Annotated in this window: 55 protein-coding genes (1 of these 55 running past the window's edge); 36 read left to right on the forward strand and 19 right to left on the reverse strand. The window is 63.3% G+C overall.

The annotated features are described in order from the left end of the window. On the forward strand, positions 1-79 hold a 79-nt coding region (locus tag ACQ4WP_RS23665; protein ID WP_436522667.1), incomplete at its 5' end, for an integrase core domain-containing protein. An 85-nt stretch (positions 80-164) separates the two neighbouring features. Here ACQ4WP_RS23665 and ACQ4WP_RS23670 read toward each other — a convergent pair. The 6 genes from ACQ4WP_RS23670 to ACQ4WP_RS23695 form a co-directional block, all read right to left on the reverse strand. Then, positions 165-695, reverse strand: coding sequence for an ATP-binding protein (locus tag ACQ4WP_RS23670; protein WP_436524911.1), 531 nt, complete (start codon positions 693-695; stop codon positions 165-167). Further along, positions 692-1156 (reverse strand): ASCH domain-containing protein, encoded by a 465-nt coding sequence (locus ACQ4WP_RS23675; RefSeq protein WP_436524913.1) that lies wholly within the window; start codon positions 1154-1156, stop codon positions 692-694. The genes ACQ4WP_RS23670 and ACQ4WP_RS23675 overlap by 4 nt, the downstream gene beginning before the upstream one ends. Beyond that, on the reverse strand, positions 1116-1445 hold the full coding sequence (locus tag ACQ4WP_RS23680; protein ID WP_436524915.1) for a hypothetical protein: 330 nt from the start codon (positions 1443-1445) through the stop codon (positions 1116-1118). The genes ACQ4WP_RS23675 and ACQ4WP_RS23680 overlap by 41 nt, the downstream gene beginning before the upstream one ends. 138 nt (positions 1446-1583) lie before the next feature. Continuing rightward, a complete protein-coding gene (locus ACQ4WP_RS23685; protein WP_436524917.1) occupies positions 1584-2591 on the reverse strand; it encodes a GNAT family N-acetyltransferase in 1008 nt (335 codons plus the stop codon). Between the two features lie 43 nt (positions 2592-2634). Continuing rightward, positions 2635-3063, reverse strand: a complete 429-nt coding sequence (locus ACQ4WP_RS23690; protein ID WP_436524919.1) for a hypothetical protein — start codon at positions 3061-3063, stop codon at positions 2635-2637. Between the two features lie 276 nt (positions 3064-3339). Then, positions 3340-4125 (reverse strand): helix-turn-helix domain-containing protein, encoded by a 786-nt coding sequence (locus ACQ4WP_RS23695; protein WP_436525027.1) that lies wholly within the window; start codon positions 4123-4125, stop codon positions 3340-3342. Positions 4126-4191: 66 nt separating this feature from the next. On the opposite strand from ACQ4WP_RS23695, the gene ACQ4WP_RS23700 reads away from it, so the two are divergent. Together ACQ4WP_RS23700 and ACQ4WP_RS23705 are read left to right on the forward strand one after the other, a co-directional pair. After that, the gene (locus ACQ4WP_RS23700) at positions 4192-4449 is read left to right on the forward strand and encodes a hypothetical protein (protein ID WP_436524921.1); all 258 of its coding nucleotides are present in this window, start codon (positions 4192-4194) and stop codon (positions 4447-4449) included. Positions 4450-4515: 66 nt separating this feature from the next. Then, entirely contained in the window at positions 4516-5118 is a 603-nt protein-coding gene (locus ACQ4WP_RS23705) for an IMPACT family protein (RefSeq protein WP_436524923.1), read from the forward strand. 3 nt (positions 5119-5121) lie between these two features. On the opposite strand, the gene ACQ4WP_RS23710 is transcribed toward ACQ4WP_RS23705, so the two are convergent. Both ACQ4WP_RS23710 and ACQ4WP_RS23715 read right to left on the reverse strand, forming a co-directional pair. Further along, positions 5122-5511 (reverse strand): hypothetical protein, encoded by a 390-nt coding sequence (locus ACQ4WP_RS23710; protein WP_436524925.1) that lies wholly within the window; start codon positions 5509-5511, stop codon positions 5122-5124. A 10-nt stretch (positions 5512-5521) separates the two neighbouring features. Next, complete coding sequence (locus tag ACQ4WP_RS23715) at positions 5522-5899, reverse strand: nuclear transport factor 2 family protein (RefSeq protein WP_436524927.1); 378 nt, start codon at positions 5897-5899, stop codon at positions 5522-5524. A 277-nt stretch (positions 5900-6176) separates the two neighbouring features. On the opposite strand from ACQ4WP_RS23715, the gene ACQ4WP_RS23720 reads away from it, so the two are divergent. The 6 genes from ACQ4WP_RS23720 to ACQ4WP_RS23745 all read left to right on the forward strand — a co-directional run bounded on the left by ACQ4WP_RS23720 (position 6177) and on the right by ACQ4WP_RS23745 (position 12487). After that, the gene (locus ACQ4WP_RS23720) at positions 6177-7577 is read left to right on the forward strand and encodes an L-cystine transporter (RefSeq protein ID WP_436524929.1); all 1401 of its coding nucleotides are present in this window, start codon (positions 6177-6179) and stop codon (positions 7575-7577) included. 22 nt (positions 7578-7599) lie between these two features. Beyond that, positions 7600-7932, forward strand: a complete 333-nt coding sequence (locus ACQ4WP_RS23725; protein ID WP_436524930.1) for a phosphoglycerate mutase family protein — start codon at positions 7600-7602, stop codon at positions 7930-7932. Positions 7933-7934: 2 nt separating this feature from the next. Next, positions 7935-8348, forward strand: a complete 414-nt coding sequence (locus tag ACQ4WP_RS23730; protein WP_436524932.1) for a histidine phosphatase family protein — start codon at positions 7935-7937, stop codon at positions 8346-8348. A gap of 177 nt (positions 8349-8525) precedes the next feature. Further along, complete coding sequence (locus ACQ4WP_RS23735; protein WP_436524934.1) at positions 8526-11039, forward strand: TonB-dependent receptor plug domain-containing protein; 2514 nt, start codon at positions 8526-8528, stop codon at positions 11037-11039. A 17-nt stretch (positions 11040-11056) separates the two neighbouring features. Then, positions 11057-11980, forward strand: a complete 924-nt coding sequence (locus ACQ4WP_RS23740) for an SAM hydrolase/SAM-dependent halogenase family protein (protein ID WP_436524936.1) — start codon at positions 11057-11059, stop codon at positions 11978-11980. 240 nt (positions 11981-12220) lie between these two features. Further along, a complete protein-coding gene (locus ACQ4WP_RS23745; protein WP_436524938.1) occupies positions 12221-12487 on the forward strand; it encodes a hypothetical protein in 267 nt (88 codons plus the stop codon). 99 nt (positions 12488-12586) lie between these two features. On the opposite strand, the gene ACQ4WP_RS23750 is transcribed toward ACQ4WP_RS23745, so the two are convergent. The 3 genes from ACQ4WP_RS23750 to ACQ4WP_RS23760 all read right to left on the reverse strand — a co-directional run bounded on the left by ACQ4WP_RS23750 (position 12587) and on the right by ACQ4WP_RS23760 (position 17652). Further along, positions 12587-15808, reverse strand: a complete 3222-nt coding sequence (locus ACQ4WP_RS23750; RefSeq protein WP_436524940.1) for an efflux RND transporter permease subunit — start codon at positions 15806-15808, stop codon at positions 12587-12589. A gap of 3 nt (positions 15809-15811) precedes the next feature. Then, entirely contained in the window at positions 15812-16987 is a 1176-nt protein-coding gene (locus ACQ4WP_RS23755) for an efflux RND transporter periplasmic adaptor subunit (RefSeq protein WP_436524942.1), read from the reverse strand. 239 nt (positions 16988-17226) lie between these two features. Next, positions 17227-17652, reverse strand: a complete 426-nt coding sequence (locus tag ACQ4WP_RS23760; RefSeq protein ID WP_436524944.1) for a divergent PAP2 family protein — start codon at positions 17650-17652, stop codon at positions 17227-17229. A 246-nt stretch (positions 17653-17898) separates the two neighbouring features. Here ACQ4WP_RS23760 and ACQ4WP_RS23765 point away from each other — a divergent pair, with 246 nt between their 5' ends. From ACQ4WP_RS23765 to ACQ4WP_RS23810, 10 genes are all read left to right on the forward strand, one after another. Further along, entirely contained in the window at positions 17899-18981 is a 1083-nt protein-coding gene (locus ACQ4WP_RS23765) for a DUF475 domain-containing protein (RefSeq protein WP_436524946.1), read from the forward strand. A gap of 139 nt (positions 18982-19120) precedes the next feature. Next, positions 19121-19696 carry a TerD family protein gene (locus ACQ4WP_RS23770; protein ID WP_128140103.1) on the forward strand — a complete coding sequence of 192 codons (576 nt, stop codon included), beginning with the start codon at positions 19121-19123 and terminating at the stop codon, positions 19694-19696. A gap of 64 nt (positions 19697-19760) precedes the next feature. Next, the gene (locus ACQ4WP_RS23775; protein WP_436524948.1) at positions 19761-20477 is read left to right on the forward strand and encodes a TIGR00266 family protein; all 717 of its coding nucleotides are present in this window, start codon (positions 19761-19763) and stop codon (positions 20475-20477) included. Between the two features lie 93 nt (positions 20478-20570). Beyond that, positions 20571-21608, forward strand: a complete 1038-nt coding sequence (locus ACQ4WP_RS23780; protein WP_436524950.1) for an ATP-grasp domain-containing protein — start codon at positions 20571-20573, stop codon at positions 21606-21608. Beyond that, positions 21605-22762 (forward strand): phosphoribosyltransferase domain-containing protein, encoded by a 1158-nt coding sequence (locus ACQ4WP_RS23785; RefSeq protein ID WP_436524952.1) that lies wholly within the window; start codon positions 21605-21607, stop codon positions 22760-22762. The genes ACQ4WP_RS23780 and ACQ4WP_RS23785 overlap by 4 nt, the downstream gene beginning before the upstream one ends. Then, positions 22740-23492, forward strand: coding sequence for an HAD family hydrolase (locus ACQ4WP_RS23790; RefSeq protein WP_436524954.1), 753 nt, complete (start codon positions 22740-22742; stop codon positions 23490-23492). Before ACQ4WP_RS23785 ends, ACQ4WP_RS23790 begins: the two co-directional genes overlap by 23 nt. Continuing rightward, a complete protein-coding gene (locus ACQ4WP_RS23795; protein ID WP_436524956.1) occupies positions 23489-24595 on the forward strand; it encodes a cysteine protease StiP family protein in 1107 nt (368 codons plus the stop codon). The genes ACQ4WP_RS23790 and ACQ4WP_RS23795 overlap by 4 nt, the downstream gene beginning before the upstream one ends. After that, on the forward strand, positions 24588-25583 hold the full coding sequence (locus tag ACQ4WP_RS23800) for an HpcH/HpaI aldolase/citrate lyase family protein (protein WP_436524958.1): 996 nt from the start codon (positions 24588-24590) through the stop codon (positions 25581-25583). Before ACQ4WP_RS23795 ends, ACQ4WP_RS23800 begins: the two co-directional genes overlap by 8 nt. Beyond that, positions 25580-26818 carry a TerD family protein gene (locus ACQ4WP_RS23805; RefSeq protein WP_436524960.1) on the forward strand — a complete coding sequence of 413 codons (1239 nt, stop codon included), beginning with the start codon at positions 25580-25582 and terminating at the stop codon, positions 26816-26818. Before ACQ4WP_RS23800 ends, ACQ4WP_RS23805 begins: the two co-directional genes overlap by 4 nt. A 98-nt stretch (positions 26819-26916) precedes the next feature. Beyond that, positions 26917-27291, forward strand: coding sequence for a DUF8785 domain-containing protein (locus ACQ4WP_RS23810; protein WP_070224711.1), 375 nt, complete (start codon positions 26917-26919; stop codon positions 27289-27291). Between the two features lie 291 nt (positions 27292-27582). On the opposite strand, the gene ACQ4WP_RS23815 is transcribed toward ACQ4WP_RS23810, so the two are convergent. Both ACQ4WP_RS23815 and ACQ4WP_RS23820 read right to left on the reverse strand, forming a co-directional pair. After that, positions 27583-30024, reverse strand: coding sequence for a coiled-coil domain-containing protein (locus ACQ4WP_RS23815; protein WP_436524962.1), 2442 nt, complete (start codon positions 30022-30024; stop codon positions 27583-27585). A 124-nt stretch (positions 30025-30148) separates the two neighbouring features. Then, on the reverse strand, positions 30149-31162 hold the full coding sequence (locus ACQ4WP_RS23820; protein ID WP_436524964.1) for a serine/threonine protein kinase: 1014 nt from the start codon (positions 31160-31162) through the stop codon (positions 30149-30151). Between the two features lie 103 nt (positions 31163-31265). On the opposite strand from ACQ4WP_RS23820, the gene ACQ4WP_RS23825 reads away from it, so the two are divergent. The 9 genes from ACQ4WP_RS23825 to ACQ4WP_RS23865 all read left to right on the forward strand — a co-directional run bounded on the left by ACQ4WP_RS23825 (position 31266) and on the right by ACQ4WP_RS23865 (position 41783). Next, entirely contained in the window at positions 31266-31964 is a 699-nt protein-coding gene (locus ACQ4WP_RS23825) for a UPF0149 family protein (RefSeq protein ID WP_071078834.1), read from the forward strand. Between the two features lie 143 nt (positions 31965-32107). Next, positions 32108-32674 carry a sigma-70 family RNA polymerase sigma factor gene (locus tag ACQ4WP_RS23830; protein WP_436524967.1) on the forward strand — a complete coding sequence of 189 codons (567 nt, stop codon included), beginning with the start codon at positions 32108-32110 and terminating at the stop codon, positions 32672-32674. A gap of 1 nt (position 32675) precedes the next feature. Next, the gene (locus tag ACQ4WP_RS23835; protein WP_436524969.1) at positions 32676-33680 is read left to right on the forward strand and encodes a FecR domain-containing protein; all 1005 of its coding nucleotides are present in this window, start codon (positions 32676-32678) and stop codon (positions 33678-33680) included. 81 nt (positions 33681-33761) lie between these two features. Further along, positions 33762-36179 (forward strand): TonB-dependent siderophore receptor, encoded by a 2418-nt coding sequence (locus ACQ4WP_RS23840; protein ID WP_436524971.1) that lies wholly within the window; start codon positions 33762-33764, stop codon positions 36177-36179. A gap of 28 nt (positions 36180-36207) precedes the next feature. Beyond that, entirely contained in the window at positions 36208-37125 is a 918-nt protein-coding gene (locus ACQ4WP_RS23845; protein ID WP_436524973.1) for a LysR family transcriptional regulator, read from the forward strand. Between the two features lie 117 nt (positions 37126-37242). Further along, positions 37243-38805, forward strand: a complete 1563-nt coding sequence (locus ACQ4WP_RS23850) for an MFS transporter (protein WP_436524975.1) — start codon at positions 37243-37245, stop codon at positions 38803-38805. Between the two features lie 28 nt (positions 38806-38833). Then, entirely contained in the window at positions 38834-39916 is a 1083-nt protein-coding gene (locus ACQ4WP_RS23855; RefSeq protein WP_436524977.1) for an HlyD family secretion protein, read from the forward strand. Further along, positions 39913-41352, forward strand: coding sequence for an efflux transporter outer membrane subunit (locus ACQ4WP_RS23860; RefSeq protein WP_436524979.1), 1440 nt, complete (start codon positions 39913-39915; stop codon positions 41350-41352). The genes ACQ4WP_RS23855 and ACQ4WP_RS23860 overlap by 4 nt, the downstream gene beginning before the upstream one ends. Beyond that, positions 41349-41783: a hypothetical protein gene (locus ACQ4WP_RS23865; RefSeq protein WP_436524981.1), complete on the forward strand. Its 435-nt coding sequence runs from the start codon at positions 41349-41351 to the stop codon at positions 41781-41783. The genes ACQ4WP_RS23860 and ACQ4WP_RS23865 overlap by 4 nt, the downstream gene beginning before the upstream one ends. Before the next feature lie 17 nt (positions 41784-41800). Here ACQ4WP_RS23865 and ACQ4WP_RS23870 read toward each other — a convergent pair whose 3' ends face one another. The 5 genes from ACQ4WP_RS23870 to ACQ4WP_RS23890 form a co-directional block, all read right to left on the reverse strand. Next, on the reverse strand, positions 41801-42589 hold the full coding sequence (locus ACQ4WP_RS23870; protein WP_436524983.1) for an ATP-binding cassette domain-containing protein: 789 nt from the start codon (positions 42587-42589) through the stop codon (positions 41801-41803). An 8-nt stretch (positions 42590-42597) separates the two neighbouring features. Continuing rightward, positions 42598-43650 carry a FecCD family ABC transporter permease gene (locus ACQ4WP_RS23875; RefSeq protein ID WP_436524985.1) on the reverse strand — a complete coding sequence of 351 codons (1053 nt, stop codon included), beginning with the start codon at positions 43648-43650 and terminating at the stop codon, positions 42598-42600. After that, positions 43647-44573 carry a heme/hemin ABC transporter substrate-binding protein gene (locus ACQ4WP_RS23880; RefSeq protein ID WP_436524987.1) on the reverse strand — a complete coding sequence of 309 codons (927 nt, stop codon included), beginning with the start codon at positions 44571-44573 and terminating at the stop codon, positions 43647-43649. The genes ACQ4WP_RS23875 and ACQ4WP_RS23880 overlap by 4 nt, the downstream gene beginning before the upstream one ends. Then, entirely contained in the window at positions 44561-45655 is a 1095-nt protein-coding gene (locus tag ACQ4WP_RS23885) for a hemin-degrading factor (protein ID WP_436524989.1), read from the reverse strand. Before ACQ4WP_RS23885 ends, ACQ4WP_RS23880 begins: the two co-directional genes overlap by 13 nt. 206 nt (positions 45656-45861) lie before the next feature. Beyond that, positions 45862-46761, reverse strand: coding sequence for a DMT family transporter (locus tag ACQ4WP_RS23890; RefSeq protein WP_436524991.1), 900 nt, complete (start codon positions 46759-46761; stop codon positions 45862-45864). Between the two features lie 231 nt (positions 46762-46992). Here ACQ4WP_RS23890 and gcvA point away from each other — a divergent pair, with 231 nt between their 5' ends. Both gcvA and ACQ4WP_RS23900 read left to right on the forward strand, forming a co-directional pair. Further along, positions 46993-47937, forward strand: a complete 945-nt coding sequence (gene gcvA, locus ACQ4WP_RS23895) for a transcriptional regulator GcvA (RefSeq protein ID WP_436524993.1) — start codon at positions 46993-46995, stop codon at positions 47935-47937. Continuing rightward, positions 47934-48275, forward strand: coding sequence for a hypothetical protein (locus ACQ4WP_RS23900; protein WP_436524995.1), 342 nt, complete (start codon positions 47934-47936; stop codon positions 48273-48275). Before gcvA ends, ACQ4WP_RS23900 begins: the two co-directional genes overlap by 4 nt. Before the next feature lie 139 nt (positions 48276-48414). On the opposite strand, the gene orn is transcribed toward ACQ4WP_RS23900, so the two are convergent. Next, the gene (gene orn / locus ACQ4WP_RS23905; RefSeq protein WP_034759356.1) at positions 48415-48945 is read right to left on the reverse strand and encodes an oligoribonuclease; all 531 of its coding nucleotides are present in this window, start codon (positions 48943-48945) and stop codon (positions 48415-48417) included. 134 nt (positions 48946-49079) lie between these two features. On the opposite strand from orn, the gene ACQ4WP_RS23910 reads away from it, so the two are divergent. The 6 genes from ACQ4WP_RS23910 to argF form a co-directional block, all read left to right on the forward strand. Continuing rightward, complete coding sequence (locus ACQ4WP_RS23910; protein WP_436524997.1) at positions 49080-50360, forward strand: M48 family metallopeptidase; 1281 nt, start codon at positions 49080-49082, stop codon at positions 50358-50360. Then, positions 50357-50722 carry a 4a-hydroxytetrahydrobiopterin dehydratase gene (locus tag ACQ4WP_RS23915; protein ID WP_353658328.1) on the forward strand — a complete coding sequence of 122 codons (366 nt, stop codon included), beginning with the start codon at positions 50357-50359 and terminating at the stop codon, positions 50720-50722. The genes ACQ4WP_RS23910 and ACQ4WP_RS23915 overlap by 4 nt, the downstream gene beginning before the upstream one ends. Further along, a complete protein-coding gene (rsgA, locus tag ACQ4WP_RS23920) occupies positions 50719-51624 on the forward strand; it encodes a ribosome small subunit-dependent GTPase A (protein ID WP_436524999.1) in 906 nt (301 codons plus the stop codon). Before ACQ4WP_RS23915 ends, rsgA begins: the two co-directional genes overlap by 4 nt. 281 nt (positions 51625-51905) lie before the next feature. Next, complete coding sequence (locus tag ACQ4WP_RS23925; RefSeq protein WP_436525001.1) at positions 51906-52322, forward strand: hypothetical protein; 417 nt, start codon at positions 51906-51908, stop codon at positions 52320-52322. Positions 52323-52615: 293 nt separating this feature from the next. Further along, positions 52616-55405 (forward strand): ATP-binding protein, encoded by a 2790-nt coding sequence (locus ACQ4WP_RS23930; RefSeq protein ID WP_436525003.1) that lies wholly within the window; start codon positions 52616-52618, stop codon positions 55403-55405. Between the two features lie 286 nt (positions 55406-55691). Further along, on the forward strand, positions 55692-56492 hold the 5' portion of the coding sequence (gene argF / locus ACQ4WP_RS23935) for an ornithine carbamoyltransferase (protein ID WP_436525005.1). It continues 120 nt past the right edge of the window; 801 of the gene's 921 nt are visible here — the first part of the coding sequence; it begins with the start codon at positions 55692-55694; its stop codon lies beyond the right edge, outside the window.

Consider the following 56492-nt stretch of genomic DNA (forward strand, 5'->3'; position numbering starts at 1 on the left):
GGTGCGGATATACAACCAGGAACGGCCGCATATGGCCCTGCAATACAAAACGCCCGATGCGGTGCATCGGGCGTTCTAACAGCAATAAATACTGTCAACCTATTTTAGGACTGGACACTGGTCGCTCTCTGGTCACGCCCTCGCCTCTCGCAAGCATCGATTTGTCACTTGCTAACAAGCCTTCGAATTGCGTCAGTCAGGCTAATTTCCGTAGGCGACGCAAATACGGCAAGAGGTATGTTTAATGCACCACAAACCTTGCGAGCATGCGCTTCTTCTTCCGCTGCAAGCGCCCGAATAGAATCTGGCGTCGTGTGGACACCGTCGCGCTGCAGGAGGCGCGCCGCGATTCTGTCAGCGTCCTCACATAGCAAAACAACCCCAGACAATTTCAAGGCGGAGAAGACTCCCGCCTGCAAGCGTATGAAGTCGCCATTAGGCGCGCGAAGGACAAAGTGCCCATCCAGCAATAAAGCCTGCCCAGAATCACGCAACCGTTCGACAGCTTGAATTAGTGCCCGCTGATTATCATCAACATCTGTGACGACTTTATCCTTTCCCCATGACTCGCGCCCCTTCTCCTCTCGAATAAGTTGGCTAGCGGTCAGATGTCGCATACCAAGCCCAGTAGACACCAGCGCACCTAGGTGCCCCTTCCCAACTCCGTGGACTCCTGCAAGAAATATTACCGTCATGACTTCTTTCTTTTGATTAGCAATTTCTCTAACTTCTTTAATTCATCAGGCGTCAAGTATCGGAATGATTGTGGCGGAGTGAATTTAGAAAAAATAATGCGGGGCTTAATGGGGTTATCAAATTGACGAACCTTTCCCAGCATAAATGCGAAACCTGTTTTCTTGCCACTGTAATAGTCTCTTAATTCACTGCGAGTAAGACCGCCGCCGTTATCTCTAGCTATTTCCCATAGACGAGATGCACTTGCTTCGATCACCTCAACGATTTCGACCAATGCAACAATGGCCTGAATAGGCGAAGACGAATAGATCGCCATCGCTTTGATAGCCTGAGTCGGTGCGGCACGGCGCAACTCCACGCGCTTGCTTCCCGCAAGAATAAGATCAGCATATCGAGGTTTAATCGAAATGAGTATTGAACTACCAGTTGGAGATTGAGAACAATTTTGAGAAGGAATCATCTGAGATTTTTGTAATAGACTGAGGAGGACCAGAGACAATGCCCTCGCTTATTAACGAGCTAAGCGCCACTGGCTCGGGGAAGTGACCGACCAAACGGAAAAGAATAACTTTGGTGGGGGTATGCGCCATTAGTTCGATATCTTTTTGACTGTAGACCGTTCTACGCCGCACGACCTGCATGATCTTTGCCGCATCATTATGAACCTCATAGCATTCGACAACGCCAATTGATGTTGCTGCCATTTCGTCGACAGTCCGGTAAAAGATCACCACATCACCGGGCTTCACTTGGTTCGTGGGTGCTTTGCATAGGTATGCCTGCTTGATAGCATTTCCAGCTGTCGAACCGGAGGAAAATAGTTGGGCCTGCCTCGCTAGATCAGGGAAAAGTATCTGATGGAACTGCGGCTGAATAGGGATTAAAAACTACTGCACAGATTCATCGCGACGAAAGTGGGGGAAATACAGACGTGCATAATCGAGCGTCGGCAGTGCGGACTCCGGCGGCTCAACTGGATGCTCCTTAACTAGCATTATATCTGCGCCATACATCCCACTCTTCTGAAATCCAAAGTCCTCAAGCAACGCTAGTAAATAGATTTGTCCAGGACTAGTATGAACAAATATATTCTCACATCGATTTTCTGTCGCAAAGCGAAAAGCCGCCTTAAGGAACAACTCGCCAATCTTTCTTCCCCGAATTTTCTCGCCGACCTTGAATGTACAGAGCTTAAGCGACGATCCATTCAGTTGCGTATGAGAGTCATTAATGACCTCATCCGTTTGAATCGCGTAAATACAGATTGCCTCAAGTTGCCCATCATCAGTTCGTGCGACCCACGCCTTCCTTCCCATCTGCGCTTTTTCACGAAACCACGTGTTAAAACTCCGGGAAGGCCTATCGTAACTCTCCCGAAGACTATCAAAAAGCGCAGAGTCTAGATGATTAGTGAGTTCATACAGGTGAACATCATCAATATTGGGGAGTTGAACCTCCAAGGGCTCGTGGAGCCGTCGAAGCCAGTCCTCGGCAGTTTGAATATTATAGACCCGACTACCCAGCCCTGCTTGCCGTGCTTTATTGTGAATCTCACGGTCCTCAGTAACTAGCGCGTGAACAGCAGAGCATTCAAGTGAATAAAGAATGTCGTTATCGCAGGCATCGTTGGCTGAGGTCTCGTTCGTATTGCAAGGGCTTGATGGAACACCATCAAGCCGGGCGTACTGAGCTAACCGTGCAAGCGTTCGATCTCGTCTTTCTTTATCTTTGTCGCGCTTGATATCGATTTCGGAGGCAGGATGATAAAGAAGCTGATGCCCACCTGCATTCGCCAAACGGGCAAAGTTGGCGAGACTAGGCTCAAGCACCACCATCGAATCCTGAAGTGGTATCAAAATATTAGTATCAAGCAAGAAACGCAAGCGTTGATTCAAGATTTATCTCTCAGTAGTTACTCTGCCTCTTAATAGTTATCGATTATATCCACGGCACGCTGTAGATAACTTCGCGTAACAACTTGGCTGAATTCATCGCCACCCTCTCCAATTCAGCCTCATAAACTTCTGTGTTTTCTATAATGTTTTGATCATTCCAAGGATCGTCTACGTGCACCCAAGAATTTCTATACTTTCTCAACGAATGCAAATCGTTTCTAAGTCTTGATGTCCCGGGGAGGCGATCTATCAAATCTACAAGACGCTCCTTCCCGCTTACCGAGTGCTCGGCACGTAAATAAGTCTCTATTGCCGAGACGGTAGTAAGGATCGAGGCCAGATGAGCGCCGTTTACGAAAGCAATATCGGCCTGCTGGATAATAAATGAGCACCATTCCGGCAAGATAACCCCACCTTTGAGCAGCTCGTCATCCAAAGCTACCAGATAGTTCCAACGTTCGTTCGGTTCCATAGGCAAGTTCAGGTGGCAGCGACTGAGAGGATATTTAATATCAGTAGTGTATCTCAGGCAACCTCCAAAAACGACGCTTGCACAAATATTATTTCGGCAAAAGTTAATCAGAGATAAAAGTCCGCCTGCCGATTCCATCATTTAACCCATCCCAAGGCAGGATCGCTAGGGCTACCGATTGCGATACAAAATCTATTCGTTCATCACCCGCACGGCCTACCAAATACGTCAGAGAAGCCAACCGTTCGCGGTTGGCTTTTTTGTTTTGCGCGCCAACTATGCCAGCCCTTCCCCATACCTGCCCGGCGTCACGCCCATCACCCGCTTGAACATGGCGATGAAGGCGCTGACGTTGTCGTAGCCCAGGTCCAGCGCAATAGTCGTGACGGGCTGGCCGGCGGCCAGCAGTTCCAGGGCGCGCAGGATGCGGGCGCGCTGGCGCCAGGCGGAGGGCGTAAAGCCCGTCTCCATCGTGAAACGGCGCGCCAGGGTGCGCGGCGACACGCCGGCCCAGGCAGCCAGCGCTTCCACGCCCCGCTCGTCGGCCAGGTCATCGAGCACGGCGCGCGCCACGCGCAGCAGGCGCGGGTCCGTGGGCAAGGGCAAGCCGAAGGATTCGTGCGGCGACGCGGCGATCTCGTCGAGGATCACGCCCGCCACCCGGGCCTGCCGCACGTCTAGCGCATCGAACACGCCATCGTCCCAGCCGCTGGCGCGGCCCACCGCCTCGCGCAGCAAGCCCGAGACGCGCATCACGCAAGGCGCGACGGGCAAGCCAGGGCAACTGGCCTCGTCCACATACACGCTCCAGCCCGCAAACGGGCCATGCGAACGCAGCGCATGCACGTTATGGGGCGGCATCCACACGCAGTGGCTGGCCGGCACCACCCACTGCCCGCTGTCGGCAGCAACGGAAAGCAAGCCCCGCATGGCGCCGAACAGCTGGCCGCTGGCATGGCGGTGCGCCGCCGTCACGCGTTCCTGCGGCTGGGAAATATGCATGGCGCGCAACGGCGGCGGCAACGATGGCAAGATTGGCGGATTTGACGTATCGAATGACATAAACAAGGCAGGCAAGACAATTCCGCCATCATACAGTGAAGTCTTTCCATCCTTCAGGAGTTCACCATGCGTGCAGAAGACGTATTACCCGATCAACAAAACCAGGGCCAGTTCAATGGCGTCACCGTGCGCAAGGGCACGGTGGGGGCTTTCCTGGCCAATGCCCGGCTATGGCTGGACGACACGAGCAGCATCGCCGAAAAGGCCATCGCCGAGCGCGACATCCTCGACGCCTTGCCCGCCCTGCACGCGCTGGGACTGTTCGACATCCTGCAGGTGCGAGACGCGGCACTGCGCAAACTGGTGTCCGTCTGCGCCGCGTGAGCGGGTTGACTCCTCCCCGGCGCGCATTTCCTCTATCATGCTGCTTTGCCCGCCTTCGCATCCGCCATGCCGTTTACCATTGCCACCCCCGTCCACAGCGAACTGATCATCAAGAAAAGCCGTTTCATCGGCTGCGTGCAGCCGATGACGGACCGCGCCAGTGCGCAGCAGGTGGTCAATGACTTGAAGGCGCAGCATCCGGGTGCCTGCCATGTGTGCTGGGCGCTGCTGGCGGGTGGGCAGTCGGCGGCCGTCGATGATGGCGAACCGAGCGGCACGGCCGGGCGGCCCATGCTCGACGTGCTGCGCCACCAGGACCTGGAAGGCGTGCTGGCGACCGTGGTGCGCTACTTTGGCGGGATCAAGCTGGGCGCGGGCGGCCTGGTGCGCGCCTACACGGACAGCGTGGCGCAAGCGTTGTTGCAGGCGGAAAAGACGGCCATCGTGCGCCAGCGTACCCTGCGCTGCACGGTGCCGTATGCGATGGAAGGCATGCTGCGCCGCGAACTCGATGGCGCCGGTGCCACCCTGCTGAACGTGACACACGGCGACGCCGTGCTGTTCGACTTCAGCCTGCCTGAAACGGCGGCCACCGCCCTGCTGGCCCATCTGGATGAGGCAGGCAATGGCCGCATTGCTTGGCTGAAAACGGTAGACAGCGTGGAGTAAATCCTAGAGATTGGCTGGCCGCTTGATCTGCAACAAGATGAAATGTATCCACGCCAGCGCCGGCAGCACCATCAATACCAGCATCAGTCCGGCTGGCATGTCCGGCACGAAGCGCACGAAGCAGGCGAGAAAACCGGCGATGGCCAGCCAGAAGCGCCAGTTGAATGCATACGCCTTGCGCGCCACCGTCGCCAGCGCGATGCGCCAGAATTCCAGCAAGGCCCACAGGCCGCCCGTCAGCAATAGCGCGGCCAGGGCATTGGCGCCGGGTGCGTCGGCCCAGGTGCGCACCAGCTTGTACAGCAGCACGGGATAGCCGGCCGTGATGGCCAGAGTGGTGGGGCCGGCGGCGATGACAGCTTCAAACAGTTGCCCTTTGGAACGATGATCCACTACATCACCCCTATGCCACGACGCCGGAATGGGCGGCGATCACTTGCAGCGCGCCGGCCGCATCCTGCGTCCAGACGCGCGTAAAACGGAAGTCGCCATGCGTTTCCACGTCGTGATAACTGCCCGTCAGCTGCATGCGCACGGAGACCACGGCCACGTTGCCGTTGATGCGCACATGGCGCTCGGAGGCGCGCAAGTCCGTGATGGTCAGCAGGCGCTGCTCATGCGCTGCCAAGTCCGCATGCTTGCTCAGCAAGTGCCCCAGGTGATTCGTAAACAACAAGTCATCGGCCAGCAACACATTCAGCACAGCCACGTCGGAGGCCATCATGGCCAGGCGCAAGCGCTCTTCCGCATCGAGTACTTGAGCTTCCGTTAAAGCATTCATCTTTTTCCTTAAAAAATACTGCGCCAGATTAGCAAACGAACAAACGTGCAATGCTGGCATGAAATCTTCCTTTTCACAATCATCCGGCAGACCTATACCTGCGCTTATGCCTGTGAAGCATATTTATATAGCGTAATATTCGCAGCGGTATTGCGCAAAACGCCCCCATAGTACTGTACAGTGCTTGCCCTTTCGCCCCGGGCTGGGGCAGCAATTACTTGTAGTAAAGTTCTCATGCTCTCTGCAGTCTCGAATAAAACCAAGATAAGGCCCCTTCATGGCAATTAACATCATTCTGAATCTGCTCGTTGCGTTGATCGTCTTCGCCTTCATGTTCCGCCAGCAACGCAACCACTCCACGTTTACCGTGCGCGTCTTCACGGGCCTGGGCCTGGGCGTGCTGCTGGGTGCGGCTGCGCAAACGCTGTATGGCGCCGGGTCGCCCATCATCGCGGGCACCAATGAATACATCGACATCGTCGGCAGCGGCTATGTAAAACTGCTGCAAATGATCATCATACCGCTGATCATGGTCTCCATCATTTCCGCCATCCTGAAACTCAAGGACGCGAGTTCCCTGGGCAAGATCAGCGCGCTGACCATCGGCACCCTCCTGATTACCACCACGATCGCCGCCGCGCTGGGCATTTTGATGGCCAAGCTGTTCGGCCTGACGGCTGTCGGCCTGACCTCGAGCGCCGCCGAAGTGGCGCGCGGCGTGCAGCTGCAAGGTTCGCTGGAAACGGCGAAGGCCCTGTCGCTGCCCAAACTGCTGGTCAGCTTCGTGCCGACCAACCCCTTCCTCGACATGACGGGCGCGCGCAAGACGTCGACCATCGCCGTGGTGGTGTTCTCCATCTTCATCGGCATCTCGGCCACGGGCATCGCCGCGAAAAAACCGGAAATCTTTACTTCCTTCGAGCACTTCATGAAAGTGGCGCACGCCATCGTCATGCGCATGGTCACGCTGGTGCTGCGCCTGACGCCGTATGGCGTGTTTGCGCTGATGTTTGAGGTGGTGGCCTCGTCGAGCTACACGGACATCTTGAAACTGATCAACTTCGTCGTCGCCTCGTACAGCGCGCTGATATTGATGTTCCTGGTGCACCTGGCCATTATCGCCGGCGTGGGACTGAACCCGCTGCGCTTCGTGAAAAAAGTCTTCCCCGTGCTGGCCTTCGCGTTCACCTCGCGCACCAGCGCCGGTTCGATCCCGATGAGCGTGCAGACGCAAACCCAGCGCCTGGGCACGCCGGAAGGCATCGCCAACTTCGCCGCCTCGTTCGGTTCGACCATCGGCCAGAACGGCTGCGCCGGCATCTATCCGGCCATGCTGGCCGTGATGATCGCCCCCACCGTCGGCGTCGACCCGTTCACCATCAGCTTCCTGCTGCCCTTGCTCGCCATCATCACCATCGGTTCCGTCGGCGTGGCCGGCGTGGGCGGCGGCGCCACGTTTGCCGCCCTGATCGTGCTGTCGGCAATGGACTTGCCCGTCGCCCTGGCCGGCTTGCTGATCTCCGTCGAACCGCTGATCGACATGGGCCGCACGGCCCTGAACGTGAGCGGCTCGATCACGGCCGGCACCGTCACCAGCCGCGTCATGGGACAGACCGACCTGGCCGTCTACAACAGCGACGACGCGCCCGACCTGGACGAGGCGGAACACGCCGCTTAAGGCTGCTCGCAGCTGCGCGCCGATGGAACAGAAATGGCCGCAACCCATCTGGATCGTGCGTCACGGCCAAAGGGCCGGCAATGTGGCGCGCGATGCCACCGAAGCGGAAAAACAGTTATTGATCGCCATCGCCGAGCGCGATGTCGATGTCCCCCTCTCCGAGCTTGGCGCGCGCCAGGCGCAAACCCTGGGCGACTGGTTCGCCACCCTTCCCTCTGAACAACAACCGACCGTCGTGCTGTACTCGCCCTACGTGCGGGTGCAGCAGACGGCGCAAGCCATGCTGGCGCGGCTTGCCGCGGACAGCCTCGCCTCCGTGGTGGCCGACGAACGCCTGCGCTCCTCGACCGCCTGACCGTGCACGGCATCGCCAACAAGTACCCGGAACTGTACGAGCAGCGCCAGCATGTCGGCAAGTTTTACTTCCGTCCACCCGGCGGCGAAAGCTGGTGCGACGTCATCCTGCGCCTGCGCAGCGTGCTCGACACCATCACCCGCGAATACCGGGGCGAACGGGTGCTGATCGTCGGCCACAAGGTCATCGTCAATTGCTTGCGCTATCTGCTGGAACGCTGCGACGAGCACGCCATCCTGGCCATCGACAAGGCGGCCGACGTGCCCAACTGCGGCGTCACCTTGTACGCCTTCAACCCCGCCCTGGGCGGGCACGGCAAGCTGCAGCTGGACCTGTGCAACTTCGTCGCGCCACTGGAAGCGGCCGGCACACCCGTCACGGCCCAGCCCGACATGCCGGCCGCGCCGAAATCCTGAGACTTCGGGGCATGCGTGGACGCTATCGACAGCACGCCTTCCCTGCGGCGCTCCTGGCGACAAAAAAACAACAGCATAAGCATATCCAGAAAGAAACGTTAGCGCACACCGCCGCCTCCCTTAAGCTCATGGCAACTTTTTCCGTACTAACACTCATTGAGCCCAAAGGACAACGCCGTGCATCCGCACCACTTCTATCCAGTATCTGCCACGCCCGCCACGCCGCTGCGCGCCATCGTCCTGGCCTGCGCCATGCTGGGCGCACCGTCCGCCTGGGCACAAGATGCGCAAGCCACCGCCAGCACAGGCATCAGCGCTGAAACGGCCGGCGCCAGCATCGACCAGGTCACCGTCGTCGGCTCGCGCGCACGCAACCGCACCGTCTTCGACAGCAGCGTGCCCATCGACCGCTTCGGCGCACGCGAAGTGAGCAATGCGCTGTCGACGGGCGACGTGGGCGCGGCCCTGCAAAACCTGTCACCCTCGATCAACTTCCCCCGCATCGAATCGAGCGGCGCGTCGGACTCCGTGCGCGGCATCCAGTTGCGGGGATTGGCGCCCGACCAGGTGCTGGTGCTGATCAACGGCAAGCGCCGCCACACGAGCGCCGTGCTCGACACGGAAAGCAGCTTCGCCGGCACCGTGCCGGTCGACATCAACGCCATTCCGCCGAACGCCATCGACCACATCGAAATCCTGCGCGACGGCGCGGGCGCCCAGTACGGCAGCGACGCCGTGGCGGGCGTGATCAACATTGTGCTGAAAAAAGCCCGCACGGGCGGCTCCGCTTCCGTCAGCTATGGCGCCAACCACACGCATTTCGAGCCCACCGATCAAACCTTGACGGATGGCCAGACCGTCATCGTCAACGCCGACTATGGCGTGCCACTGGGCGAGGCTGGCTACTTCCGCTTCGGCGCGGAAACGCGGCGCCGCTCGCCCACGGAACGGGCCGGCCCCAGCGACGCGGGCTGGACTTCCTACAACTTCACGCCAGCCGACCAGGCGCTCGATGGCAAGGTGCTGTTCAAGTCGGGCGACTCGCGCCAGCGCAACAACTACCTGTTCTACAACACCCAGCTCACCCTGGCCAACGGCCTGGACCTGTACTCGTTTGCCACCTTGAACGAGCGCAAGTCCGACGGCAGCGCCTACTTCCGCTATCCGGGCGACCCGTCGAACGTGACGGCCCTGTATCCGAACGGCTACCGCCCCGTCACCAACGGCGACAAGCGCGACCTCAGCATCGTGGCCGGCGTGCGCGGCAGCGCAGGCGAGTGGAACTGGGACGCCAGCGCGCGCCACGGCAGCGACCGCTTTGACTACGGCGTAAGCCACTCCGTCAACGCCTCGCTGGGTGCGGCCAGCCCCACGCGTTTCAAGCTGGCCGGCTTCGACTTCCGCCAGAACGCCTTGAACATCGATGCCACGCGCAGCATCGACATCGGTCTGCCCGCACCTTTGAGCCTGGCGGTGGGCGCCGAATGGATGCGCGAAACCTACACCAGCTCGGCCGGCGACCCCGCTTCGTATGCGGCCGGCAGTTTCACCGACGCTCCACCGGGCGCGCAGGCGGGGCCGGGCCTGCGTCCATCGGACGCCTATGACGGCAGCCGGCAAATCCGCTCCGTGTATGCGGACGTGGAAAACGACCTCACGCCGCGCCTGCTGGTGGGCGCCGCCGCCCGCTATTCCGACTACAGCGACTTCGGCAGCGCCAGCACGGGCAAGTTGTCCACGCGCTATAAAGTGACGGAGCATTTCCTCGTGCGCGGTTCGCTGTCGAACAGCTTCCGCGCGCCGGCCCTCGTGCAGACGGGTTTCCGCTTCGCCAGCCTGAACTTCAACGCCGATGGCACGGCCCTGCAAACGGCGGCCCTGCTGCCGGCCAGCGTCCCGCTGGCGCGCAGCTTCGGCGCGCAACAGCTGAAAGCGGAAAAGTCGACCAACCTGTCCCTGGGCCTGGCCTGGAAACCGGCGGCCGCCACCAGCGTGACGGTGGACGCCTACGTAATCCGCATCCGCGACCGCATCACGCGCTCGAGCGACTTGCAAAGCGACGCCGTCACCGCCTACCTGGCCGCCAATGGCCGCAGCGACATCCAGTCCGTGGCCTACCTGGCCAACCTGCTCGACACGCGTACGAAAGGCCTGGACGTGGTGCTGAATCATGACCTGGCCTTCACGTCAGGCAAGCTGAACCTGAACGCGGCACTGAACCTGAACAAGTCCAGTCTCGACAAGGTGCGCCAGAGTTCCGCTGCGCTGACCAATATCGATCCCAGTCTGACCTTGCTGACAGAGACGAGTTTGTTCCGCATCAAACATGCGTCACCCACCAGCAAATTGATCCTCGGTGCCGACTGGCAAGCGGCCGGCTGGGGCATGCAGGCGCGCGCCACGCGCTTCGGCGAGTTGAAAGATTTTTCGTATGACAGCGATGCGCCGCTGATCGACGGCATCCCCGCGCAGCGCTTCGGCGCCGTCTGGTCGCTGGACCTGGAAGGCCAATTAAAACTGAGCAAGCAGCTGACCCTGAGCGTGGGTGGCAACAATATCCTCGACCGTTACCCGCAGCGCGTGCGCCAGACAAATAACGCCACGTATGGTGGCGCCCTGCCCTACAATTTCATCAACCCCATCGGCGTCAATGGCGCGTATTTCTACGCCAAGCTGAACTACACGTTTTAACGTCACGGAAAGAGCATATGATCATCAAACGCATCTCTCACCTCGTCGCCGGCGCCTGCCTGAGCGCCCTCCTGCTGTCCAGCGCCCAGGCTGCCGCACCGCTGGTGCTGATGACGGACTTCGGCACGGCCGATGGCGCCGTGTCCGCCATGCATGGCGTGGCCTATGGCGTCGACCCCAAGCTCACCATCTCGGATCTGACGCACCAGATTCCCGACTACGACATCTGGCTGGGCGCCTACCGCCTGTACCAGACGGCCAATTACTGGCCGCAAGGCACGGTGTTTGTTTCCGTCATCGATCCGGGCGTGGGGACCAACCGCAAGTCGGTGGTGCTGAAAACCAAGGGTGGACGCTACTTCGTGGGCCCGGACAACGGCCTGTTCACCCTGATCGCCGAGCGCGACGGCGTGGCCGAACTGCGCGAAATCGATGAAAAGGTCAACCGCCTGGCCGGATCAGGCGAGTCGTATACCTTCCATGGCCGCGACGTGTACGCGTATGTCGGTGCGCGCCTGGCCTCGGGCGCCATCAGCTATGAACAGGTGGGCCCGCAATTGCCGAGCGAATCCGTGGTCAAGATTGCGTATCAAAAACCTGTGCGCGATGGCAATACCATCCGCGGCATCGTGCCCGTGCTCGACGTCAAGTATGGCAATGTGTGGACGAATATCCCGAAATCCCTGCTCGACGAATTGCAGGTGAAACTGCACGACCCGCTGCAAGTGCGCATCTTACACAAGGGCAAGCAAGTGGCCAAGGTCACGGCGCCATTCGAGCACACCTTTGGCGGCGTCGCCAAGGGCAAGCCCCTGGTCTACCTGAACAGCCTGCTCGACGTGGCTGTGGCTATCAGCCAGGGTGACTTTGCCGCCCAACACCACGTCGCCTCGGGCGTGGATTGGGAAGTGGAAGTGAGCAAGGCCCCTGCCGCCAAATAAACCCTCCACCCGCGGCCAGGGCATCCTGTCCTGGCCCAACTGGCCATATCCCTTGCTGGTTTGCGCTACCTCAAACCCAGCGCTCTGCTCGCCCCAGCCAGCACCAGGCCTGTGCAAGTCCGGTGAACCTGTACCGGCCCACCCACTCTAAACCTTGCAAGCGATGCCAGCCTTGTTCCAGATGCGCAATCTGGCGAGGCATGCGTTTTCACGACAGTCTTCCACTGAAAAGGAACAATCATGACGGCTCCACTCCTGACCACCAGCAAGCTCGTCCTCGGTAGCGCCATCGTCTGTGCGCTGCTGGGCGGCTGCAACAAACACAGCGACACCAGCACCACCGCCACGCCCGCCACCACCGCGCCGGCAACGCCAGGCACCACACCTGGCATGACACCGGACACCACCAATCCCGATGGCACCACCACGCCGCCACCGACCACGCCCCACAACGGTACGACACCCGGAACAGGTACGGGGACCACCTCGCCACCGCGCAACAGTTAGTGCGCCGCGCCCTGGCCAGCTGGACAGAAAAAAAAAGAGCCTTCCGCAGAAGGCTCTTGAAATACCACAGCGCAGCGCAAGCCACGCCTTGGCCCGGTACTACTTTTGCAGGCTGACCGACGTTGCCTTCGGCGTGCGGCGTCCCATCAGGAACAGCACGGCCTTTTTCAGCATGCGGTAGACGAAGCGCACCAGCAGCAGGGTCAGCACGCATTCAAGCAGGGTCAGGATCATGGCCACGGCTACGGGCATGCGCGCGGCGCGGCGGTGGAACTTGGCCACGGCGCCATCGCGGGCGATTTCGATGCTGTCATAGAAGGTCGGTACGACCAGCAGGGTCAGGATCGTCGAGGTGATGGTGCCGCCGATGATGGCGATCGCCAATGGACGGTAGAACTCGCCGCCCTCGCCCAAGCCCAGCGCCACGGGGAACATGCCGGCGATCAGCGCAAACGTCGTCATCAGGATGGGGCGCAGACGCATGCGGCCCGCATACATCAGCGCGTCTTCGCGGCCATGGCCCTCTTCTTCGCGCTTGCGCGCCGCGTCCAGCAGCAAGATGGCGTTCTTGGCGACCAGGCCCATCAGCATGATGATGCCGATAAAGCTCATCAGGTTGAGGGTATTGTTGGTGATCACCAGCGCCACCACCACGCCGATCAGACTCAGCGGCAAGGACATCATCACGGCCACCGGCGCGGTAAATGAACCAAACTGCATGACCAGGATCAAATACATCAAGCCGATACCCATCACCAGCGCAATCAGCATTTCCGTGAACAGCTCTTGCTGGTCCTGGCCGGCGCCACCGAGCGCCAGGCCGTAGCCGGGCGGGAAATCGATGGAGTTGGCCAGCTTCATGGCGTCGCTCGTCACTTCGCCGTTCGAGCGGCCTTGCGCATTGGCAGACACGGTGATCGTGCGCTTGCCATTCTTGTGCTCGATGCCGGACGGGCCCTTGCCCATGGTAATGGTGGCGATCTGGTCCAGCGGCACCATTTGCGAGGTACCCGTCACGCTGATCGGCAGGCGCTCGATGTTTTCCGAGGCCACGCGGTCATCGGGATGCAGGCGCACGGCAACGTCGCGCGTTTCGCCCGTCGGATCGACCCAGTCGCCCACTTCCACGCCGGCAAACGCCACGCGCAACGATTGCGCCGCATCATTGACGGAAATGCCCATCGAGTTGGCCAGGCCACGGTTGAGCTCGATCTGCAGCTCGTTTTTCGGGTCCTGCTCGGACAGGCCCACGTCGACGGCGCCAGGAATTGCGCGCAGCTTGTCCATGTAGGCGTTGGTAATTTCCATGAGTTTACGCGAATCGGGACCCGTGAATTCCACCTGGATGGGCTTTTGCGAACCATTGCTCAAGTCATCCTGCACCACGTATTCGGCGCCCACCAGGCGCGACATCTTCTCGCGCAGCTCGACGGCGATTTCCTTGGCCGAACGCTTGCGGGTGTTGCGCTTGCCGATGTCGACATAGACTCTTCCGCCACCGGCATTGATGGAGCTGTTGGTATCCTTGGTTTCAGGCAAGGTGCGCGCCAGCACGGCCGCCGCTTCCAGTTTCAAACGCGAATATTCGATGCTGCTCGACGATGGCGTGCGCACATTGATCATCAGATTGCCCGAATCGGATGCCGGCAGGAAACTCGTGCCGCCATGTGTAGCGTGCAGGACGATGGCGCCCACCAGGCTGCCGAAGGCGATCACGGCCATCCAGCGGCGGTGATGCAAGGCCCAGGCGATCACGCGGCCATAGCGGTCGGCCTGATGGTCGAACCAGTGGTTGAATTTCTCCAGCACGCGGCCGATGCCTTTTTTCGGCGCCGCATGTTCCTCGACCGGGTCGCCCCAGTAGGCCGACAGCATGGGGTCGAGCGTAAACGAAATGCCCAGGCTGACCAGCACCGAGCACGTCACCGTCAAGGCGAACGGACGGAACCATTCGCCGGAGATACCAGGCATGAAGGCCACGGGAATGAAGACGGCGATGATGGAGAAGGTCGTGGCGGCCACGGCCATGCCGATCTCGGCCGTGCCTTCCAGCGCGGCCGTGCGGCGGTCCTTGCCCATCTGCATGTGGCGCACGATGTTTTCACGCACCACGATGGCATCATCGATCAGCACGCCGATGGCCAGCGACAGGCCCAGCAGGGTCATGAAGTTCAGGGTAAAGCCGCACAGCCACACGGCAATGAAGGCGGCAATCACGGACGTCGGCAGGCTCAGCGCCGTGATCAGGGTCGAACGCCAGGAGTTCAGGAACGCATACACGACGAAAATCGTCAGTACGGCGCCCAGCACCAGCGATTCGATCACATTGTTCAGGCTATGCTGGGCGTTTTCGCCGCCGTCGCGTGTCACTTGCAGGATCGTGCCTTTCGGCAAGGTCTTGTTGATTTCCGCCACCATGTCGCGGATCTTGTTGGCCACGCTGACGGTGGAGGCGTCGCGCACGCGGGTAATCGACATGCCCACGTTGGGCTTGCCGCTGCGCATGCTCAGGCTGTTGACTTCGGCAAAGCCATCCTCGATGGTGGCCACTTGCGCCAGGCGCACGATTTCCTCGCCGCGGCGCTTGATCACCACTTTCTCGAAATCGGCCGGCGACTCGATGCGGCCCACCAGGCGGATGCTTTTCTCGTCGAGGGTGCCGCGCACCTTGCCCACGGGCGCATTCGTGTTCTGGTTGCGCAAGGCGGTGACGACGTCGCTGACGGACACATTGTATTCACGCAACTTCTCCGCCCGCAGCAGCACGGACAATTCGCGCTTCAGCGAACCGCCCACGTTGACCAGCGCCACGCCATCGACGGTGCGGAAACGGTCCGACAGCACGTCTTCGGCCAGGCGCGAAATTTCCGCATGGCTTTGCGTATTCGACGACAGCGCCAGCTGCATGATCGGTTCGGCAGCCGGGTCGATGCGCTGCAGGATGGGCTCGCGCATTTCCGTCGGCAACTTGTAGCGCACGGCGGCAATCGCATTGCGGATATTGTCGGAAGCCTCGATCAGATTGGTATTGAAGGAAAACTTCAGGAAGATGCTGGCCGAACCTTCATTCGAGTCGCTATTGACCTCGGTCACGCCGGAAATGCTTTGCAAGGATTTTTCCAGGCGGTTCACCACTTCGCGCTCGACCGTATCGGGCGATGCGCCAGGGTAAGGAATGCTGACGACGATGAAGGGCACTTCGACGTCCGGGTTCTGGTTGACGCGCAGTTTCTTGAGCGCCAGCAAGCCGACGCACATCATTGCCAGGATCAGGACGATGGTGGCGGTAGGCCGCTTGATACTGAAATCGGAAAGGAACATGGCTTAGTTTCCTTTACCGGCAACGGCGGTGCTGCTGCTGGCCATGGCGGCCGCTGGCACGGCCTTGCCAGCCGTCAATTCCACTTTCTGCCCATCCTTGAAGGTCGAGCCCGGCGTGCGCAACACGGTGTCGCCGCTGGCCAGGCCGCTTTGCACTTCCCACTGGCCCGTGCGCACATCGCGCGCGCCGATGCGCAAGTTGACTTTATGCAAGGCCTTGTCCTTGACTTTCCACGTGTATGTGACGTCGCCCGCCTTCACCAGGGCCGAGTCGGGTATCATCAGCGCGCTGATGCTGTCCGTCTCGATGCGCCCTTCCGCATACAGGCCGGCCACGCGCGGTTGTTCCTTGTCATTAAAATCGACCAGCACGGCCACCTGGCGCGTGACGGCATTGGCGGCAGGATCGACGCGGCGCACCTTGCCCGCGAAATCCTGGCCTGGATAACCATTGATGCGGAACAACACGGGCTGACCCACCTTGACGACGCCGATCTTGTCGGCCGACACCAGGCCTTCGAGGCGCATGCTGGTTGGATCGATAACCTTGATCAATTCCTTGCCGATTTGCGCCGTATCGCCATTCGATACCTTGCGCTCGCTCACGATGCCGTCGAACGGCGCGCGAACAAGGGTGCGCTGCAGCTGCTGGCGGGCCTGGGCGGCGCGGCTCTTCGCAGCGGACAAATCGCTTTGCGCATTGTTGCGGCGGATTTCCGCGTCTTCCAGCGCCTGCGTCGACGTCATGCCCGAGGCGCGCAGGGTTTTCATGCGCTGGAACATGCGTTCGGACTGCTCCAGCACCTGGCTGGCGGCACGGCTGGCTTCCTCGGCCGAATTGAGGCTGTCGCGGATGGACGTTTCATCCAGGCGCACCAGCACGTCGCCCCGCTTGACGGCTTCGCCGTTTTCCTTCATGACCTGGATCACCACAGCCGACACTTCGGCGCGCAAGTCCGCATTGCGCTCCGGCTGCACGGAACCGGTGATGACGGGCCCCGACGCCAGCGCATTGCTTTGTATGGTCAGCAGGTCTTCCGGGGAGACCAGCAAATTGACGGCGGCGCCCGCCTGTTCCTTGGCGCCCTTGCCAGCGCCTTTGCCAGGATCTTTGGACTCTTTGCCGCAAGCGGTCAGGGCAGAAGCGATTGCCAGAACAAACAGGGTTTTGCGCAACATGGGTAATTCTCCGGATAGATAGCGCCGCGACCGTCCCGCCGGCCCGGATAGGGCTGCAGGCGATGGCAGGCATTTATTTTTATTAAAACCACAAGCGCCAAAGTATCCATGAGCGCGTCCGGGCATGTCAATCGGCGGTTTCCTGTAATGCTTTAATCAATGGATGAAACGTAGTTTTTACGCCCTGAAACGCAAAACCCCGCCTTGGGCGGGGTTTTGCGTTTCAGGGGGAAGGACGCTTAGCGGGCAAAGACGTAGTTGATCAGGAAACCGATGGCCACGCCCGTGCACAGGCCGCCGGTGATTTCCACCAGGGTATGGCCCATGCGCTCGCGCAAGGTCTTGTGCGCAGCGCTGGCCGCTTCCCCGGCCAGGCGGTTGATGGCCGCCGCCTGCTTGCCCACGTGCTGGCGCAGGCTGTTGGCATCGATGATGACGATGAACGCCAGGGTAACGGCCACGCCGAAGGCGGGATGGCCTATGCCTTCGCGCAGGGCGATCAGGGTTGCCATGCTGGAAACGACGGCGCTGTGGTTGCTGGGAAAGCCGCCATTGCCGACCAGCCCGAATGCCCATTGCCGCGTGCGGACACTGTTGATCAGGAATTTGATCGGTCCGACCAGGATCCAGGTGATCAGGGGCGTGACGAGGTAAGCGATATCCACGGAGTATTCCTTCTTATATGTCTGTAAAGTGTGCAAGAAACTGCGACCGCCAGATGGGCGCGCCGCAATTATCGCAGATCACCCGCGCCAGCAGAACTGTCTGTCGTCAGACTATAAAACGCCGCCCTCGGCGGCAACTAATATAAAATCATGGCACATACAACAATGGACGTATATCAACACTGAGTGCGGCGCGCACAGCGGCGCGGATAATCAAACGTCTTTCATACTTGCAACGGGGTCCTCATGCGGCATTTCAGAATTTCCTTTTTAGTCACTTTTATCCTGATGGCAGTGTCAGGCTGGTGGGGTTACAGCCATGGCGGCATGTCAGGCATGATCCAGGCGCTGTGGATCACAGGCGTGCTGGGCATCATGGAAGTGTCGCTATCGTTCGACAATGCCGTGGTGAATGCCTCGGTCTTGCGTCACTGGAATGAATTCTGGCAAAAACTGTTCTTGACGGTGGGTATCCTCGTGGCCGTCTTCGGCATGCGGTTGCTGTTTCCGCTGGTCATCGTTTCCGTCGCCACGGGCCTGGGCCTGGTCGATGTATGGACCATGGCCACCACCACGCCGGACGTGTATGCCAAGCACCTGACGGACAACCATGCGCAAGTGGCAGCCTTCGGCGGCGCCTTTTTGCTGCTGGTGTTCCTGAACTTCCTGTTTGACGACGAGAAGGAATTGCATTGGCTGGGTTGGGCCGAGGAAAAAGTCAACGCGCTGGGCACTGAAAGCCTGGCCGTGCTGATCACCATGGGCGCCGTCGCCGCCTGCGTGGCGATGGGGCCTGTGGATGAAAAATACAGCGTGCTCGCCTCGGGCGTCGTCGGCATTGCCGTCTACATCGGCGTAAACTGGATCAGCGGCTTGCTGGAAGAAGGCGAACCGGACTTGCAGGATGACGCAGAAGAAGGCACCGCGCCAGCGAAAAACGGCAATGGCGACCTGGTGAAAACGGTGGCGCGCGGCAGCATCGGCGGCTTCCTGTACCTGGAAGTGCTGGACGCCTCGTTCAGCTTTGACGGCGTGATCGGCGCCTTTGCCATCACCAACGACGTCGTCATCATCATGCTGGGCCTGGCCATCGGCGCCATGTTCGTGCGCTCGATGACGGTCTTCCTGGTGCACAAGGGCACGCTGGACGAATTCGTCTACCTGGAGCACGGCGCCCATTATGCGATCGGCATCCTCGCCTTGATCATGCTGGCGTCCGTCAAGTACCATATTCCGGAGTGGTTCACGGGCCTGTCGGGCGTGGCCTTTATCCTGGTTTCGCTGTGGTCGTCCTTGCGTTATCGCAAGCGGCACGCGGCACAAGCTTGATATCGGGGGTTCCGCCCCCAATTGAGAGAGTAATGGCACGAGCGCCTTGCGCTCATCCCATGAAGGCATGACAACGGGCCAGCCAGGCAAAACACGCCACCGGCCCGTTATTTGAGCTAAATTACTAAAGGAGCACCACATGGCAATCAGTTTGCAAAAAGGCGGCAACGTCAACCTGAGCAAGGAAGCACCGAACCTGAAGAAGATCATCGTCGGCCTCGGCTGGGATCCTCGTTCCACGGACGGCGCCACCTTCGACCTTGACGGCAGCGCTTTCCTCCTGAAAAGCGACGGTAAAGTCCGTGGCGACTCTGACTTTATCTTCTACAACAACCTGAAGTCGACCGACGGTTCCGTCGTCCACACGGGCGACAACACTACGGGCGAAGGCGACGGCGACGATGAACGCATCGAAATCGATCTGTCGCGCGTGCCGGCCGACATCGACCGCATCAGCGTCACCGTCACCATTCACGACGCCGACGCGCGCCGCCAGAACTTCGGCATGGTCTCGAAAGCCTTCATCCGCTGCCTGAACGCGGAAGGCGAAAAAGAAATCGCCCGCTACGACCTGTCCGAAGACAGCTCGACGGAAACGGCGATGATCTTTGGCGAAATCTACCGCTACAACGGCGAATGGAAGTTCAAGGCTATCGGCCAGGGCTTCAACGGCGGCCTGGGCCCCCTCGCACGCTCGTTCGGCGTCAACGCCTGATTTTTTCATGCGCTAAACGCAGCCGCCTGAATATCCTCAGGCGGCTTTTTTTTGGAGATTTATCATGCCAGTATTTAGTGTCACGGGCGACGTCGATCCTTTCCTCCACGTCAGCATGAAACAGGGCGAAACCATCTATTGCGAATCCGATGCGATGGTGATGATGGAGACGGCGCTGGACTTGAAAGGCAAGATGACGGGCGGCCTGGGCAGCGCCATCATGCGCCGCTTCGCGAATGGCGAATCGTTCTTCCAGCAGCATATCGAAGCGGTGCGCGGCAGCGGCGACTGCCTGCTCTCGCCCACCCTGCCGGGCGCCATCGAAGTGGTCGACGTGGGCGCGCGCCAGTACCTGCTCAACGACGGCGCCTTTGTCGCCGCCACCTCGGGCACGGAAATGAAAGTGCGCACACAAAGCATCGGCAACGCGCTGCTCGCCCAGTCGGGCGGCTTCTTCGTCATGGAGACCGCTGGCACGGGGCAAGTGGTGGTATCGGGCTTCGGCTCCATGTTCCAGCTCGACGTCGAGCCGGGCAAGGATGTCGTGATCGACAATTCCCACGTGGTCTGCTGGGACAATAGCCTGAAATACGAGATTTCCGTGACCACGGGCGGCGGCGCCAGCGGCGGCGGCATCGGCGGTTTCCTCGGCAATATCGTCAACAGCGTGACCAGCGGCGAAGGTATCGTGCTGCGCTTTTCCGGTTCGGGCAAAGTCTTCATCTGCTCGCGCAACCGCGACGCCTTCCTGAAATGGACGGCCAGCGGCAAGGCCGGCTGACCCCCTATCTAAGGCCAGGTTAAGTCTGGTTGCTTAGAATCCCCGCGCGCGCACCTGCGCGCGGCTTCCCTTATTTCCACCCGGTCCCCGTACATGCAAAGAGTCTGGTTCAACAAAACATTTTCCTCGGTCGGCACGGCCATGCGCCTGATCCGCGAGGCCGATATGGCCGCCACGGGCGGCCAGCCCCGCTATCACATCGTGTGCAGCAATACGAACGCGCATGCGGCGGCCTTTTTGTCGGCCCACGAATATGCGGTCGAACCGTCTGGATTGACGGGCCTCAATTATGTCGAGTGGTGCCTGGAATTTTGCCGCGACCGTAACATCACGATTTTCTGGCCCGGCAAGGAAGCGGGCCTGATCGGCAGCGCCAGCGCGCGCTTCGCCGCCCTCGGCACGCGCGTGCTCAGCGTGGCCAGTGAAGACACCCTGGCTTTGATGCATGACAAGGCGCGCTTCTGCGACGGCCTCGATCTGCCCATGGCGCGCCCGGCCGACTACCGTGCCGTCACGACCATCGCGGAATACGACGCCGCCTACGCCGAGCTGCACCCGCTGCATCGCAAGCTGTGCATCAAGCCTGCCGAATCCGTGTATGGCCTGGGCTTTGCCGTGCTCGATGAAGAGCGCACCAGCGCCCAGCTGCTGCTGGCCGGCGCCGCCTACCAGATCAATGCGCAAGAGTTGCGCAGCGGCCTGGCGCAGATGGAAACATTCAAGACCCTGCTGTTGATGGAATACCTCGATGGCCACGAATACAGCGCCGACTGCGTCGCCGACCAGGGCAAGCTCATTTGCGCCGTGCCGCGCAAGAAGCTGCACGTGGGCGGCAGCGGCCAGCTGATCGAACTGCGCGCAGATTTGCTGGCAGCCTGTGAAAAACTGGCGCGCGACTACCGCCTGAATGGCGTGTTCAACATCCAGTTCCGCGAGGGCGCCAACGGCCTGGCCTTGCTGGAGATTAACCCGCGCATGTCGGGCGGCATCGGCATGGCGTGTGCGGCCGGCCCCAACCTGCCCTACCTGGCGCTGGCCGGCTTCGACCAGGGCTACGACAAGCTCACCGTGCCCGCCATCCGTGCAGGCATGCGCGTGGGCGAAGCCGCGTACGCCGTGGAGCTGCCATGAATATCGTCAAGCAGCAGATGCCCACGGGCGAACTGACCCTGAAGGTGGACGAGGCGCGCTTTCCGCTGGACTGGCTGATCGGCTTTGCCGCGCGCGCCAACGCCAAGCGCGGCTTCCTGTTCCTGTCCAAGGTGCTGGGCAAGCACTGGCCCGTCACGCCGCGCGCCATGCAAGCCATCCACGACGACCTGGCCGCGCAAATTCCTCCCAGCCTGCCCGGCGCCGTGGTCTTCATCGCCATGGCGGAAACGGCCGTCGGCCTGGGCCAGGGCGTGTTCGAAGCCTGGCTGCGCGCCAATCCCAATGGCAAGGCGCTGTTTCTGCACAGCTCGCGCTACCGCGTGGGCACGGTGCCCTTCTTCGAATTCGAGGAATCGCACAGCCATGCGCCGCGCCAGTTTTTGCATTTGTCCGACTCTGCCAGCGCCCTGTTTTCCACGGCCCGCAGCCTGGTGCTGATCGACGATGAAGCGTCCACCGGCAACACCTTCGCCAACCTGGTACAAGTGTGCCGCGCGCGCTATCCGCAGCTGGAAAAGCTGCACCTGGGCGTGATCACCAATTTCATGGGCCAGGCCGCCAACGCGGACTTGAGCCAACGTTTCGGCCTGCCCACCAGCATAGGCGCAGCACTCTCCGGCCACTACGCATTCCAGGCCGGCGATGCGCCGGCGCCCGTGGCGGCCAGCGCACAGCGCTTCGAAGCGAATGCGGAACGGGGCGCCAGCCCCGCCTTCGGACGCATCGGCCTGAAACGCGCCTTGAGCCCGCCGCAAGGCCTGGCGGTGCAGCTGGCGCAGGAAATCGGCGCCGGCGACTCCGTGCTGGTGCTAGGCACGGGCGAATTCATGCACCCCTCGTTTTTGCTGGCGCGCGAACTCGAAGCGCTGGGCAAGAACGTGGTGGTGCAATCGACCACGCGCTCGCCGATTTTGTCGTGGGGCTCCGTCAGCCATATCGTCTGCTGCGACGACAATTACGGCGAAGGCATCGCCAATTACCTGTACAACGTGGCGCCTGGCCAGTACCAGCACGTTTTCATCTGCCATGAAACCCCGGCCAGTCCGGCCCTCATGCAACTCGCCGGCCAATTGAATGGCCGCCTGTTCCACTTTCAGTCAGAGACCAAAATTGAAGAAATTCCTGTTTGTTGATCTGGACGACACACTGTTCCAGACCCCGAAAAAATGCCCGGGCGAGACCGACCTGCAAGCAGCCGCGTACCTGAAAAATGGCGACGCCTGCTCGTTTACGACGGCGCGCCAGCGCGCCTTCTTTGAGTTTGCGCAAAGCGGCATGACCCTGATTCCCGCCACGGCGAGGAATGGCGACGCATTCCGCCGGGTCGACCTGCCGTTTACCAGCTACAGCGTGCTCGATTACGGCGGCATCGTGCTGCAGCCTGGCGGCGCACTCGATGCCGGCTGGCTGGCGCTGATGCAAAACGACATGCAGACGGCGCTGCCCGGCCTGCAGGACGCCATGCGCATCATCGACGATTTTCAGATCAAGGCGGGCATGCCCTCGCGCGCGCGCCTGATCGAGGATTACAACACGCCGTTCTACATCGTCGTCAAGGACCATGAAGCGCGCGGCGAACGCCTGGCCGACATCGAAGAACAGGTGCTGCAGCAGTGGATCGCAACAGAAGGTGCCGACTACTTCATCCACCGCAACGGCAACAACCTGGCCGTGCTGCCGAAGGCCTTGAACAAGGCGCGCGCCGTGGCCTACCTGCGCGCGGAACTGGAAGCCGAGCATGGCCCCATTGTCAGCTTCGGCATGGGCGACAGCCGTTCGGACGCCCGATTCATGGCCGCCTGCGACTACGCCATCATCCCCAACGGCACCCAGCTGGCGGCACTCACGGTGGCGGCGCTATGACCGAAGGCACGCAGCATTTCAGCGGCAGCTACCGCCAGGAGGACGTGGAATTTCTGCTCACGCCGATGGCGCTCGAACCGATCCTCGACCTGGCCGAAAAGGAGCGTTTGATCCAGTCAGGCCAGCGCCACTACAGCGAAATGCTGTCGCCGGAATCCCTGCCCTCGCCCGCCTACCTGGCGCTGTTCCAGAGCGCGTTTGCCGCCAACCGCCTGCAGATGGCGCGCGACTGCCTGCGCCTCGCGGCCCTGATCGCGGCACGCCGCACGGGTGCCATCACGCTGGTCTCGCTGGCGCGTGCCGGCACGCCCGTCGGTGTCATCCTCGGTCATTTGCTGCGCCAGGTGTTCCAGCGCGAGTGCAGTCATTATTCCATCTCCATCATCCGCGACCGCGGCATCGATGCGAATGCCCTCAAACACATCCTGGCGCAGGGCCACGGCGACGCCTCCATCGTCTTCGTCGATGGCTGGACGGGCAAGGGCGTGATTTCGCGCGAGCTGCGCCAGACAGTCAATGATTTCAATGCCGCGCAGGGCACGGCGATTGACGGCGGCCTGTTCGTGCTGTCCGACCTGGCCGGCACGGCCGCCTGCGCCGCGTCGTCGGGCGACTACCTGATCCCGTCGAGCATTTTGAATGCCACCGTCTCGGGCCTGGTCAGCCGCTCCGTGCTCAATGACAGCATCGGCGCCGACGACTTCCACGGCTGCGTGTACTACGCGCAGTTCGAGCAGCACGACCAGTCGCGCGATTTCGCCGACGGCCTGGTGGCCGACGCCATGGCCATTGCCGCCAGCAGCGGTATCCCGCTGGCCGAAGCGAGCGATGCGCCAGCCATGGCGGCCCGCTCGCAAGCCTACATGGCCGCTGCGCAGCAGGAATACGGCATCAGCGACATCAACCTGATCAAGCCAGGCATCGGCGAAGCGACGCGCGTGCTGCTGCGCCGCGTGCCCGAGCGCCTGATCGTGCGCGACACGAATGCGCCGGACGTGGCACATTTGCTGCTTCTGGCGCAGGAAAAAGCCATACCCGTCACAGTAGAACCGGCGCTGCCCTACCAGGCGGTCGCCCTTATCAGGAGCGCAGTCGATGGATAACAACTCCCTACACCCACAAAGTGAACACAAGGCGGCGCTGGGCGCCTCAATGTATGTGCCGGCCACGCACAAGGACTTGCTGGCGATCGCCAATGGCGACAAATTCAGCCATTTGCGCTCGGTCATTCTTTGCACCGAAGACGCCATCGCGGAACGCGATCTCAGTTACGCGCTGTTCAACCTGTCGCTGGCGCTGCAAAACATGTGCGACGAGTCGGATACCTTGCGCTTCGTGCGCGTGCGCAATCTCGACGTACTGGCGCGCGTGCTGGCCATGCCTGGCGCCGAGAAATTGAGCGGCTTCGTGCTGCCCAAGTCCACGCGCCACAACTTCGCCGCGTATTTCGAGCTGGTGCGCCACACGCACCATCTGCTGATGCCGACCCTGGAGACGGCGGAAGTGTTCGACGACGAAGAGATGAAGCAGTTCCGCCTCATGCTGTCGGCGCCTGAAGTGCGGCGCCGCGTCCTGGCCCTGCGCATCGGCGGCAACGATTTATTGGCCCTGCTGGGACTGCGCCGCCCCACCAGCGGCACCATTTACCAGACGCCGCTGGGGCAGGTCATCGGCCGCCTGGTCACCATCTTCAAGCCGCACGGCTTCCAGCTGACGGCGCCCGTCTTCGAGCACCTGTCGCAGGGCAGCTGGCTGGACGCCGAAGTGGCACAGGATATGGCGCACGGCATGATCGCCAAGACGGCCATCCACCCGGACCAGGTGCCGCAGATCGAGCGCCACTACCAGGTGGCGCAGTCGGACATCGAGCTGGCGCTGCGCATCATCGACCCGGACAGCCCGGCCGTGTTCCGCATGCAGGAATCGATGTGCGAAGTGGCGACCCACTCAAGCTGGGCGCAGCGCATCATCGAACAGGCGCGCCTGTTCGGCATCCGCCATGCGGCCGACAGCACGGCAGCCGCCGCCCCCCATTTGCATCACTCCTTGAATACTCAACTCTCCAGCGACGAAGGGACTGCACGACCATGACCAATTTCACACGCGGACAAAAAGGCAAACTGGCTGACCTGGGCTTGAATGGCCCGTTTGCCGTCACGCTCGATATCGTTTCGGGTTCGATGGAAGTGGACGTCAGCTGCTTCGGCGTCGATGCGGCCGGCAAGCTGTCGGACGACCGCTACATGGTGTTCTTCAACCAGAAAAGCGCCCCGGACAACGCCATCACGGTGGACTTGAACGGCCCCCGTTCCACCTTCCAGGTGGATCTGGCCCGCCTGCCCGCCTCGATCGACAAGCTGGTGTTCACGGCAGCGACGGAACAGGGCAGCATGCGCGCGCTGGGCAACTCCAGCATGGCGCTGGGCCAGGCGGCCACGTTTGCCTTCACGGGCAATGACTTCCAGGACGAGAAAGCCGTCATCATCGGCGAACTGTATCGCCGCGACGGCAGCTGGCGCTTCGGCGCCGTGGGCCAGGGCTTTGCGGGCGGCCTGGCGGCGCTGCTGAAGCACTTTGGCGGCAGCGAGGCGGCTTCTTCGTCCCCTGCTCCCGTGTCCACGCCAGCAGCGCCAGCACCACCGCCGGCGAATAAAATCTCGCTGTCGAAAATCCGCCTGGAAAAACGCGGCGACAAGATTTCGCTCGACAAGCGCGACAGCGGCGGCTATGGCCGCATCCGCGTCAACCTGAACTGGAACCAGAACGCGTCGCAAGGCCAGGCGCCCGCTTCGAAGCTGGACACGGGCTTCCTCGGCAAGCTGTTCAACAAGCCGGCCGGCCGCGCGGGCGGCATCGACCTCGATATCGGCTGCCTGTTCGAAATGAGCAATGGCAGCAAGAGCGCCGTGCAAGCGCTGGGCAACAGCTGGGGCGCATACGACCGTCCGCCGTACATCCACCTGGAAGGCGACGACCGCACGGGCAGCATCAGCAGCGGTGAAAACATCTTCATCAACGGCACCCATTTCGACCAGATCAAGCGCGTGCTCGTCTACGCTTTCATCTACGAAGGCGTGCCGAACTGGGCCGCGACGGATGGCATGGTGACGATCGAGATTCCCGGCCAGCCGACCGTGGAAGTGCGCCTCGACAGCGACAGCCAGCACGCCATGTGCGCCATCGCCATGCTGGAAAACCACGACGGCAACCTGCAGGTGACAAAATTGGTGGAATACTTCGGCGGCCAAGGTAAAATCACGGCGCACCAGGCCATGGACGAGCGCTACAATTTCGGACTGAACTGGAAAGCCGGACGGAAAGACTGAGTGTACGTCTCCACTAGCGGAAGGCTGGGGTCAGACCCGCCGGGACTCGGCGTCCCCGTCTGACCCGGGTTTTCTTCAATTTAATGATAAAAGTCAACATGACCCCTACGACCAAAAAAGTCACCTTCGCCTTCGCCATCTTCCTCGTGGCCGGCTTCCTGCTGCTGGCCGCCTACACCTGGATGGCCCTCAGCTTCTCGTACTCGGAAGGCGAACGGGCGGGCTACCTGCAAAAGTTCTCCAAACGGGGCTGGATCTGCAAGACATGGGAAGGTGAATTGCTGCTGACGGCGCTGCCGGGCACCATCCCGGAAAAATTCCAGTTCAGCGTGCGCGATGAAGAAGTGGCGAAGCAACTGTCGGCCGCGGCCGGCAAGCGCATCCTCGTCACCTACAGCCAGCACAAGGGCGTGCCGACGCAATGCTTCGGCGAGACGGAATATTTTGCCGACAAAGTCGTCTTGAGCCAGTAATACCGCAAGTCCAACAACTCCAGCAGCATCGCGCCGGCCAGCCCTTCCAGGGCCGGCGCCTCCCCCTAGGTGCAGTCAAGGTGCAAGATTCTTGCGCCATCGCATGACAAGCCGCCAGCCGCCAGCCGATCGTTAGCGTGATTCCCCCATCACTGGAAGCATCATGCGCCTACCATGCACCGTCCTGGCCCTGTGGGCCGCCTCGCTCTCCCTGTCCGCCCAGGCTCCGAGTCCTCACGTCCGTTCACCCTGGAATACCGGCGTGCGGCAGGAAGTTTTATACGTTCGAGCCTAGCGCGAACGCCAGACGGCACCTGCCTCGTTAGGCTGCGTCAAGCGCTCGATCACTTCGCGCGTCAAGCTGGCCGAGCTGACTTGTTCGGCTTTCGCGCGGGCGGCCGTCAAGGAGCTGGAAAAGACAGTTTGCGGCTGCTCCAGGCTGGCGCGCAGGGCGGCCAGTTCGCGCTCTTGCTGCTGCGCGCGCGCCGCGTCCAGTTCCAGCAACTGCTGCTTGGCGACCGCCATCGCGCGAGTCGTGTCGGCAGCCTTGCGCTGCAGGGCGGCGTGGGCCTGGGCACTGGCCAGCAAGGCTTGCTGCGAGGCCAGCTTCTCGCTGGCCGCCTGCTGCGCGGCCCGTTCCAGTTGCTCGCGCTGGCGCATGGCGTCGAGCGTCTGCTGTTCCAGGGTGGCGCGCGTTTCAGCGGCCGCCGTCGCCTGCTTTTCCGCTTCCAGGCGGCCGGCGATGGCTTGCGAGGCGCGTTCTTCGGCACTGCTGGTCTGGCGCTGCTGCACCAGTTTTTGCGCGATCAGCGCCAGCGACTCACGCTCGGCAGCGACGAAATCGCGCTCGGACGCCAGCAGCGCATCGGCTGCCAGGGCTTTTTCTACTTCCACGCGGGCGCGCTCGCTATGCACTTGCCCCAGTTCCACGGCCAGGCGCGCCTGCGCCTGCACGGCTTGCGCGGCAGCGGCTTTCTGCTCGCCTTCGACCAGCGCCTGGCCCATCAGGATGCGGATGGCGTCGGCTTCTTTTTGCGCCGCTTCCCGCAAGGCCTGTTCGGCCGCATGCTGGCCGCGCAGCAGTTCGGCTTGCGCGTCTTCGGCGGCGATGCGTTCCTGCGCCGCGTTGAACGCCAGCGCTTCCGCTTCCAATTTTTCTTTCAAGGCGGCGATGGCGGCTTGTTCGGCGGCCAGGCGCTCCTGCTCGGCTTGCAGCAGGCGCTGCGCGTGCTGCGCCTTTTCCTGCGCCAGTTGCGACGCTTGCGCCTGCGCAGCCAATGCAGCCGTGCCGGCGTCGACCTCGGCCTGCTCGGCGTCATTCTGGCTGGCGGCCAGTTCCGACGCCTGGCGCGCCAGATCGGCGCGTTCGTGCGCCAGGCTGGCGGCGCGCTGCTGCTCTTCCAGTTCACGAGCGGCTGCCACGGCGGCTGCCTGCTCGGCCACTTCGCGGGCTTTGGTTTCTTCGAGCGCTGCCGTTTCCGCTTCCAGCTTGGCGTGACCGGCGATTTCCGCATCCTGTTCAGCGGCCACGCGGGCCAGCGCCACGGCGCGCAGCTGGCGGTCCACCTCGATGCGCGCTTCGGTGGCGGCCAGGATGCGCACGTCGGCATCGCGGCGCGCCTGCGCACTGGCGACAGCGACCATTTCCAGGCGCTCGCGGTGGATGGCTGCGTCGCGCAATTCCTTTTCCGTCTGCAGGCGCAAACGCAGGGACTGCGCCGCATGGCGTTCCGATTCCGCCTGCGCCAAGGCGATGGCTTCGCGTTCCTGCTCCAGATGCGCCAGTGCGCGCGCTTCTTCCAGGGCGCGCACTTCGGCGGCGGCGCGGTTGAAGGCCGATTCCAGCGCGATCTGGTCGGCGCGCTCGCGCTGCACCGTCAAGTCCAGCGCTTCGCTCTCCGCTTCGGCCAGCATCTGCGCCGTCTGGCGCGCACCGTGCGCATGGCGCTCGCGTTCACGCGCCAGCACGGCGACTCGTGCATCGGCGGAGGCGATGCCCACCATTTCTTCCTTGGCCGCCTGCACGGCGGCGACGCGCTCGACGGCTTGCAGGCGCGCCTGTTCCGTCTGCACCTGCAATTCTTCGGCGGCGCGGGCCGCCTGTTCAGCCAGTTCCGACTGCACGGCCACCTGCTCGCTGGCGCGCAAGCGGCTTTCCTGTTCGGCGCGCGAACGCTGTTCGGCGGCCAGGCGGATGGCATTGTCGGACTCCACGCGGGCACGCAGTTCGGCCGTCTCCTGCTTGACCGCTTCCAGGCGGGCCACGCTGGCCTGCGCGGCGGCGCGCATGGTATCGAGACGTTCGCGGTTGGCAGCAATCGCTTCTTCAGCTGCCTGGGCATTCTGCTGTGCGGCGGCGGCAGCGGCCGCGTCGATGGCGGCGCGGTCCTCGGCCAGCGAGCGCACGCGCGCCTCGGCCAGCGCGCGGCTTTCGGCGGCGCAGGTGGCCCTCGCCTCCGCTTCCACGCGGGCAATCGCTTCGTGGATGGCTTTCAACTCCATTTTCTGGCGTTCGGCAGCGGGCGCCTTGCTGTCGGCTTCCGCTGCCGGCTCGCCTTGCGGCTCGGGCATCGCGGTGGCAGGAGCAGCAGGAGCAGCCGCTGGCGCCTCGGCCTTGCGCTCCAGGTCCTTGAAATCATGCAGCGAGACCATGCTGTCCTGGTCGAACTCGTCGTCGGCGGAATACGCGACGGTGAGGGAAACGGCCTGGCGCTGATTTTGCTGTGCTTGCATGATTTCTCGCTTATTCGGGTGAATTCCATTGCTATAGGAATTTATTAGCACCATTATCGAACAGGCATGCACAAATCAGCGCGGCAAGAAGAGCGCCTTTTACCGCCCTTTTCGGGGGTTCAGGTCAAACAGGCCACAATGGCGCCTCATCCATCAAGGCAACTTGCTCCCTGAGTTCCAGTATCCTGTCCTGCCAATAGCGCTGCGTGTTAAACCACGGGAAGGCGACGGGGAAGGCGGGGTCGTCCCAGCGGCGCGCCAGCCAGGCAGAGTAATGGATGAGGCGCAGGGTGCGCAGCGCTTCGACCAGGTACAGCTGGCGCGGGTCGAAATCGCAAAAATCCTCGTAACCGGCCAGGATGTCGCTCATCTGGCGCACCATGTCGCCCCGCTCGCCCGACAGCATCATCCACAGGTCCTGGATGGCCGGGCCCATGCGGCTATCGTCGAAATCGACGAAATGTGGGCCGGCATCCGTCCACAGCACGTTGCCGCCATGGCAGTCGCCATGCGTGCGCAGCACGGCCACGTCGCCCGCGCGGTCATAGCAGCGCTTGACGCCATCGAGCGCCTGCTGCGCCACGCTGGAATAGGCTGCCAGCAGTTCGGGCGGCAGAAAATTTCCTTCTAGCAAGAATTCGCGTGGCTCGACGCCAAACGTCTGGTGATCGAGCGCCGGCCGCTCCTTGTAGGTGGACAGCGCGCCGACGGCGTGGATGCGGCCGATGAAGCGCCCTGTCCACTCCAGCGTCGCCGGGTCGTCCAGCTCGGGCGCGCGTCCGCCGTGGCGGGGGAAGACGGCAAAGCGGAAGCCCTGGTACTGGTGCAAGGTGCTGCCATTGATCTCCAGCGCCGGCACCACCTGGATTTCGCGCTCGACCAGCTCGGACACGAACGCGTGTTCTTCCAGGATGGCGGCATCGCTCCAGCGCTCGGGGCGGTAAAACTTGGCCACCAGGGGCGCGCTGTCTTCGATGCCCACCTGGTAGACGCGGTTTTCGTAGCTGTTCAGCGCCAGCAGGCGGCCATCGCCGCGCAAGCCCACGCTGTCGAGGGCGTCGAGCACGCAATCGGGGCTCAAGGCGGAAAAGGGATGGACGGGCCGGTCGTCCTCGTGCGGCTGGTTTTCATTGTGCATAAGCGACATTGTAAGGCGCGCGCGGGCCGCCGGTGCAAACACTTCGGCGGCGCAGCCCAGCTAAGCGTATACTGACGGCTTACATTCAATCAAAGAGCAAGCCATGCAACTCGAACAGCCATTATCAGAAAAAGAATTCGACGAACTAGACCAATTCCTGTTGTCGGAGCGCTGCTCCGAGGACGCGATGACCATGGATATGCTGCACGGCTATCTGACGGCCGTCGCCATCGGCCCGGAACCGATCATGCCAGCCGAGTGGTTGCCGCGCGTCTGGGGCGAAGATGCCGAAGATGCACCGAAATTCAAGAACAGCAAGGAAGAAGAGCGCATCGTCAACCTGATCATGCGCTTCATGAACGAAGTGCTGGTGACGTTTGAAGTGGCGCCGAAGGAATTCGAAGCCCTGTTCGTCGAACACGACTACGAAGGCCAGACCCTGATCGACGCCGAAGCCTGGTGCTGGGGCTTCTGGGACGGCATGGAACTGCGTCCTGGCTCGTGGAGTGAAATCTGGGATTCCGAAGTGGCCGAGCTGATGCAGCCGATCTACCTGCTGGGCGCCGACGAAATCAAGGAAGAAGAACTGAAACTGGTGGAAGACCCGGTCAAGGCGCACAAGCTGGCGCAGGAACTGGAAGCAAACCTGCCGGCCATCCACCGTTTCTGGGTACCACGCCGCAAGGCTCCCGTGCAAACCATGAAGCGCGAAGAACCGAAAGTGGGCCGCAACGACGACTGCCCTTGCGGCAGCGGCAAGAAGTTCAAGAAATGCTGCGGCGCCGAGCCGGCAGCCGAGTAATACGCAAGCAGCCGAGTAATACGCAGCGAGTCAGCATTGAACGCCGGGCACCGTCCCGGCGTTTTGCATTCCCTTTTCCTGATTGCGCCCGCCCCGGCACTTCGCCTATAATTGCGAATAATTCTTATTTGCATTGCGACTGCATGGCAGCCGAACTCCTGGAGGCTTCCATGCCGCTGGCCAATCCCCTACCCACTACCGACACCCCGGTGCAGGCGCTGTATGGCGCCCACCATGGCTGGCTGCTGGGCTGGCTGCGCAAGAAACTCAACAACCAGCCGCAGGCTGCCGACCTGGCACACGATACGTTCGCGCGCCTGCTGGGCACGTCGACGCCAAGCCACCCCGGCGCGCTGGCGTTGCGCTCGCCGCGCGCCTACCTGACCACCATCGCGCGTGGCCTGATGATCGACAGCTTCCGCCGCGCCGACCTGGAACAGGCCTACCTGGCCGACCTGGCTGCCTTGCCGCCGGCGCTGCATCCATCGCCAGAAGAACGACTGGTCGCGCTCCAGATGCTGGAAGCGGTGGGCCGCATGCTCGACGCCATGACGACGAAAACCCGTCAGGCCTGGCTGCTGAGCCGCCTCGACGGCCTGCCCCATGCTGATATCGCGGCGCAAATGAAGGTGTCCGTGCCGCGTGTGCGGCAATACCTGGCCACTGCCGCGCGCCTGGCCTATCAAGTGCAATTCGGCGAGGGCGGCTGACATGCATGACCATGCTCCCGTGCCTGCCCGCGTGCTGGAACAGGCGATCACCTGGCAGTTGCTGCTCGGCTCGGGCAACGCCAGCGATACCGAACGGCAGGGTTTGCAGGCCTGGCTGGCGCAGGCGGCGGACCACGCGCGCGCCTGGCGGCAACTGGGCGAAATCGACCAGCGCCTGGCGCCCGCCGCTGGTGCGGCTACCCGCAAGCTGCTGCTCAAGCGCGGCAAACGACGGCTGGCGCAGCCCGCGCGCGTGGCCGCTGCCGCAGCGCTGGCCGTCATGCTGGCCGCCGGCATGGGCAGCATCCATCACGTGCAGCCACTGGACCTGCTGGCCGATTACCATACAGGCACGGGTGAACGCCGGAGCGTGCTGCTGCCCGACCAAAGCGTGCTGCACCTCAATACCGGCAGCGCAGTCGACCTGGCATTCGACAGCCGCGAGCGCGGCGTGATGCTGCGCAGCGGCGAGATCGCCATCGATACCAGCCACAGCGGCAACAACGGCGGGCGTCCCTTTATCGTCCACACGCCGGACGGCAGCCTGCGCGCGCTGGGCACCAGTTTCATCGTGCGCCGCCTCGACGAGGGCGGCACGCGCCTGACGGTGACGCGCTTTTCCGTCGCCGCCCGCCCGGCCAGCTGCGCGCCGCAGCCGCAAGTGCCATGCGCCCAGGAGCGCATCGTGCGCCAGGGCGAAACCGTGCGCCTGCATGACGGCGTGATCGGCTTGCCCGTCCCGGCCGACGGCAATGCCGACGCCTGGAAAGACGGCATGCTGGTGGTGGAGAACCAGCCGCTGGGCGCCGTGGTGGACGAAATCGCCCGCTATCACCACGGCTACCTGCACGTGACGCCCGAGGCGGCTCGCCTGCGCGTGAGCGGCGCCCTGCCGCTGGCCGACAGCGACGCCGCGCTGCTGGCATTGAGCGCGGCCGTGCCGGTGGAAGTGTCGACCACGGCCCGCTGGTGGAGCACGGTGCGCCTGCGGGATGAAAACAAATAGTCATACTGCCCTCTCACTTTTGCGATCTGGCACGGCAAGGAAGGGAAGCACCATCTTTTTCCCTTTTTCTGGAGTCGCGCCGTGTCCTTGCCCTTCCCATACCATCCCCTGTTTGCCGCCGTCCTCGTGGCGAGCGGCGCCGCCGCACTGGCGCCGCTGTCCGCCCTGGCGCAAAACCGTGACGCCACCCAGGCCGTGCAGGAATACGATATCCCCGCCGGCGCGCTGGCCGCCAGCCTGAATAAAATCGCGCGCCAGGCCGGCGTGGTGCTGACCATGGACGCCACCCTGGCGGCCAACCGCAGCGCCGCCCCCGTGCGCGGCCGCTACGATACGGCGCAAGCGCTGCGGCTGGCATTGTCCGGCAGCGGCCTGGAACTGCTGCGCACCGAGGTGGGCGGCTATACGCTGCGCGCGTCCGCGTCCGCCTCGGCCGGCCCAGGCAACGCGCGCGACGCCGTCATGCCCGAAGTGACCGTCAGCGGTGCGCAGGATGACGCCCTGCCCGGCGCCTATGCGGGCGGGCAGGTCGCGCGCGGCAGCAGCCTGGGCGTGCTGGGCACGCGCGACGTGATGGACACGCCGTTTGCCGCCACCAGCTACACGGAAGAACTGCTGCGCAACCAGCAGGCGCGCAGCCTGGCCGACGTGCTGGCCAACGACCCGTCGATCGCCAGCGGCTGGCCGCGCGACAGTTATATCGACCAGCCCCACGTGCGCGGCTTCAACGTGCTGGCCGAGGACATCAGCTACGGCGGCCTGTTCGGCGTAGCGCCGGCCACCAAGATCCCCATGGAAACACTCGAAAGGGTGGAAGTGCTGAAAGGCACCTCGGCCTTCTTGGCCGGCATCGCGCCCGGCGGCAGCATCGGCGCCATCATCAACCTGGTGCCCAAGCGTGCCGGCGACGAGCCGCTCACGCGCCTGACGGGCAGCTACGACTCGCGCGCGCAGTTCGGCGCCCACCTGGACGTAGGCCGCCGCTTCGGCGTCAACAAACAGTTCGGCGTGCGCGCCAACGCTGTGTACCGCGACGGCGAAACGGCGCTGAAGGGCAGCGACAAGACCATGGGCACGGCCAGCCTTGGACTCGACTACCGGGGCGGCGCCCTGCGCGCTTCGCTCGACCTTGGCTACGACCACCTCGACATGCGGCGCGGCGGCTGGTGGTATTTCCTCGAGTCGAACGGCTTCGACATCCCCAAGCCACCCGCGCGCAACACCACGCAACAATGGAACTACGCCAAATCAACCACCGAATTCGGCATGGCGAGGATCGAATACGATCTCGCGCCCGGCCTGACGGCCTACGCCGCGCTGGGCGCCCAGCACGCGCAGCAGGACAAGTTGTCGCCCGAACCCATCATCGGCAACAGCGCGGGCGACTTTACCGAATACTTTTCATCGCGCCCCTCGCTGACCAAGTCGCGTTCGGGTGAGGCGGGCTTGCGCGGCGTCTTCAGGACGGGCGCCATGACGCATGAACTGCATGCAGGAGCCAGCGGCACGTGGCAGAAAATCTACAGCGCGCGCGAATACAACGGCGAACTCAACTCCAATCTGTATGCGCCCGTGTTCGTCGATGAACCGGTATTTGTCAGCCGCCTGGGCGCACTGCCGCTGACGTCGCAGAGCACTCTGACCAGCTTTGCCATCGCCGACACCATCACCATGCTGGACGGCCGTTTGCAGCTGATGGGCGGCGCGCGCCACCAGCGCGTCGACGTGGCCAGCTACCGCAACGGCGTGAAAACGGCATACGACAAGAGCGCGCTGACGCCGGGCGTGGGCATCGTCTTCAAGCCCGTCGCCAACGTGTCGCTGTACGCCAACAGCATGCAGGCGCTGAACAAGGGCCCAGTGGCGCCCGACATGGCCAGGAACGCCGGCGAAATTTTCTCTCCCTTTAAAAGCCGCCAGTACGAGGCGGGCGTGAAGATCGATACGGGCGACTACCTGACCACCGTCAGCGTCTTCCAGGTCAAGCAGCCCAATGGCCAGCTCGACACCGCCAGCATGGTCTACGGCCTGTTTGGCGAACAGCGCAACCGGGGACTGGAAGCATCCATAGTCGGCGAACCCGTCAAGGGCTGGCGCGTGATGGCCGGCGCCATGCTGCTCGACGCCGTGCTGACGGCCACCCCGCAAGGCAAGTTTGATGGCGACAAGGCGCCCGGCATCTCCAGGCTGAATATCAATCTCGGCTCGGAATGGGATGTGCCATTCGCGCCCGGCCTGACTGTGACGGGCAGGATCACGCATGCCGGCTCGCAGTATGCCGGCTCGGGCAACCTGCAGCAGATCCCCGCCTGGACCATCCTCGACCTGGGCGCGCGCTACACGCTGCGGCTGCAGGACCTGCGTCCGGTGGTACTGCGGGCTAACCTGGACAATGTGTTCGACCGCCGCTATTGGGCCTCGGCCGCGGGCGTGGGCGGCGGCTGGCTGAACGTGGGCAGCCCGCGCAGCGTGCGTTTCTCGGCCCAGGTGGATTTCTGAAGCGGCGGCAGGGCGCTATAATTGCCGCATGAAACTCCCCGACCTGAACCTGCTCGTTGCCCTCGATATCCTGCTCGAGGAAGGCAGCGCCGTGGCCGCCGCGCGGCGCATGAACCTGAGCGCGCCGGCCATGAGCCGCACCCTGGCGCGCATCCGCGACGCCATCGGCGACCCCGTTTTCGTGCGCTCCGGGCGCGGCCTGGCGCCCACCCCGCGCGCGCTGGAATTGCGCGAGCAGGTGCGCGGCGTGGTGGAGCAAGCGCATGCCGTCTTCACTTCCGGCCGTGAAATCGACCTGCGCACGCTGGAACGCACCTTCAGCCTGTGCGCCAACGACGTGTTTGTCGGCGCCTACGGCGGCAAGTTGCGCGACCTGCTGGCCAGCCATGCGCCGCACACGGTGCTGCGCTTCGTGCCCGAAGGCGATGGCGCCACGGAAAACGACGCCCTGCAGGCGGGCCGCATCGACCTGTACATCAGCGCGCGGCGCGCCTTTGCGCCGGACATCAAGCTGCAGCAGCTGTTTTCCAGCGGCTTTGTCGGCATCGCCCGCAGCGACCATCCGATCTTCGTCAGCCCCCTCAACCTCGACAGCTTTACCGAATACGAACATATCAGCGTCTCGCGGCGCGGCCTGGCGCGCGGTCCCTTCGATACCGCCCTGGCCGAGCGGGGCTACACGCGCAGGGTGTCGCTGATCACGCCCAATTTTCAGTCGGCCATTTTCGCCGTGGCCGATTCGCGCCTGCTACTGCCCCTGATGCCCACGCCCCTGCTGCCCATCGTCGAGCGCCTGGGCTTGAGCCTGCGTCAATTCCAGCTGCCCATTCCCGTCGACAATGTCGACGTGTTCCAGGCCTGGCACCCGCGCCTCGACCACGACCATGCGCACCGCTGGCTGCGCCGCATGATCAAGGAGCTGTGCAGCAACGCGCCGGGCGCATAGGGTCTGAGCCTAATCATCATTGCGCCAGACGCAACTCAGACTTCATCAATGATCAATTTTCATACTATTTAGCGCTACCTATACTGCGTGGACTGATTCTCATCCACGGAGTTCCCTGTGCCTGCTGTACTGCTACCCGGCGCCGTCCCGACGACGGTGCTGTCCCCTTCCCCACCACCGGCCACGCCACCTGCACCCGCCGTCTTCGGCCCGCGCCTGGCCACGGGCCTGGCCGGCGTGCTGCTGGCCGTGCTGGTGTCCGGCCTGAATGAAAACATCACCAAGGTCGCGCTGGCCGACATCCGCGGCGCCATGGGTATCGCGCGCGACGACGCCAGCTGGCTCGTCGCCCTGTATGCGGCCGCCTCGGTGTCGGCCATGGCGTTTGCGCCGTGGTGCTCCGTCACCTTCTCGCTGCGCCGCCTGACGGCCACCGCCATCATCGTCTGCATGGCCGCCGGCCTGCTATGCCCGTTCGCGCCGAATCTCTCCGTACTGATATTCCTGCGCGTGGTGCAGGGCGCGGCCGGCGGCGCCCTGCCACCCATGCTGATGACAGTGGCGCTGCGCTTCCTGCCGCCGAATATCAAGCTGTATGGCCTGGGCGGCTATGCGCTGAGCGCCACCTTCGGCCCCAGTCTGGGCACGCCGCTGGCCGCCTTCTGGACCGAGTACCTGGGCTGGCAATGGGCGTTCTGGCAAGTCGTCCCGGGCAGCATCGTCGCCCTGCTGATGGTGTCCTGGGGCTTGCCGCAAGACCCGCTGCGCCTGGAGCGCTTGCGCCAGTTCGACTGGCGCGGCCTGCTGCTTGGCCTGCCCGCCATCAGCATGCTGGTGATCGGCATGCTGCAGGGCGAGCGCCTGGCGTGGTTCGCCTCGCCGCTGATCTGCGTGCTGCTGGGCGGCGGCCTCCTGCTGCTGGTGCTGTTCTTCATCAACGAGTGGTCGCATCCGCTGCCGTTTTTCAAGCTGCAGCTGCTGTCGCGGCGCAACCTCAGCCACGCCCTGCTGACTCTGGGCGGCGTGCTGTTCGTGCTGCTGGCCGTGATCCTGATTCCCTCGTCCTACCTGGCGCAGGTGCACGCCTATCGCCCGCTGCAAACGGCGCCCATGATGCTGATGGTGGCGCTGCCGCAGTTGATCGCCCTGCCGCTGGTGGCCGCCCTGTGCAATATCCGCGCTGTCGACTGCCGCTGGGTGCTGGCCATCGGCCTGGCCCTGCTGGCCCTGTCCTGCGTGCTGGGCGCGCGCATGTCGCCGGACTGGATCCGCACGCATTTCTACCTGCTGCAAGCGGTGCAGATCTTCGCCCAGCCGATGGCCGTGATTCCCTTGCTGCTGCTGGCCACCACGGGCCTGGCGCCGCAGGATGGCCCGTTCGCCTCGGCCTGGTTCAACACCATCAAGGGCATGTCGGCCGTCGTCGCCACCGGCGTGCTCGATGCGCTGATCACGCGCCGCAACCATTTTCATTCGACGGTGCTCAGCGAGCGCCTGGGCAACCTGCCTGGCGCCATGGACGTAGCGGGCCTGGGTTCTGGCCTGAGTGCGCGCATGCATGCGCAAGTCGTCACCCTGACCTCGTCCGACCTGTACCTCATCGTGGCCGCCATCGCGCTGGCCATGATGTTGATCATCCCCATCCTGCCGACGCGCGTCTATCCGCCGCGCGCCGCTTGAGTTTTCATTTTTACGAAAGAGCCTCATCATGAATGTCCCCATCCTGCGCTCGCGCGCTTTTATCCTCGGCCTGGCCCTGCTGGCCTGCGCCCTCGCCTTTTGCGCCTGGCGGCTGCTGTTTGCCCCCGGCGACGAACAAACCACCGACGACGCCTTCGTCAGCGCCGATTACACCGTGCTGTCGCCCAAGGTGGGCGGCATCGTGCAACAGGTGCTGGTGGAAGACAACCAGGGCGTGACGGCGGGTCAGCTGCTGGTACGCATCGACGACCGCGACTACCAGGCCGCCGCCGCCTCGGCCCGCGCCGAGGTAGCCGGCGCCGAAGCGCAGTTGGCGAATGCCCGCGCCACCTTGCAGCGCCAGCAATCGGTAATCGAGCAAGCCACCACCCTGGTCGACGCCAACCAGGCGGAAGACAAACTGGCGCAGCAGGAGCTGGCCCGTTCGCAGCACCTGGCAGGCCAGGGCGCGGGCAGCGTGCAAAACGCGCAGCAGGCGCAATCGCGCTTCGACGTGAGTCGCGCGCGCCTGGCGCAAAACCGCGCCGCCCTGGTCTCCACCCGCAAGCAGACGGAAATTTTGCAAGCGCAGCAAGGCGCGGCCGAAGCGGCCTTGCTGCGCGCCCGCGCCAGCCTGCAACGGGCAGAACTTGATTTGTCGCATACGCAGCTGCGCGCCCCCATCGACGGCATCGTGGGACGCCGCGCCGTGCGCGTTGGCGCCCTGGTGGCTCCCGGCGCCAGCCTGATGGCGGTAGTGCCCCTGAATCGCAGCTTCGTCGTCGCCAACCTGCAGGAAACCCAGCTGACCCACGTGCGCCAGGGCCAGCGCGCCAGCATCGCCGTCGACGCCTATCCGGGCGTGCTCCTGCACGGCACGGTGCACAGCATCGCGCCCGCCACGGGCGTGACGTTTGCCGCCATCGCGCCGGAAAACGCCACCGGCAACTTCACCAAGGTGGTGCAGCGCATCCCCGTCAGGATCGCGCTCGATCCGGGCCAGGATGGCGACCGGGACCGGGGCACCCGCCTGCGCGTGGGCATGTCGGCCGAAGTGCGCATCGATACGGCCATGCGCCGTCAAGATATCAAACAGGTGAGCGCGCGATGAAAGCACTGATCTTCATCACAGCCCTGGGCCTGGCCGGCTGCGGCAGCGTCGGCACTGACTTCCAGCGCCCGCACAACGATCTGGGACAGCAATGGCGCCAGGCGGAGGATGCCCGTTTCGCCGCACAGCAGGGTGGCGCCCTCGAGCAGCGCTGGTGGGACAGCTTCGGCGACACGACCCTGTCGTCCTTGCTGCAGCGCGCCGCCGACGCCAACCTCGACGTGCTGGCAGCGGCCAGCCGGCTGCAACAAAGCCGCGCCGCGCGCGGCGTGGCCGGCGCCGCGCAAGGCCAGTCCCTGGGCGCGAATGGCAGCTATGGCCGCGCGCGCAACAGCGAACAAGGCTTGAGCGACCCGTCGCGCAACAACGGCCAATCCGCCTACAGCCTGTGGCAAAGCAATCTCGATGCGGCCTGGGAGCTGGACTTGTGGGGCCGCGTGCGGCGCGAAGTGGAAGCGGCCGACGCCAGGGTCGAGGTGGCCCTGGAAACGCAGCGCGGCGTGCTGCTGGCCGTGCTGGCCGAAACGGCGCGCGACTACATCGAGCTGCGCGGCGCACAGCAAACCCTGTCCATCACAGAACAGTTGCTGGCGACCGCCCGCCATACCCTGGACTTGACCCGCATTCGCCTGCAGGAAGGCGTGGCGACGCAACTCGACGAGGCCGAGGCGGCGGCCCACGTGGCCACCATCGAAGCGCGCCTGCCGCCGCTGCAGCAGCGCGAAGCGCGCCTGGGCAATGCCCTCGCCCTCTTGCTGGCGCTGCCGCCGCAGTCCTTGCAGGCGGAACTGGCGGCGGGCAAGGACATTCCGGCCGTGGCCATGCAGGTGCAGCTGGGCGTGCCGAGCAGCCTGGCCGAACGGCGCCCCGACATCCGCCGCGCCGAAGCGCAGCTGCACGCGGCCACGGCCAGCGTCGGCGTGGCGCAAGGCGATTTTTATCCACGCATCACCCTCTCGGGCAGCGTCGGCCTGCAAGCGATGCAGCTGTCCGACATCGGCTGGGACGCCAAGCGCTTTGCCTTCGGCCCCGGCTTCAGCGTGCCCCTGTTCGATGGCGGCCGCCTGCGCGGCAATCTGCAATTGCGCGAAGCGCAGCAGCAGGAAGCGGCCATCGTCTACCGACAGACCGTGCTGGCCGCCTGGCATGAGGTGGAAGATGCGCTCTCGGGCTACCAGGCCAACGCCCGCCGCCAGGCCAGCCTCGATGAAGCCGTCAAACAGGGACGGCGGGCGCTGGGCAGCGTGGAGCTGCAATACCGCCAGGGCGGCACGGACCTGATCAACGTGCTGCATGTGCAAAACACGCTCTTGAACAACGAAGCGGCGCTGGTCGACAGCCGCGCCACCGCTTCGCTGTCGCTGGTCCAGGTCTACAAGGCGCTGGGCGGCGGCTGGCAAGCATTTTCAACCACCTCGCAAGGAAACACGCCATGAAACCGAATCCCGCACACTTTTCCATCCACGACGTCAGCGACTTTCCCATCGTGCGCTTTCGCCCTGAAACGGCCGTCAACGGTTATGCCCCGCTGTGGGAAAACGACATGGACGCCCTGCTGCGCCATGGTGTACCGTTCGTCATGCTGTTCGAAGAGGAACGCAGCGATGAAGCACACATCGACCGCAAGCGGCGCGGCCTGTGGCTCAAGCACAACAAGGTGGCGCTGGCCGCCATATGCCGGGGCCTGGTGTCGGTCGAGGCGGATGCGGAACAGCGCGCGCGCCTGCAGGCGATGGCGGCCGGCGCCATGAAAGCCTTCGGCATCGTGCAGGAAGTGGCCGCCACGCGCGAACAGGCCGAGGCCCTGATGGTGTGGCTGCTGGGTAGCGGCCAGATGGCGCGGCCGCGCGCGGCGGACGTGTGGTGAGCGAGTGAATAAGTGAGTCAGGCTGCCCTGCGTACCGTGCTTCTGGCAGGGATGACGCAGACGTCGCCATCGCTGTTGCTCGCCGTCGTCAGGGCGATGCCGTACAGCGCGGCCAGGGCGGGTACGGCGCCGACATCGCTGGCGATATCGGCGACCAGCTGGCCTGAACGCACCAGCAGCAGCCGCTCGAAACCCAGCAAGGCGTGGTTGATGTCGTGCAGGATGGCGACGACGGCATGGCCGCGCGCGGCGCAAAACTGCTGCAGGCTATCGAGCAGATCGAATTGCAGGCCGGGATCGAGCGCCGCCAGCGGCTCGTCGACCAGTATCAAGCCATCCTGCACATCCCACATCTGCGCGAAGATGCGCGCCAGCTGCACCCTGGCCTGTTCGCCGCCGGACAGGGTGTCCAGGCGGCGGCCCAGCAAATGCGCGGCGTGCGCCAGGGCGGCCGCATCCTGCACGATCTGCTCCAGCTGCGGGTCGACCAGGCGCGCCACCCGTCCCAGGCCGATCACCAGCGCGCACTGCAGTCCGAAGGCCACGTTCGAACCTTGCGGCAGGACGGCGCGGCGCCGCGCCAGTTCGGCCAGCGGCCACTGCGCCAGCGGCCGGCCGGAAAATACCACCTTGCCTGCCTGCGGATGCAGCTCGCGCGCCATCAGTTTGAGCAGGGTCGACTTGCCCGCGCCGCTGGGGCCGAGGATGGCGATGCGCTCGCCGGGATGCACCTGCACATTGAAGGGGCCGAAATACTGCTGGCCCAACTTGGTGGTGGCGAAGGAGAGTTCCAGCAAGGGTGTCATGTTCATCTCTAGGCGGTGGCGTGGCGGAAACGCCGCAACAGCATCAGAAAAAATGGCCCGCCCAGCAAGGCCGTGAAGATACCGACGGGGACTTCCGCGGGGATGGCGACGGTGCGCGCCAGGGTGTCGGCCAACAGCAGCAGCAAGCCGCCCATCAGCATCGCCAGGGGCAGTACCTTGCGCTGATCCGCACCCAGCCAGGTGCGCACCAGGTGCGGCGCGATCAGGCCGATGAAACCGATGCCGCCGCACCAGGCGACAGCGAATCCTGTCAGCACGGCCACCAGCACGATCACCTGCGTGCGCAAACGGCCCACGTCGATGCCCACGTGCAGCGCTTGCGCCTCGCCCAGCGCCAGCGCGTTCAATGAGCGCATCAGGAAACGCATGGCCCACAGCGCGCCGGCCAGCACCAGCAGCAAAGCCGCCACCTGGCGCCAGCTGCCTGCCGACAGCGAACCGAGGGTCCAGAAAGTCAGGGTGCGCAACTGGTCGTCGCTGGCCAGGTAGATGCACAAGCCCATGACGGCCACCGTGATGGCGTTCAGCGCCACGCCCGTCAACAGCAGGCCGACGATGGAACCCGGCGTGGCCCAGCGGGCAACGCGGTCGAGCAGCACGCAAATGAGCATGGCGCCGGCAAACGCGGCGACCGGCAATAGCCATACGCGCAGCTCGGCCGCCACGTGCAGGCTGGCCGCGAAGACGATGGTGGCCGCCCCCGCGCAGGCGGCGCCGCTGCTCACGCCCAGCAGCCCCGGGTCGGCCAGCGGATTGCGAAACAGTCCCTGCGTCAGGCCGCCGGCCAGTGCCAGCGCGGCGCCGATCAGGACGGCGAACAGGGCGCGCGGCAAACGGATATGCCACAGCACGTACGCGCCGCCGGACAGCGCCTCGTCGCCCGCTTGCCAGGGCGCCAGCCAGTCGGCCAGGGTCACCGGCACGGCGCCCGCTTGCACGGCGGCGAGCAAGCTGCAAGCCAGTGCGGCGGCCAGCAACCCGCCGGCACCCCAGCGTGGCCAGCGCCAGGGAGCGACGAACACCAGCGAGGCGACGTTCATGCGGTCATGGCTTTGGCGAACGCGGCGTCGAGTTCGGCCAGCGCCTGCGGCATGCGCGGGCCAAAGCCCAGCAGCAGCATGGCTTCCTGCGAGACGATGCGGTGCTTGCGCCCGGCTGGCGTCTGCGCCAGCCCTGGCAGTTTCAATATGCCGTCCACGCCGCCCGAGGCCTTCAGCCCCTGGTCCGTGACGAGCACGATGTCGGGCCGCGCGGCGATCACGGCTTCCGGCGTGAGCGGCTTGTAGCCGGCAAATCCACCCTGCCCGCCCATCACATTGACGGCGCCCGCATACGCGAGCATGGCGTCGGCACCCGTCTCGCGCCCGCCCACCATCACCTGGTTCGGCGCATGCGCGAGGATGAACAGCACGCGCACGGGCGCGTGGCTACGCTGGCGCACCCTGGCCAGGGCGCCGTCCCACTGCTGTTGCAAAGCGTGAGCCAGACGCGCAGCCGGATCGGGCCGGCCCGTGATCTGGCCCACCTGTTTCACGCGTTCGAGCAAGCCTTCGAATTTGTTGTTCGCGTTCAGCACCGCCACCGGCACGCCCGCGTCGCGCACCTGGCGCAACACCGCTTGCGGCCCCGCTTCCTCGGTGGCGATCAGCTGCGTGGGGGCCAGCGACAGCACGCCCTCGGCCGACAAGGTGCGCGCATAGCCCACCTGCGGCAGCTGTTGCGCCACGATCGGATACAGCGAGGTGGTATCGACGCCCACCAGTTCACCCTGCGCCTCCAGCGCATAGACGATTTCCGTCAGAGCGCCACCCACGCTGACGATGCGCCGCGCCTTGACCAGCGGCTTGCCCGCCTCGCTGACGGCCGCCAGCACCTGCATTGGCGCGGCCAGCGCCAGCGCGCCAGCCCCCATTTTTTTCAGCGCGATGCGGCGCGCCACGCTGGCTGCGATCATGCGGCGCATAGTTCGCCCTCCTGCACGACGCGCTCGACGATGTGGCGCCATTCGCACAGCTCATGCACGCCCGGCTTGCGCTCGCCGAAGAACATGACGATGGTGTCGCCCTTGGCATCGAACAGTTCCACGGACGTCACCAGGCCATCGACGGTGGGCTTTCTGACCACCCAGGCGCTGGCGATATGGTCTTCGCGCAAATGCAGGTTGAAGCGCGTGTCGAGGACATTGATCCATGGCCCCATCACGGCGATCTTGTGCACAGGGCCAGAATGAATCTGGATCATGCCGGCATTGCCGACGAAGGCCATGATGGACACTTTTTCAAGGGCGGCGCTATTGAGCAGGTCGAGCACGCAGGATTTGTCGAGCTCCTGCACGAAGCGGGCCTCGGCCAGGCGCAGGCCTTGCAGGCGCGAGACCGAATATTTTTTCAGCACGGTGAAAAATTCATGCGTGTCGCGCAAGTCGGCCCAGGCGGCGCGAAAACCGGCCACGTCGATCTGCGCGTCGGGCAGTTCGACCGGCGGCGCCGCCGGCGCCGTCACGGCGATGCCGGCCGCCTGGTTCGCGTCGGCAAAATGCGTCACCAGCGCGTCGTAGGCCGCCAGGTCGCTTTGCGGCTTGAGGAAAATCTTGTGCACGGCATGGCCGGCCGCATCGAAAAATTGCAGGCTGCGCTGCACTTCCTTCTCACCCATCTCGCGCACGGCAAAGCCATGCGCCCACTGGCGGTAAAACACGCGCAAGTCGATGTCGCCACCGAGCACCAGGCCCACATGATTGTTGTGGCTGGCTTTTCGATAGACGCCCGTCTTTTCATGCACGCACGAGGCGTTGCGCGTCAGCGCCATGACTTCGCCCAGCGGTTCCAGCGCGGCGATGATGGCGGGCCAGTCGGCCTGCAGGCGCTCGGCGCCCAGCAAGGCGCCATTGGCCAGCGACAAGCCGGCATGCGCGGCAATCAGCTCGCCTTCGGCAATGCCCAGTTCCTCGGCGATGTCGCGGTGACGGGCTTTCTTCTCGCGGCGCAGGCGGGCAAATTCACTGGCGACCAGCTCGGTATTGCAAATGGGGAACGTGCTCGACACGGTGTCTCCTTTCAAGGCGAACACTGGCTGGCATGGGCTGGCTGGTGGTGGGGGAATCTTGAAGTCAATTATAAATGAGAATCATTCGCAATCAAGGCTTATTTATGTGAAAATAATTACGCGCAAAAAAAAAGCGCCGCGACAGGAAACCCGTCGCGGCGCAAAGGAGACCGATCGGTATTGCCGATCAGTTCAGGAAAAGAAGTTCAGGCGCTCACCTGCACGGCCGGCATGGCTGCCGCCTTGGGTGCGGGCCGCTGCGCCAGCAAGACCACGGCGGCCAGCACCATGGCGCCGCCCAGCAATTGCGTGCCGCTGACGGATTCCTTCAGCAAGGTCACGCCGAACGCCATCGTGATGACAGGTTCAAACGTGGAAATGATGGACGCCTTGGCCGCGCCGATTTGCGCCACGCCGGCAAAGAAGGCGGCAATCGCGATGGCCGTCGAGAACAGGGCAATGGCGCTGACAGCCAACCAGCCCGTCGCCGTGCCCGGCAAGGACACGCCTTGCCACAAGGCAATCGCGCTGTTCGACAAGCCGGCCGTGCCCAGAATCACAATGCAGGCGGCCAATGGGTGAATATTCTCGCGGCTTTTCGACAGGCTGTTGCCAAACAGGATGTACACGGCGTACACGCCGGCGGCCATCAATGCCAGCGCGATACCGATGGGCTGGCCCTGCAGTTTGCCGCCCAGGGTGATGGCCATGCCGGCAATCGCCAGCGCCATCAGCACCAGCATGCACCGGTCCAGCTTTTCCCAGCCCAGCGCCAGTGCGAGGATGGTGACCAGCACGGGATACACATACAGCAGCATGCCGCACAGGCCGCTGCTGGCATACATGAGGGCATTGAAATAGCCTTGCGACTGGGCCGTGTACATCAAGCCCATCAGCATGTAGCCGGCCAGCAGGCGGCCGCGCGGCAAGCGCCAGCCGCCCAGCCACACGAGCGGCAGCAGCAGCATGGCGGCGATGACGAAACGCAAGGCCAGCATGGTCGACGGGTTGACCCCGGACGCATACGCCGCCTTGGCAAACACTGCGGAACTGCCGAAACCGGCGGCCGACAGCAACACCAGCGCAACAGCGCGGCGATCAGACATGACTAAACCTCTTTGAGTACACCTGGGCAAACCTGCGGCGCATCGCGACGGTTTTCCCAGGCGTTGTAAATATAAATGCCAAGCAGGGCTGGGGATGATTCATGCGTGAATCCTATTGCGGGTCACTTCACGCAGTGACGGCATCATATTCGCTTGCGCAAAATGAAACAAACCAATATTCTTCACGGATAGGCCAAATAATACTGAGGCTCAATTCTCTTGAAGAGTGCCATGTCACGTCCCTTGCCCCCACTAGCCGCCCTGCACGCCTTCGAGGCGGCCGCGCGCCATGAAGGTTTCCAGCGCGCGGGCGAAGAATTGCACGTCTCGGCCGGCGCCATCGGCCACCACGTGAAACAGCTGGAAGCGTGGCTGGGCGTGGTGCTGTTCCAGCGCCTGCCGCGCGGCGTGGTGCTCACCAGCGCCGGCCAGCGCTATGCGGCCTCGCTGGGGCCCATTCTCAACCAGCTGGCCGAGGTGTCCGAGCAGGCGCGGCGCCAGGGCGACGACAAGGTGGTGACGGTGACGGCCACCAGTTCGCTCGTCTCGCGCTGGCTGATGCCGCGCCTGGGACGCCTGCGCGACCGCTATCCGCAGATCGAATTGCGCGTACTGGCCTCGATGCACCCGGTCGACCTGGCGCGCGATGGCGTGGACGTGGCCATCCGCCTGGGACCGGGCCGCTATCCGGGCCTCAAAGTGGATTTGCTCATGGAAGAATGGTTTTCCACCGTCTGCAGCCCCGGCTTTCGCGACAACGCGGCCAGCCTGCGCCAGCCCTCCGACTTGCTGCGCTATCCGCTGCTGCATGACGAGCCGGAAGTGCACCTGCCAGGCGAAATCGACTGGACGCGCTGGCTGCACAGCTGTGGCGTGCATTACAGCGGCAATAGCGGCAACAGCGGCGCGCGCTTTTCGCACACGTATTTATGCCTGGACGCGGCCGCCAGCGGCCAGGGCGTGGCCATCGCCGCCAGCCCCCTGATCGGCGACGATCTGCGCTCGGGCCGCCTGGTGCGCGTATTCGAACACGCGGTGCGCGGCCCCCACTGCTATTACTTGCTGCGCTCACCCCAGGCGGAAACGCGGCCCCTCGTGCATGCATTCTGCGAATGGCTGATCGCCGAGGCGCGCGCAGACCAGGAAACCGTCTGGCCCAGCGTGGAGACCGCATGACGAGCAGGGAACTGGCGCGCAGCGCCGAATACATTGTCCAGCATGCATATGAGCAGGCCAGCGTGACAGCGGCCGATGGATGGCGGCAAGAGCTGGGCGAATTCTATGGCGACCCGGCCGTGGCCTTGATCGATATCAATCAACAATGGTGCGCCGTGGCGGGCGAGGGATTGGTGCTGTACCGGCTGGAACAGTCGTTCGGCCAGTGCGCGGAATATTTCCGCCAGCCTGACGAAACAGTGTGGATCACGGACTTGCGGCAAACGGGACCGTTTGCGCTGGAGTGGAAAGGCGAGGATGGTGCATGGTCCGCCCTCGATTTCCTGGTACGACTGTAACGGGACCTTTGCGACGCCTCACAAAACCGTAGCGAGCGGAAGGGAGAGGTGGCTAAGAAGCGCAACCGTACTTCTAGTACGGTGAGCATCGCAGGCCGCCTATACCGACGCGCAGTAGGTTTTGTGAAACGTTTTCAACTTACAATTTAATGAAGTGCTCGCGGTAGTACTTCAGCTCTTCGATCGATTCCAGGATATCGGCCAGGGCCGTGTGCTTCTGGTGTTTCTTGAAACCGGTGGCGATTTCCGGCTTCCAGCGCTTGCACAGCTCTTTCAATGTCGACACGTCAACATTGCGATAGTGGAAGAACGCTTCCAGCTTCGGCATGCCGCGCACCATGAAGCGGCGGTCCTGGCCAATGGTGTTGCCGCACATGGGCGACTTGCCTGCTGGCACGTATTTCTTCAGGAACGCGATCAGTTCCGCTTCCGCCTGCGCCTCCGTCACGGTCGACGCTTTCACCTTGTCGATCAGGCCGGAGCGGCCGTGCGTGCCCTTGTTCCAGGCATCCATCTTGTTCAGGGTTTCATCCGACTGATGAATCACGAACACGGGGCCTTCGGCCAGCAGGTTCAAGTGCATGTCCGTCACCACCACCGCCACCTCGATGATGCGGTCGGTATCGGGCTCCAGGCCCGTCATTTCCATGTCGACCCAGACCAGGTTCATCTCATTTGGACGTGCGAGAACAAAGGGTGCGGGGGTGGATGTAGAGGTGGGTGCAGTTAAGTCGGTCGCTTGTGACATAATTCTCTCTTGGCCTAATCAAACTAAATAATCAGCCATTTTCTCACAGGCACAGAATGTATTCACTCGCGTTTTCGATTTTGTTTGTATCCGTCCTCGTTTTGACCCTGGCCGTGCGCTTCTGGCTCGCGTCGCGGCAGATTCGTCACGTGCTGGCGCACCGCGCCGTTGTCCCGCCCGAATTCGCGGAAAAGATTCCGCTGGCCGCGCACCAGAAGGCGGCCAACTACACGGTGGCCAAGACCAAGTTCGGCTTGCTGACCCTGCTGATCAACTATGCCGTGCTGATCGGTTTTACTTTGCTGGGCGGCTTGCAATGGCTGGCGCTGTACTTGCATGAATGGATGGGGCCGGGCTCGCCCATGCTGTATCAGATCGGCCTGATCGCCGCCTTTGCCGCCATTTCCGGCCTGATCGACCTGCCCTTCGACTATTACCGCCAGTTCGTGCTGGAGCAGCGCTTCGGCTTCAACACCATGGCGCGCAAGCTGTTCTTCACGGACATGCTCAAAGGCGTGGGCCTGGGCGCCGTCATCGGCTTGCCGCTGATCTGGGTCGTGCTGACCCTGATGGCCAAGTCGGGCGACCTGTGGTGGCTGTACGCGTGGTTCGTCTGGAGCGGCTTCCAGTTGCTGATGATGGTGCTATTCCCGACCGTCATCGCCCCGCTGTTCAACAAATTCACGCCGCTGGCCGACGAATCCTTGAAAAGCCGCATCGAAGGCTTGATGCAGCGCGTCGGTTTCGCCTCGAAAGGCTTGTTCGTCATGGATGGCTCGAAGCGCAGCGCCCACGGCAATGCGTATTTCTCGGGTTTTGGCGCCAACAAGCGCATCGTCTTCTTCGACACCCTGCTATCGCGCCTGGCACCACAGGAAATCGAAGCCGTGCTGGCGCATGAACTGGGCCACTTCAAGCTCAAGCACATCGTCAAGCGCATCGCCATGATGTTCGTCATCTCGCTGGGCTTTTTGGCGCTGCTGGGCTTCCTGAAGACGCAGCCGTGGTTTTACGCGGGCCTGGGCGTCGATCCTGTCGCCCTGGCGCTGACGGGCCAGCCGACGGATGCGCTGGCGCTGCTGCTGTTCATGCTGGCCTTGCCCGTCTTCACTTTCCTGCTGGGACCGTTGACCTCGCTCAGCTCACGCAAGCACGAATTCGAGGCCGATGCCTTTGCCGCCACGCACACGCAGGCGGACGACCTGGTCTCGGCGCTCGTCAAAATGTATGAAGACAATGCGTCGACCCTGACGCCCGACCCGCTGCACTCGGCCTTCTACGACTCGCACCCACCGGCCAGCGTGCGCATCCGCCACCTGAAAGGGGCTGCCACATGAATACGCCATCGACCTCGCAAGACCTGGCCCAACTGTCCTGCGCACCGCGCCAGCAGGCGCTGGGCGACACGGACATCGCCACCCTGCACGCCCTGCTGCCCCAGTGGACGCTGCAAAATGGCAAGCTGTGCCGCGACTTCGGCTTCAAGAATTACTACCAGACCCTGGCGTTCGTGAACGCCCTGGCCTATATGACCCATACGCAAGACCACCATCCGGAGCTCATCATTACTTACAAAACCTGCGCCGTGCGCTACGACACGCACTCGGTCAACCAGGGCGCCGGCGGCCTGTCCGAAAACGACTTCATCTGCGCCGCCAAGGCAGACCTCATCTACCAGAGCAGCCAGGTGGCCCCATGAGCGAAGGCAAGTTGACGGGCGTCATCATCGCCGCCCACGGCCGCCACTACCTGGCCGACGTGGAGGGCGCCAAGCTGCAATGCGTGACGCGCGGCAAGAAAACCAATGTGGCCGTGGGCGACATCGTGCACCTGACGCGCACCTCGAACGACCAGGCCGTCATCGACCGCATCGAGGAACGCAAGACCCTGCTGTACCGCTCGGATCAGTATAAATCGAAGCTGCTGGCAGCCAATCTGACGCAGCTGTTCATCGTCGTGGCGACGGAACCGGGCTTTGCCGACGACCTGATCTCGCGCTCGCTGGTGGCGGCCGACGCGGCCGGCATCGAGGCGCGCATCATCCTGAATAAAACGGACGTGACCGCTTCGCTGGACAGAGCCCGCGAACGCCTGCTGCCCTACTCCTCGATGGGCTATCCCGTCGATGAAGTGTCGGCGCGCGCCGAACCCGAGCACGCAGTGGCCACCCTGGCGCCGCTGCTGGCGGGCCAGTCGTCGATCCTGATCGGCCAGTCGGGCATGGGCAAGTCGTCCCTGATCAACCTGCTGGTGCCGGACGCGGACATCGCCGTGCGCGAAATCTCGGCCGCGCTCGACACGGGCAAGCACACGACGACCTTTACGCGCCTGTACAAGCTCGACGAACTGGGCGCGAACAGTTCCATCATCGATTCGCCCGGCTTCCAGGAGTTCGGCCTGTATCACCTGTCCGAGGGCATGCTGGAGCGCGCCTTCCGCGAATTCCAGCCCTACCTGGGCGGCTGCAAGTTCTACAACTGCCGCCACCTGATCGAGCCGCAGTGCGCCATCCTGCAAGCCTTGTCTGAAGGCAAAATTGCCAGGATGCGCCATACCCTGTATGGCCAGCTGCTGCACGAATCGGCGCAGACCTTGTATTAAGCTTTGCGGCGCCCGCTATCGCAGCGGGCGCAATACCTACAAAAACACTATAATATCAAAACATACAGAATTAAATTCTGCCGTACAGCCCGCTTTCCAATATTCATTCCAAAACCCTCCATCGTCCGATTTTGCGTTTCAGCGCCGGATTCCGGCATTTCATCGCTTCGCGCTGGCATGGCGCCGGTCCACTTGCTACCTTGGCATTGTCCCCGCCAGCGAACCTGCTGGAGACAACATTGGTCTAACTCCAACCAGTATTTTGATCACAAGGTGAAATCATGAAAGCATCGTTCTCGCGTACCCTCGCCCTCGGTAGCGCCGCCCTCATCCTGGGCCTGTCTTGCCTCAGCGCCAGCGCGCTGGAAATCGGCGAACAGGACAAGGTCCAGGTCTCCGGCAAGGTCTATAAGCTGGCACCGCAGGAAGTCAGCCAGTACGGCAACAGCTACCAGCTCGACACGGGCGATACCCTGCTGCTGCGCCAGCAAGTCAACCGCTATTTCACGCACATCAAGGGGCAGCCCGAAGTAGAACTGTTCGGCCGCGCACCGGGCGTCTTTGAAACGGCCAGCGGCAGCCGCCTGGAATTTCGCAACGATGGCGACGTCATCGCCATTACCGGACTGAGCAATATTCCGGGGGCCATCGTCAAGGCGGGCGAAACCGCCAGCACCGTGCACCTCGCCGGCCGCTAAAGCAAGCGGCACGGCAAACGGCCGGCAGGTCGTCCACGCTGTCGACGGGATGTGCACCAGCCGGCAGGGCTGGTGCACACCCCGCCTGCTTCGCGCGCACTGACATGGCGCGCACAGAAAATACTCTCGATTCGCCCAAACAACTACATCCGAATGCAGCTTACAATGCGATCCAATAAGGTGTCACTGGCCGCTGGCCAACACCATCGCCTTGCGGGAGATTTCGGATGGAAATGTTCGCACTCGAACATGACATTGTACGGTGGGAAGACACACTGCGGACACTAAGCGCAGTGGAGCGCCTGCCCTTGCTGATGCTGCTGGCCTGGCATTTGCGCCAGCGCAACTGCGCCCAGGCGCAGCATTATGCGGCCGAAGCGGAGGGCTGGCTGCCCCTGGTAAACCTGCCGGCGCAGGCATTGGCCATCGCGCAGGCACGTTTGCAACTGGTGCGGGCGGAAGTTGCATGGTTGCAAGGCTCGCTCGATGCGGCCGCAAGCCTGGCCATGGCGGCGCACGCCATCCTGTGCGCGTACGGCGATGGCGCCGGCTGCGCCGACGCCCACTGGCTGCTGTCCTCGATCGCCGTCGACCGCGGCGACCATGCGCGTTGCGATGCCGAGCTGCTGGCCGCGGCGGAACAGGCGCGCGGCGCTGGCGATGCGATGCGCGCCAGCCTGGCCGACGCGGCCATGGCGCGCTGGGCCGTCTTGCGCGATGCGCCAGCCGCCCAGGCGCGTTGGGGCAAGCACTTCCAGGCCGACAGCGCCAGCGGCAAGCTGCCCGCGCCGCTGGCCACCTGGGTGCATGACTTTTGCGGCTTGCTGGCGCACACCTCGCGCGACTTGGGCACGGCCGCCGGCCACTACATGCAAAGCTATGAAGCGGCGCTGGAAAGCGGCCAGCTGCGCGGCGCCATCACGGCCGCCATCAATATCGGCGACTGCTTCGCCAGCCTCAACGACAACGAATCGGCCCTCGAATGGATGCAATGCGCGCTGGACCTGGCGCGCCCCACCGGCTGGCCGCGCAGCATCGGCGCCTGCCAGGCGCATACGGCCGAAACCATGCGCAAGCTGGGACGCCTGGCCGCCGCCGAAGACTTGCTGCGCCAGGCGCTGCACATCCTGGCCCCTGTGTCGGGTGCGCGCACCTATGCCAACGCGCTGTTCCACCTGGGCGAACTGAGCCTGGACAAGGGCGACTACGACACGGCGCTCGACGCCTTCAGCCGGCTGGCGCAGCGCGCCGATGCGCTGGGCCAGGCCGATTTCCGCAGCATGGCGCAGCGCGGCAGCGCCCACGCGCTGTCCTACCTGGACCGCCCGGACGAGGCGCTGCAGGCGGCCGAGCGGGCGCGGCAGCTGGCCACGGCGCAGGGCGACGCCATGCACCAGGTGGCGGCGCTGCGCGTCTTGTCCATGCTGCATGCGCGCCACGAGCTGCCGTCGCCAGCAGGCATGCTGGAACGCAATCCCGCCCTGCATTTCCTGCACCAGGCGCTGCAGGTAGCCGCTTCCATCGAAGGCTATTCGCCGCCCGGCGAACTGCTCGATGCGCTGGCGCGCGAATACGCGCATGCGGGCGACTATGCGCGCGCCTACGACATCGCCCTCGATGCGGGCGTGGCGCGCGAAAAAAGCCACACCCAGCAAGCCAGCAACCGCGCCACCGCCATGCAGGTCTACCACCAGACGGAACATGCGCGCTCGGAAGGCTATCACCACCGCGAACTGGCCGCCTCCGAAGCGCGCCGCGCCGAAGTATTGCAACAGACCAGCGACACGCTGGAACGGCTGTCGGCCATCGGCCAGGAAATCACCACCCACCTCGATGCCAGCGCCGTGTTCCAAGTGCTCGACCGACACGTACACGCTTTACTGCCAGTAAACACCTTCGCCGTCTACATGCTCGACGCGGCGGGCACGGCGCTGCGCCGCGCGCATGGCATGGAAGCGGGCCGGCCCCTGCCCGACCACGCCATTCCCCTGAGCAATCCACGCGCCTACTCCGTGCGCTGCCTGCTGGGCCGGTGCGAAGTGTATATCGACCAGGTGCCGCCGAAGCGCCACGCCTACACCGTGCCGGGCACCCTGCATAACCAGAGCGTGCTGTACGTACCGCTGATGGTGGGCGAGCGCGTGCTGGGCGTGATGACGGTGCAGGCTTGCCATGCCCATGCATACGGCGAACGCGAGCGCCTGATCTTCCGCACCCTGTGCGCGTATGGCGCCATCGCACTCGACAATGCCAGCGCCTACCGGCAATTGCAAGATGCCCAGGCGCAACTGGTGTCGCAGGAAAAACTGGCCGCCCTCGGTTCCCTGATGGCCGGCGTGGCGCATGAACTCAATACCCCCATCGGCAACAGTTTATTAATCGCCAGCACCATGCAACAAAAGACGGAAGACGTGGAACGCCTGATGAACGGTCCCGGCCTGCGCCGCTCGGACCTGGCCGCCTTCATCGACGATGCGGGCAAGGCATCGGCGCTGGTGATGCGCGGCCTGCGCAGCGCGGCGGACCTGGTCAACAGCTTCAAGCAGGTGGCCGTCGACCGCACCACCGAGCAGCGGCGCCATTTTGACCTGCAACAAGTGAGCAATGAAATCATCGCCACCGTCATGAACCGCATCCGCAGTTCGGGCCACCGCATCGAGACGGACATCGATTTCGGCATCGCCATGGACAGCTATCCGGGCCCGTTCGGCCAGGTGATCACCAATCTGATCAACAACGCCCTGCTGCACGCGTTTGCCCCCGCGCCCAATGATGGCGCCGCCGGCACAGGCTGCATGCGCCTGTCCGCCACGTTCGATGGCGCACGCGTGCAGGTCGTCTTCGCCGACAATGGCGGCGGCATCGCCGAACAGCATTTGTCGCGCATCTTCGACCCCTTCTTTACTACCAAGCTGGGCCAGGGCGGCAGCGGCCTCGGTTTGTCGATCAGCTACAACATCGTCACGGCCCTGCTGGGCGGCACCATTCAGGTAGCCAGCAACCCCGCCGGTACGCGCTTCACGCTCGATCTTCCCCTGGTGGCGCCGCAGATCGATGCGGCCGCCCCGGCCAACATCTATTGAGCCGGCAAGACCCTGGCTGGACGCGGCCACTTGTCTACACAAGTACCCGTCCGGCCAGTCTTTCCAATCTAAAAGCAAAACCCTTATAATTGAATGGCTGAAGTCCCTGCCATTGCATGATTTACAACTTGGCAAACCGCATCGACCCGTGCGACAAACAGGCACGGGCACCGATCAACACAGCAGCGCGCCGGGCGAGGCAGTCATCAGACGAGATGTTGTACGCTGATGCAACCCGGCGGGAAAGGCACGCCGCCGGCGGCCTGCGCATCTTCAAGTGGTCATTATGTCGACAAAAAAACCGATCAAGCACTACCTCCAGTTCTCCGATTTCACGTTGGAAGAGTATGAATATGTGATCGAACGCGCCCATCTGATCAAGCGCAAGTTCAAGAATTACGAAATCTACCATCCACTGATCGACCGCACCCTGGTGATGGTCTTTGAAAAGAACTCCACGCGCACGCGATTGTCGTTCGAAGCCGGCATGCATCAGCTGGGCGGCGCCGCCATCTACCTGAACACGCGCGATTCCCAATTGGGCCGCGGCGAGCCGGTGGAAGACGCAGGCCAGGTCATGTCGCGCATGTGCGACATCATCATGGTGCGCACCTTCGGCCAGGAAATCATCGAGCGTTTCGCCGCCAACTCGCGCGTGCCGGTGATCAATGGCCTGACCAATGAACACCACCCGTGCCAGGTCTTTGCCGACATCTTCACCTACATCGAACACCGCGGCTCGATCGCCGGCAAGGTCGTCGCCTGGATCGGCGACGCCAACAACATGCTGTACTCGTGGCTGCAGGCGGCCGAAGTGTTCGGCTTCCACGTCAACGTGTCGACGCCGCAGGGCTACGACATCGACCTGACGCAAGTCAAGACGCAGCGCTATACTTTCTTTGCCAACCCGCTTGAGGCCTGCGAAGGCGCGCACCTGGTCAACACGGACGTGTGGACCAGCATGGGCTACGAAGCGGAAAACGCGGCCCGCATTGCCGCCTTCGACGGCTGGATCGTCGATGGCGCGAAGATGGCCCGCGCCGCGCCCGACGCCCTGTTCATGCACTGCCTGCCTGCCCACCGCGGC

The sequence above is a fragment of the Janthinobacterium lyxosi genome (assembly GCF_051380665.1).
Classification (GTDB): Bacteria; Pseudomonadota; Gammaproteobacteria; order Burkholderiales; family Burkholderiaceae_D; genus Janthinobacterium.

Excerpts from the sequence above, each read along its gene's own strand:
- ACQ4WP_RS23670 (WP_436524911.1), bottom strand. The coding sequence starts at position 695 with ATGACGGTAATATTTCTTGCAGGAGTCCACGGAGTTGGGAAGGGGCAC.
- ACQ4WP_RS23675 (WP_436524913.1), bottom strand. The coding sequence starts at position 1,156 with ATGATTCCTTCTCAAAATTGTTCTCAATCTCCAACTGGTAGTTCAATA.
- ACQ4WP_RS23690 (WP_436524919.1), bottom strand. The coding sequence starts at position 3,063 with ATGGAACCGAACGAACGTTGGAACTATCTGGTAGCTTTGGATGACGAG.
- ACQ4WP_RS23695 (WP_436525027.1), bottom strand. The coding sequence starts at position 4,125 with ATGTCATTCGATACGTCAAATCCGCCAATCTTGCCATCGTTGCCGCCG.
- ACQ4WP_RS23700 (WP_436524921.1), top strand. The coding sequence starts at position 4,192 with ATGCGTGCAGAAGACGTATTACCCGATCAACAAAACCAGGGCCAGTTC.
- ACQ4WP_RS23705 (WP_436524923.1), top strand. The coding sequence starts at position 4,516 with ATGCCGTTTACCATTGCCACCCCCGTCCACAGCGAACTGATCATCAAG.
- ACQ4WP_RS23715 (WP_436524927.1), bottom strand. The coding sequence starts at position 5,899 with ATGAATGCTTTAACGGAAGCTCAAGTACTCGATGCGGAAGAGCGCTTG.
- ACQ4WP_RS23720 (WP_436524929.1), top strand. The coding sequence starts at position 6,177 with ATGGCAATTAACATCATTCTGAATCTGCTCGTTGCGTTGATCGTCTTC.
- ACQ4WP_RS23725 (WP_436524930.1), top strand. The coding sequence starts at position 7,600 with ATGGAACAGAAATGGCCGCAACCCATCTGGATCGTGCGTCACGGCCAA.
- ACQ4WP_RS23740 (WP_436524936.1), top strand. The coding sequence starts at position 11,057 with ATGATCATCAAACGCATCTCTCACCTCGTCGCCGGCGCCTGCCTGAGC.
- ACQ4WP_RS23745 (WP_436524938.1), top strand. The coding sequence starts at position 12,221 with ATGACGGCTCCACTCCTGACCACCAGCAAGCTCGTCCTCGGTAGCGCC.
- ACQ4WP_RS23750 (WP_436524940.1), bottom strand. The coding sequence starts at position 15,808 with ATGTTCCTTTCCGATTTCAGTATCAAGCGGCCTACCGCCACCATCGTC.
- ACQ4WP_RS23755 (WP_436524942.1), bottom strand. The coding sequence starts at position 16,987 with ATGTTGCGCAAAACCCTGTTTGTTCTGGCAATCGCTTCTGCCCTGACC.
- ACQ4WP_RS23765 (WP_436524946.1), top strand. The coding sequence starts at position 17,899 with ATGCGGCATTTCAGAATTTCCTTTTTAGTCACTTTTATCCTGATGGCA.
- ACQ4WP_RS23770 (WP_128140103.1), top strand. The coding sequence starts at position 19,121 with ATGGCAATCAGTTTGCAAAAAGGCGGCAACGTCAACCTGAGCAAGGAA.
- ACQ4WP_RS23775 (WP_436524948.1), top strand. The coding sequence starts at position 19,761 with ATGCCAGTATTTAGTGTCACGGGCGACGTCGATCCTTTCCTCCACGTC.
- ACQ4WP_RS23780 (WP_436524950.1), top strand. The coding sequence starts at position 20,571 with ATGCAAAGAGTCTGGTTCAACAAAACATTTTCCTCGGTCGGCACGGCC.
- ACQ4WP_RS23785 (WP_436524952.1), top strand. The coding sequence starts at position 21,605 with ATGAATATCGTCAAGCAGCAGATGCCCACGGGCGAACTGACCCTGAAG.
- ACQ4WP_RS23795 (WP_436524956.1), top strand. The coding sequence starts at position 23,489 with ATGACCGAAGGCACGCAGCATTTCAGCGGCAGCTACCGCCAGGAGGAC.
- ACQ4WP_RS23800 (WP_436524958.1), top strand. The coding sequence starts at position 24,588 with ATGGATAACAACTCCCTACACCCACAAAGTGAACACAAGGCGGCGCTG.
- ACQ4WP_RS23805 (WP_436524960.1), top strand. The coding sequence starts at position 25,580 with ATGACCAATTTCACACGCGGACAAAAAGGCAAACTGGCTGACCTGGGC.
- ACQ4WP_RS23810 (WP_070224711.1), top strand. The coding sequence starts at position 26,917 with ATGACCCCTACGACCAAAAAAGTCACCTTCGCCTTCGCCATCTTCCTC.
- ACQ4WP_RS23815 (WP_436524962.1), bottom strand. The coding sequence starts at position 30,024 with ATGCAAGCACAGCAAAATCAGCGCCAGGCCGTTTCCCTCACCGTCGCG.
- ACQ4WP_RS23820 (WP_436524964.1), bottom strand. The coding sequence starts at position 31,162 with ATGCACAATGAAAACCAGCCGCACGAGGACGACCGGCCCGTCCATCCC.
- ACQ4WP_RS23825 (WP_071078834.1), top strand. The coding sequence starts at position 31,266 with ATGCAACTCGAACAGCCATTATCAGAAAAAGAATTCGACGAACTAGAC.
- ACQ4WP_RS23830 (WP_436524967.1), top strand. The coding sequence starts at position 32,108 with ATGGCAGCCGAACTCCTGGAGGCTTCCATGCCGCTGGCCAATCCCCTA.
- ACQ4WP_RS23835 (WP_436524969.1), top strand. The coding sequence starts at position 32,676 with ATGCATGACCATGCTCCCGTGCCTGCCCGCGTGCTGGAACAGGCGATC.
- ACQ4WP_RS23845 (WP_436524973.1), top strand. The coding sequence starts at position 36,208 with ATGAAACTCCCCGACCTGAACCTGCTCGTTGCCCTCGATATCCTGCTC.
- ACQ4WP_RS23855 (WP_436524977.1), top strand. The coding sequence starts at position 38,834 with ATGAATGTCCCCATCCTGCGCTCGCGCGCTTTTATCCTCGGCCTGGCC.
- ACQ4WP_RS23860 (WP_436524979.1), top strand. The coding sequence starts at position 39,913 with ATGAAAGCACTGATCTTCATCACAGCCCTGGGCCTGGCCGGCTGCGGC.
- ACQ4WP_RS23865 (WP_436524981.1), top strand. The coding sequence starts at position 41,349 with ATGAAACCGAATCCCGCACACTTTTCCATCCACGACGTCAGCGACTTT.
- ACQ4WP_RS23870 (WP_436524983.1), bottom strand. The coding sequence starts at position 42,589 with ATGACACCCTTGCTGGAACTCTCCTTCGCCACCACCAAGTTGGGCCAG.
- ACQ4WP_RS23875 (WP_436524985.1), bottom strand. The coding sequence starts at position 43,650 with ATGAACGTCGCCTCGCTGGTGTTCGTCGCTCCCTGGCGCTGGCCACGC.
- ACQ4WP_RS23880 (WP_436524987.1), bottom strand. The coding sequence starts at position 44,573 with ATGCGCCGCATGATCGCAGCCAGCGTGGCGCGCCGCATCGCGCTGAAA.
- ACQ4WP_RS23890 (WP_436524991.1), bottom strand. The coding sequence starts at position 46,761 with ATGTCTGATCGCCGCGCTGTTGCGCTGGTGTTGCTGTCGGCCGCCGGT.
- gcvA (WP_436524993.1), top strand. The coding sequence starts at position 46,993 with ATGTCACGTCCCTTGCCCCCACTAGCCGCCCTGCACGCCTTCGAGGCG.
- ACQ4WP_RS23900 (WP_436524995.1), top strand. The coding sequence starts at position 47,934 with ATGACGAGCAGGGAACTGGCGCGCAGCGCCGAATACATTGTCCAGCAT.
- orn (WP_034759356.1), bottom strand. The coding sequence starts at position 48,945 with ATGAACCTGGTCTGGGTCGACATGGAAATGACGGGCCTGGAGCCCGAT.
- ACQ4WP_RS23910 (WP_436524997.1), top strand. The coding sequence starts at position 49,080 with ATGTATTCACTCGCGTTTTCGATTTTGTTTGTATCCGTCCTCGTTTTG.
- ACQ4WP_RS23915 (WP_353658328.1), top strand. The coding sequence starts at position 50,357 with ATGAATACGCCATCGACCTCGCAAGACCTGGCCCAACTGTCCTGCGCA.
- rsgA (WP_436524999.1), top strand. The coding sequence starts at position 50,719 with ATGAGCGAAGGCAAGTTGACGGGCGTCATCATCGCCGCCCACGGCCGC.
- ACQ4WP_RS23925 (WP_436525001.1), top strand. The coding sequence starts at position 51,906 with ATGAAAGCATCGTTCTCGCGTACCCTCGCCCTCGGTAGCGCCGCCCTC.